Annotated in this window: 36 protein-coding genes, 1 pseudogene and 1 riboswitch; of the genes and pseudogenes, 21 read left to right on the top strand and 16 right to left on the bottom strand. The window is 44.4% G+C overall.

The genetic code is table 11. The features are described 5' to 3' along the window. The first annotated feature begins 365 nt into the window (after window positions 1-365). Window positions 366-1,799, top strand: coding sequence for a YfcC family protein (locus WD019_RS09770; protein WP_425711364.1), 1,434 nt, complete (start codon window positions 366-368; stop codon window positions 1,797-1,799). A 603-nt stretch (window positions 1,800-2,402) separates the two neighbouring features. Here WD019_RS09770 and WD019_RS09765 read toward each other — a convergent pair. Continuing rightward, a complete protein-coding gene (locus WD019_RS09765; protein WP_425711363.1) occupies window positions 2,403-3,905 on the bottom strand; it encodes a class I adenylate-forming enzyme family protein in 1,503 nt (500 codons plus the stop codon). Between the two features lie 272 nt (window positions 3,906-4,177). On the opposite strand from WD019_RS09765, the gene WD019_RS09760 reads away from it, so the two are divergent. Next, on the top strand, window positions 4,178-5,035 hold the full coding sequence (locus WD019_RS09760; protein ID WP_425711362.1) for a hypothetical protein: 858 nt from the start codon (window positions 4,178-4,180) through the stop codon (window positions 5,033-5,035). 144 nt (window positions 5,036-5,179) lie between these two features. On the opposite strand, the pseudogene WD019_RS09755 reads toward WD019_RS09760, so the two are convergent. The 3 genes and pseudogenes from WD019_RS09755 to WD019_RS09745 all read right to left on the bottom strand — a co-directional run. Beyond that, window positions 5,180-5,338: pseudogene (locus WD019_RS09755) on the bottom strand (D-Ala-D-Ala carboxypeptidase VanY); the annotation flags it as partial. Window positions 5,339-5,514: 176 nt separating this feature from the next. Further along, on the bottom strand, window positions 5,515-6,981 hold the full coding sequence (locus WD019_RS09750; protein WP_425711361.1) for a protein adenylyltransferase SelO: 1,467 nt from the start codon (window positions 6,979-6,981) through the stop codon (window positions 5,515-5,517). Window positions 6,982-7,033: 52 nt separating this feature from the next. Beyond that, entirely contained in the window at window positions 7,034-7,474 is a 441-nt protein-coding gene (locus WD019_RS09745) for an Rrf2 family transcriptional regulator (RefSeq protein WP_425711360.1), read from the bottom strand. A gap of 204 nt (window positions 7,475-7,678) precedes the next feature. On the opposite strand from WD019_RS09745, the gene WD019_RS09740 reads away from it, so the two are divergent. From WD019_RS09740 to WD019_RS09730, 3 genes are all read left to right on the top strand, one after another. After that, complete coding sequence (locus tag WD019_RS09740) at window positions 7,679-8,320, top strand: NAD(P)-dependent oxidoreductase (RefSeq protein ID WP_425711359.1); 642 nt, start codon at window positions 7,679-7,681, stop codon at window positions 8,318-8,320. Between the two features lie 231 nt (window positions 8,321-8,551). Then, the gene (locus WD019_RS09735) at window positions 8,552-8,956 is read left to right on the top strand and encodes a MaoC/PaaZ C-terminal domain-containing protein (RefSeq protein WP_425711358.1); all 405 of its coding nucleotides are present in this window, start codon (window positions 8,552-8,554) and stop codon (window positions 8,954-8,956) included. Continuing rightward, entirely contained in the window at window positions 8,949-9,092 is a 144-nt protein-coding gene (locus WD019_RS09730; RefSeq protein ID WP_425711357.1) for a hypothetical protein, read from the top strand. The genes WD019_RS09735 and WD019_RS09730 overlap by 8 nt, the downstream gene beginning before the upstream one ends. Before the next feature lie 63 nt (window positions 9,093-9,155). Here WD019_RS09730 and WD019_RS09725 read toward each other — a convergent pair whose 3' ends face one another. Together WD019_RS09725 and WD019_RS09720 are read right to left on the bottom strand one after the other, a co-directional pair. Beyond that, on the bottom strand, window positions 9,156-11,177 hold the full coding sequence (locus WD019_RS09725; protein ID WP_425711356.1) for a penicillin-binding transpeptidase domain-containing protein: 2,022 nt from the start codon (window positions 11,175-11,177) through the stop codon (window positions 9,156-9,158). A gap of 279 nt (window positions 11,178-11,456) precedes the next feature. After that, window positions 11,457-12,146 (bottom strand): ArsR/SmtB family transcription factor, encoded by a 690-nt coding sequence (locus WD019_RS09720; RefSeq protein WP_425711355.1) that lies wholly within the window; start codon window positions 12,144-12,146, stop codon window positions 11,457-11,459. A gap of 97 nt (window positions 12,147-12,243) precedes the next feature. Here WD019_RS09720 and WD019_RS09715 point away from each other — a divergent pair, with 97 nt between their 5' ends. Beyond that, window positions 12,244-12,846 carry a flavin reductase family protein gene (locus WD019_RS09715; RefSeq protein WP_425711354.1) on the top strand — a complete coding sequence of 201 codons (603 nt, stop codon included), beginning with the start codon at window positions 12,244-12,246 and terminating at the stop codon, window positions 12,844-12,846. A gap of 98 nt (window positions 12,847-12,944) precedes the next feature. Here the strand turns inward: WD019_RS09715 and WD019_RS09710 are convergent, their stop codons facing one another. The 3 genes from WD019_RS09710 to WD019_RS09700 all read right to left on the bottom strand — a co-directional run bounded on the left by WD019_RS09710 (window position 12,945) and on the right by WD019_RS09700 (window position 16,630). Then, on the bottom strand, window positions 12,945-14,138 hold the full coding sequence (locus WD019_RS09710) for a NupC/NupG family nucleoside CNT transporter (protein ID WP_026678946.1): 1,194 nt from the start codon (window positions 14,136-14,138) through the stop codon (window positions 12,945-12,947). A gap of 101 nt (window positions 14,139-14,239) precedes the next feature. Further along, window positions 14,240-14,839, bottom strand: a complete 600-nt coding sequence (locus WD019_RS09705; RefSeq protein ID WP_026678947.1) for a short chain dehydrogenase — start codon at window positions 14,837-14,839, stop codon at window positions 14,240-14,242. A gap of 120 nt (window positions 14,840-14,959) precedes the next feature. Next, window positions 14,960-16,630 carry an alpha-keto acid decarboxylase family protein gene (locus tag WD019_RS09700; protein WP_425711353.1) on the bottom strand — a complete coding sequence of 557 codons (1,671 nt, stop codon included), beginning with the start codon at window positions 16,628-16,630 and terminating at the stop codon, window positions 14,960-14,962. A gap of 183 nt (window positions 16,631-16,813) precedes the next feature. Between WD019_RS09700 and WD019_RS09695 the strand changes: the two genes are divergently transcribed. Both WD019_RS09695 and WD019_RS09690 read left to right on the top strand, forming a co-directional pair. After that, window positions 16,814-17,245 (top strand): MarR family winged helix-turn-helix transcriptional regulator, encoded by a 432-nt coding sequence (locus tag WD019_RS09695; protein ID WP_425711352.1) that lies wholly within the window; start codon window positions 16,814-16,816, stop codon window positions 17,243-17,245. Window positions 17,246-17,334: 89 nt separating this feature from the next. Next, window positions 17,335-17,562: a hypothetical protein gene (locus WD019_RS09690; RefSeq protein ID WP_425711351.1), complete on the top strand. Its 228-nt coding sequence runs from the start codon at window positions 17,335-17,337 to the stop codon at window positions 17,560-17,562. Between the two features lie 246 nt (window positions 17,563-17,808). Here the strand turns inward: WD019_RS09690 and WD019_RS09685 are convergent, their stop codons facing one another. Then, a complete protein-coding gene (locus WD019_RS09685) occupies window positions 17,809-19,845 on the bottom strand; it encodes a Na+/H+ antiporter (protein ID WP_425711366.1) in 2,037 nt (678 codons plus the stop codon). 737 nt (window positions 19,846-20,582) lie between these two features. Here WD019_RS09685 and WD019_RS09680 point away from each other — a divergent pair. From WD019_RS09680 to WD019_RS09665, 4 genes are all read left to right on the top strand, one after another. Then, complete coding sequence (locus WD019_RS09680; RefSeq protein ID WP_425711350.1) at window positions 20,583-21,362, top strand: DeoR/GlpR family DNA-binding transcription regulator; 780 nt, start codon at window positions 20,583-20,585, stop codon at window positions 21,360-21,362. Further along, window positions 21,359-22,678, top strand: a complete 1,320-nt coding sequence (locus WD019_RS09675) for a four-carbon acid sugar kinase family protein (protein WP_425711349.1) — start codon at window positions 21,359-21,361, stop codon at window positions 22,676-22,678. The genes WD019_RS09680 and WD019_RS09675 overlap by 4 nt, the downstream gene beginning before the upstream one ends. After that, window positions 22,678-23,697: a 4-hydroxythreonine-4-phosphate dehydrogenase PdxA gene (pdxA, locus tag WD019_RS09670; protein ID WP_425711365.1), complete on the top strand. Its 1,020-nt coding sequence runs from the start codon at window positions 22,678-22,680 to the stop codon at window positions 23,695-23,697. Before WD019_RS09675 ends, pdxA begins: the two co-directional genes overlap by 1 nt. A 110-nt stretch (window positions 23,698-23,807) precedes the next feature. Beyond that, window positions 23,808-25,073, top strand: a complete 1,266-nt coding sequence (locus WD019_RS09665; protein WP_425711348.1) for an MFS transporter — start codon at window positions 23,808-23,810, stop codon at window positions 25,071-25,073. A 39-nt stretch (window positions 25,074-25,112) separates the two neighbouring features. Here WD019_RS09665 and WD019_RS09660 read toward each other — a convergent pair whose 3' ends face one another. Then, window positions 25,113-26,345, bottom strand: coding sequence for a cysteine desulfurase (locus WD019_RS09660; protein WP_026678957.1), 1,233 nt, complete (start codon window positions 26,343-26,345; stop codon window positions 25,113-25,115). A gap of 157 nt (window positions 26,346-26,502) precedes the next feature. On the opposite strand from WD019_RS09660, the gene WD019_RS09655 reads away from it, so the two are divergent. The 3 genes from WD019_RS09655 to WD019_RS09645 all read left to right on the top strand — a co-directional run bounded on the left by WD019_RS09655 (window position 26,503) and on the right by WD019_RS09645 (window position 30,386). Continuing rightward, on the top strand, window positions 26,503-27,318 hold the full coding sequence (locus WD019_RS09655) for a LysR family transcriptional regulator (protein ID WP_051291579.1): 816 nt from the start codon (window positions 26,503-26,505) through the stop codon (window positions 27,316-27,318). Between the two features lie 101 nt (window positions 27,319-27,419). After that, window positions 27,420-27,502: riboswitch (ZMP/ZTP riboswitch) on the top strand. Window positions 27,503-27,623: 121 nt separating this feature from the next. Next, the gene (locus WD019_RS09650) at window positions 27,624-28,823 is read left to right on the top strand and encodes a phosphoglycerate dehydrogenase (protein ID WP_425711347.1); all 1,200 of its coding nucleotides are present in this window, start codon (window positions 27,624-27,626) and stop codon (window positions 28,821-28,823) included. A gap of 177 nt (window positions 28,824-29,000) precedes the next feature. Continuing rightward, entirely contained in the window at window positions 29,001-30,386 is a 1,386-nt protein-coding gene (locus WD019_RS09645) for an amino acid permease (RefSeq protein WP_425711346.1), read from the top strand. A gap of 484 nt (window positions 30,387-30,870) precedes the next feature. Here WD019_RS09645 and WD019_RS09640 read toward each other — a convergent pair whose 3' ends face one another. Both WD019_RS09640 and WD019_RS09635 read right to left on the bottom strand, forming a co-directional pair. Continuing rightward, a complete protein-coding gene (locus WD019_RS09640; protein ID WP_425711345.1) occupies window positions 30,871-31,680 on the bottom strand; it encodes a LysM peptidoglycan-binding domain-containing protein in 810 nt (269 codons plus the stop codon). A 237-nt stretch (window positions 31,681-31,917) separates the two neighbouring features. Further along, window positions 31,918-32,814 carry an AEC family transporter gene (locus WD019_RS09635; protein WP_425711344.1) on the bottom strand — a complete coding sequence of 299 codons (897 nt, stop codon included), beginning with the start codon at window positions 32,812-32,814 and terminating at the stop codon, window positions 31,918-31,920. A 182-nt stretch (window positions 32,815-32,996) separates the two neighbouring features. Here WD019_RS09635 and WD019_RS09630 point away from each other — a divergent pair, with 182 nt between their 5' ends. From WD019_RS09630 to bluB, 5 genes are all read left to right on the top strand, one after another. Continuing rightward, entirely contained in the window at window positions 32,997-34,919 is a 1,923-nt protein-coding gene (locus WD019_RS09630; RefSeq protein ID WP_425711343.1) for a BglG family transcription antiterminator, read from the top strand. 139 nt (window positions 34,920-35,058) lie between these two features. Next, window positions 35,059-37,005 (top strand): fructose-specific PTS transporter subunit EIIC, encoded by a 1,947-nt coding sequence (locus tag WD019_RS09625; protein ID WP_425711342.1) that lies wholly within the window; start codon window positions 35,059-35,061, stop codon window positions 37,003-37,005. A gap of 394 nt (window positions 37,006-37,399) precedes the next feature. Beyond that, complete coding sequence (locus WD019_RS09620) at window positions 37,400-37,813, top strand: nuclease-related domain-containing protein (RefSeq protein WP_425711341.1); 414 nt, start codon at window positions 37,400-37,402, stop codon at window positions 37,811-37,813. 20 nt (window positions 37,814-37,833) lie between these two features. Further along, window positions 37,834-38,364: a hypothetical protein gene (locus WD019_RS09615; protein WP_425711340.1), complete on the top strand. Its 531-nt coding sequence runs from the start codon at window positions 37,834-37,836 to the stop codon at window positions 38,362-38,364. 154 nt (window positions 38,365-38,518) lie between these two features. Further along, window positions 38,519-39,226 (top strand): 5,6-dimethylbenzimidazole synthase, encoded by a 708-nt coding sequence (bluB, locus tag WD019_RS09610; RefSeq protein ID WP_051291580.1) that lies wholly within the window; start codon window positions 38,519-38,521, stop codon window positions 39,224-39,226. A gap of 102 nt (window positions 39,227-39,328) precedes the next feature. On the opposite strand, the gene WD019_RS09605 is transcribed toward bluB, so the two are convergent. Then, a complete protein-coding gene (locus tag WD019_RS09605) occupies window positions 39,329-39,835 on the bottom strand; it encodes a cell wall hydrolase (protein ID WP_425711339.1) in 507 nt (168 codons plus the stop codon). A 343-nt stretch (window positions 39,836-40,178) separates the two neighbouring features. After that, entirely contained in the window at window positions 40,179-40,406 is a 228-nt protein-coding gene (locus WD019_RS09600) for a hypothetical protein (RefSeq protein ID WP_026678965.1), read from the bottom strand. A 174-nt stretch (window positions 40,407-40,580) separates the two neighbouring features. On the opposite strand from WD019_RS09600, the gene WD019_RS09595 reads away from it, so the two are divergent. After that, on the top strand, window positions 40,581-41,432 hold the full coding sequence (locus WD019_RS09595; protein WP_425711338.1) for an oxidoreductase: 852 nt from the start codon (window positions 40,581-40,583) through the stop codon (window positions 41,430-41,432). Between the two features lie 166 nt (window positions 41,433-41,598). Here WD019_RS09595 and WD019_RS09590 read toward each other — a convergent pair whose 3' ends face one another. Continuing rightward, a complete protein-coding gene (locus WD019_RS09590; RefSeq protein ID WP_026678967.1) occupies window positions 41,599-41,808 on the bottom strand; it encodes a hypothetical protein in 210 nt (69 codons plus the stop codon). Window positions 41,809-42,240 lie beyond the last annotated feature (432 nt).

The following is a 42,240-nucleotide window of genomic DNA, read 5'->3' as shown; positions in this document are numbered from 1 at the left end:
TAAGTGCTCTTATTTGGACAATAAGTCATCCGGTTTAGACAATAACATCTTACTTTTGGACAAATAAGTGTACAAAATACTAAATTTATTGTCCGACACAGGCCATTGATTGTCCGATGGAATCGATTTATTGTCGGAAATCAACTGTTTATTGTCCAAATGCCATGAAATAAGCACCACACTACCAGCTAGAGAAGTTTGTTCCTGTTTTTTGCTTTTATTTTTTTTACAGGCGAAAATGGATTCTTGAAAATAAGAACTTTCTTAGCTGAAGGGGCACTAGTGATTCAACTGTTGCATGACAAGAGTTCAGAAAATTACAGCAAAACGGTATGTTGAAAATTTACGTTGGAAGGAAGGATCTCATGAGTCTTCAAGCTGAAACGAAAAAGCCGCTAGAGCAGAAATCAAAATTTAAAATGCCGGATGCGTATGTTTTGCTTTTTTTTGTGGCTCTTCTTTGCGCCATTGCTACATATTTTGTACCTGCCGGGGAATTTAAAAGAGTGACGAAAGGGTTAATTACGACAACAATCCCGGGAAGCTATCATTCGGTTGCCCAGTCCCCAGTAGGATTTGTTTCATTTTTTACCGCGATTGAACAAGGAATGGCGGCTGCCGCGCCGATCATCTTTTTGATTCTTTTTACGGGCGGTGCCATCGCTATCCTTGAAAAAACAGGGGCCATCAATGGATTAATTTATCATGTCATCAACAAGTTCCGCCACCGTCAGCTTCTTTTCGTTTGTATCGTTGCCGCCTTGTTTTCTGTTCTTGGAACGACAGGAATCATCGTTAACTCGGTTATCGGGTTTATTCCAATCGGGCTCATTGTTGCCCGCACGCTAAAGTGGGACGCGGTTGTAGGTGCGGCCATCATTTATCTCGGCGCTTATGCCGGCTTTAATGCGACGATTCTTTCGCCGTCGCCGCTCGGGATTTCACAAAAAATCGCGGAGCTCCCGATGTTTTCAGGAATAGGCCTGCGGGTTGCCATTTATGTCTGTTTCTTATTAGCCACCATTTTGTATATTTACTGGTACATCAAACGCTTAAAGAGGACGGATAAAGGTAGCGTTCTCGGCAATGACTGGTTTCCGAGCAAAGCGCTTTTACTGGATGAAGATGCATCTGAAGAAAGTGTTTCCTGGACCGTCCGCCATAAGCTCATTTTAGCAGTAACCGCATTATCGCTCGTTGGCTTTTTGGCGGGGGCATTTTGGCTAAAGTGGTCGGATGCGGAAATGACAGGCATGTTCATTTTCATTGCGCTTGCTGCAGGGATCATTGGCGGGCTCAGGGCGAATGATATCGCTTCCACATTTTTAGCTGGCTGCCAGCAGCTCGTTTATGGCGCATTGATCGTCGGAATGGCCCGCTGCGTTTCCGTCATACTTGAACAAGGGAAACTCCTTGATACCATCGTGAATACTCTGGCACATCTTCTACAAGGTCAAAGCCCTGTCTTCGGCGCCATTGGCATGTATATCAGCAGCGCGGCGCTCCATTTTCTCATTTCGTCAGGAACGGGAGAATCGGTCATCTTCATTCCAATTCTCGCACCATTGGCCGACTTAATGCATATTACAAGGCAAGTGGCGGTAGAAGCCGTCATGCTCGGAGAAGGCGTCGTCAACTGCATTAATCCGACATCAGGCGTTTTGATGGGCGTGCTCGCGGCAAGCGGTATCCCGTACGTCAAATGGGTTCGCTTCATGACCCCGCTCGCTTTCATCTGGTTTGTCATCGGACTCGTTTTTCTTATCGTCGGCGTCGGAATTCATTGGGGACCGCATTAATAAATGATTAGCACCGCTTGAATCGAACTTAAGCGGTGTTTTTTGCTTTTTTTACGGAAAAAGTATCTTTAAAGCTAAAAAAAATGAATCAAATCGCACTATTTTTTGCTCATATTTTGAATCTTGTCCTTGTAAGGAAAACATATAGAGATTTTGTTTATTTCAAGTGAACAAATGAGTGCTACTTTCAGGGATCTCCTCATTTATTTTCCAAACTGAGAGATTTATTTTCCGATTTGCAATTTTTATTTTCCGTTTTAACAAATTTATTTTCCGATTTCCGTGATTTATTTTCCATTCACCGAAGTGTTTGAGTCATTATGAATGCGTCCTGAGTTGAAAGATATTTCTTTCAATTTGATTGAAAACTGCCTCGAAATGATTGATATCCTCTTTAAATTGATTGAAAAACAGCAAATGAGAGGGGGGAAGAATGAAAAGTGTCCTGAATTGAATACTATCTTTTTCAAATTGATTAATAACTACCTCGAAATAATCGATAACCCCGATGAATGGATTTGAAAAGCGAACTTACGGCTCCACTTTTTCCAAGGAAGCGGAAAAAAACGCCTGGAATATCCAGGCGCTTGTTGTCTCCATTTTTTATAAGGCCATTTCCTTCAATTTTCGTTTTACGATTTTTCCAAGGCTGTTTTTAGGAAGCGAATCGACAAATTGAATTTCAGGTATTTTGTACTCAGCGAGCTTTTCTTTGCAGTAGTTGATAATCTCCTCTTCAGAAAGAGGACTCCCCTTTTCTTTTACAATGTACGCGCGGGGGATTTCGCCCCAGAACTCATCAGGAATGCCGACCACCGCGACCTCCAATACGCCGCTGATCTCATGGATGACTTTTTCCACTTCGCCGGAATAGATATTGTCCCCGCCATAGACGATGACATCTTTGTACCGGTCCATAATGTATAAAAAGCCGTCTTCGTCGAATTTCCCGGCATCCCCCATATAGAGCCATCCGTCCTTGAGCACTTCACGCGTGGCTTCCGGATCTCTCCAATAGCCTTTGAACATGTATGGGCTTTTTACGACAATTTCTCCGACTTCCCCTGTCTTAAGCTCTTCATGGCTATCCGGATCTACTATTTTCACGTCGACGTTTTGGATGGGCTTGCCTACCGAATTCGCTTTATCGTAGCCCATGTCTGGACGCCATGCGCTGACCGCCCATCCTTCTGTGCTGCCGTAGCCTTGTGACAATGCGATGCCATATTTCGCATATTCCATGATTAAGCTTTCCGGCACTTTAGTCCCGCCAGACTGGGCCATTTTAAAGGACTCGACGTTTCTTTCGCTCTGTTTCAATTCCTCTAGCATGTACGTATAAGTGGAAGGGAAGCCCATCATCGTGTTGATCTTCTCATTTTCAATCATCTCCCAGATGGCTTTAGGATCGGCGTTGGAGAGGCAAACCATCGTCATTCCGTAATAAATGCTATTTAGAATGTTCAAGCAGGAGCTCATATGGTAAAAAGGATGAACCCCGAGAAAGCGCATTCCAGGTTCGACTTTCCTCAAATTTCCGATTTCTGAAAACCATGCGTAAAGATTTCCGTGCGTGATAACGCAACCTTTAGAATTGCCAGTCGTTCCCGAAGTAAATAAAAGAAGGGCCGGATCCTCGCTATGGACCGTACAATCAGGCTCGGTTTCAGGCTGATTTTCTAGCAAACATCTAAATGACGGGACAATGTCCATCCCAGACCCGGACAAAATAATAGAAGGAATCATTTGTTTTTCTTCAACCAGAGACAAGGATTCCTTATATTCTTCATCATAAAATAAAACTTTAGGCTGGCACGTTTCAATGACGCCTTCCATTTCATATGCCGTCATTTGCCGGTTTAATGGGGCAGCAATTGCGCCGATTTTGATGGCGGCCATCATAATGAGTGGGAAGGGGCAGTTGTTTTTGCAAAGGATGGCCACCCGATCCCCTTTTTGAACACCTTTCTCCAATAAATAATGGGCCAGCTGGTTGACCCGTTCATTGTATTCTTTAAACGTCAATCGCTCTTTTCCTCCGACCAATCCTTCCAGTAGAGGGGTGCTGTCTGCACGGTCTTTCAAAAAAGCTTGTATTGTTCCCATTGTTCATCACTCCATTAAATCATCGATTGCTAATTTGATGGTTCAAAAATAAATGGCAGAAATCCTTTTATCCCTATAAATTTTCTGTCTTTATTATTTTGCTACTATAATAAAAAGAATTCAATTAAAGAGGTTTGCTGTAAAAAGATATAAAAAAATACACCACGCAATGAATAGAAATTAGGAGAATATGCCCTTGTAGGGGAATTAAAGGATGTATAGGATGAAGTGGTATTTAAAAATTTTGGAAGGGATTGAGGCGTATAAAAGCGTTGCAAAAAGTTGTTTCATTGTCTTTAATCGTTTTCCTGGCTTTTTTAGCCATAGTTGGTTCGGATTTGTCTACACGGGCGTTTGCGGCAGACCATCCAGCCTGGCAAGCGCGGCATGGAATGACGGCGGAACAGTACCAGCGCACGTTTAATGACCTGGTCAAAAAAGGTTACCGGCTTACTCACATAAGTGTTCATACAGATGGCAGCGGCAGAGACCGCTATGCGGCGATCTGGGTGAAAGAAAAGGGTCCGGCATGGCAAGCCCGGCATGGAATGACGGCGGAGCAGTATCAGCGTACGTTCAATGACCTGGTCAAGAAAGGCTACCGGCTGGTCGATGTGAGCGGCTATGCCATTGGCGGCAAAGACCGCTATGCGGCGATCTGGGTGAAAGAAAAGGGTCCAGCCTGGCAAGCGCGGCACGGAATGACGGCGGAGCAGTATCAGCGCACGTTCAATGACCTGGTCAAGAAAGGCTATCGGCTGGCCGATGTGAGCGGCTATGCCATTGGCGGCAAAGACCGTTATGCGGCGATCTGGGTGAAAGAAAAGGGTCCGGCCTGGCAAGCGCGGCACGGAATGACGGCGGAGCAGTATCAGCGCACATTCAATGACCTGGTCAAGAAAAGTTACCGGCTGGTCGATGTAAGCGGCTATGCCATTGGCGGCAAAGATCGCTACGCGGCCATCTGGGTGAAAGAAAAGGGTCCAGCCTGGCAAGCGCGGCACGGAATGACGGCGGAGAAGTATCAGCGCACATTCAATGACCTCGTTAAGAAAGGCTACCGGCTCGTTGATGTTAGCGCCCATACAAATGGAGGCAAAGACCGCTACGCGGCGATCTGGGTAAAATAAGACGGGCCAGTCCGGGAGCCTTAGCTTAACATCAGCCATATCGTTTCATACCATTCACAAACTCACCTTAAGTCGCCCCGATCCATTGTACGGGGCGGCCTTAATATGCTCTTATCGTTTTCGTACGATACTATTTTTGATCGATCAAGGAAACGTTGTGACAATCACTCCATCCATATTATTGCCTGAAATTTCATAATAGCAGTGTCCCGGTGTTTTAATTGTCAACGTTTTAGAAACGGGGTAATACGAGATAGCATATTTTTTTCCGTTAACATTGGCAGTGATGTTTCGTTTTTCTTTTTCTACTTATAACAACAAAATACATTATATCTCGAAATGGCGTATTTGAAAGGCGCTTTCTATCATCCTTAATGTGCGTATGTTTCCAGGGTCTATTAAAACCCCGGGTTGATGGAGTATTTTTAAAGACAAGTCCCTGGCGTGTTGCCAGGGACTTGAACATTTTTCTTATTCGGTCACGTTCCGCAATAGGTTCGGTAAGGTATGTCAGATGGCGCAGGTGTTTTTGCGTATTCAGCCTGTTCGGGAGAATGCGCGAACGGGTTTGAAAGGGCTTCAAGAAGCCGCTCCATAACGCTGTAGTCACCTCGTTCAACCGCCGCTGCCAGCGCTTCTTCGACCCGATGGTTTCGCGGAATGACGGCAGGATTGCTATTTTTCATCAACTGTTGCGCGGCTGTTTTCGATTCCTGCTGCCTGCCCAGTCGCGCCTGCCACTTCTCATTCCAGCGGGAAAACTCAGGTGAACACATCAGCCCTGTTTTCTCCTGTTTATCAAACGTCAATGCGATGAAGGTATTCGTATAGTCCGCGCTATGTTTATGCATCAGATGGAGAAGCTCTTCGATTAACGACTCATCTTCTTTCTCTTCGTTAAAGAGTCCGAGTTTTGCTCTCATTCCTTGAAGCCATTCCGAACGGTATAAAGTGCCGAATCGTGATAACGCATTTTCGGCCAGTTTAATCGCTTCTTCCTGATCTTCATGTAGGAGCGGCAATAAGCTTTCCGCCAATCGCGCGAGATTCCACCCTGCAATAGGCGGCTGATTGCCATAGGCATAGCGGCCCCGGATATCGATAGAACTGAATACCGTTGCCGGATCATAGGCATCCATGAAGGCACAAGGGCCGTAATCGATGGTTTCTCCGCTAATGGCCATATTGTCAGTGTTCATCACTCCATGAATGAAGCCAACGAGCTGCCATTTGGCGATAAGTTTAGCCTGCCGCTCCATCACTTTTTGAAAAAATGACAGATACCGGTCCTTATCCTCTTCAACGTCTGAATAATGACGCTTAATGGCATAGTCGGCCAGGATCTGAAGTTCCTCTTTCGTGCGCCATTTGGCAGCGTATTCAAACGTCCCGACACGTAGATGGCTGGCTGCAACCCGGGCCAGCACGCTGCCAGGCAGCTCGGTTTCGCGAAATACCGGCTCGCCCGTCGTCACCACGGCCAGACTGCGGGTCGTTGGAATGCCAAGCGCATGCATCGCTTCACTAATGATGTATTCGCGCAGCATCGGACCAAGGGCGGCCCGGCCATCTCCTCCGCGGGAATATGGCGTCCGGCCTGAACCTTTAAGCTGGATGTCCACCCGTTCGCCACAAGGGGTGATCTGCTCGCCTAAGAGGATCGCCCGACCGTCGCCCAGCATTGTAAAATGGCCAAATTGATGCCCTGCGTAAGCCTGGGAAAGAGGGAAAGCCCCTTCTGGAATTTCGTTTCCGCCAAACACTTCGGCGCCTTCTTCGCTTTCTAGCTTCTTCACGTTTAAACCGAGGGATGTTGCCAATGGCTCATTGAGAATGACCAATTTCGGCGATCGCACGGGTGTTGGCCTGGTGCTAGTAAAAAAGGATTCCGGAAGGCGGGCATAGCTATTGTCAAAGTTCCATCCTGTTTCGTTGCTCTTTGTCATAGGTTCTCCTTTATCATTTTTTTCTTTTATAAAAGATCTAGCAGTCTTTATTTTATTGCTGTAATTCTTTATCGTTTTTACCAATATCGTTTACAACATCGCCAATGGTTACATTTTCAAGCGCCTTTTCCATCGCCAGTTGCGCTGCTGTGAATAGTGGAACGATTGCCTCTTGAATATTTCTGCCTACAGGGCAATCGGGATTGGGCTCGTCATGCACGCTAAACAATTGGTTCTCCTGAACGACATTGACGGCTTTATAAACGTCAAGCAATGTAATATCCGATAAATTTTTCGCCAGTTCAGCGCCAGCAATGCCAGGGCGTACTTTCACCAGCCCTGCACTTTTCAGCATTCCCATGATTTTTCTTACAACCACTGGATTCGTATTTACGCTCTTTGCTATATATTCGGAAGAATTGATTCCATCTTTATTCATTTCAAGAAGACATAATATGTGGATTCCTACAGCGAAGCGGCTGCTGATGGACATTTGCATTCACCTACCTTATGAATGATGCATCGATCTTGACATGTAATTTATGTGATTACAGTGTTTATTATACCTTAACGAACGAATAATAAATGAGAAAAAGTATTCGTAGAATAGGTTGACAAAATGAACGGTTGTAATTATTATTGTTACATGTAATTGATTTGGTTACAGATAATCGAATGAATGATGGAGGAATAAATAATGAAAATCGGAATCATTGGCGCCAGCGGTAAGGCAGGCAACCTTATTTTAAAAGAAGCGGTTGAAAGAGGGCATGAAGTTACAGCGATTGTTAGAGATACGGCAAAAATGCAGGGAAAGAACGTCGAAGTGCTTGAAAAAAACATATTTGACGTAAAGTCTGACGATATTCAAAAGTTTGATGTCGTAGTGAATGCATTTAATGCTGCTCCAGGCCAAGAACACCAGCATGTCGAAGCGGGGAAGGTCTTGATTGAAGCGCTAAAAGGCGCGCCTGATACAAGATTAGTCGTCGTAGGAGGAGCTGGAAGCCTATTTGTCGATGAAGCGAAGACGATGCGATTATTTGAAACTCCGGATTTCCCGGAAGCTTATTTTCCAACCGCTACAAACATGGGAAAAAACCTTGAAGAACTTCAAACCGTAAAAGGGATTCAATGGACATATATCAGCCCTGCGGCTTTCTTCAACCCGGAAGGAAAAAGAACGGGTTCTTATAAAAAAGGAAAAGATCAATTAATCATGAATGAAAAAGGCGAAAGCTACATTAGCTATGCGGATTATGCCATCGCCGTAGTAGATGAAATTGAAAACCCGCAACATATAAACGAACGTTTTACGGTTGTCGCCGAAGCAGAATAATCTTTTGTAGTGAAGACCATTAGTATATAATGCTAATGGTTTTTTCATTGACGAAGCCTTTCCATTCTTTAGCGTAAGTGCATTTCGGATTCTGATTTGCTCCAAAGTTCCTGGCAAAACGCATGTAAAACGTATTTTTCCTTCAAACCGCATGATAAAATAGAATATAGTGATCTTCAGTGAAAAACAAATGGTGATTATAACCGAAGCCGTTAGAAAGGGGATGGCGGTTTGAAAAGTCTGATGGAATTACAAATCGGGGAGTCTTTAGAAGCGGTTCAGCTAGAACCTGTTTCAAGGATCTCTTTAATTAAGTATGCCGGTGCCTCCGGGGATTACAACCCGATTCATACGATCGATGAAGAAGCAAAAAGAGCCGGGCTACCAGGGGTGATTGCACACGGTATGTGGACAATGGGGCATTTAGCCAAACTATTTACGCCTTATTATGATGAGGGTTTTATTCAAGATTACTCTGTCAGGTTTAGAGACATGGTATTTCTCAATGACGTTATTACATTGCAAGCAACGTTAAAAGAACTAAATGGAAATAAAATGAACTTTCTGGTCAAAGCAGTCAATCAACATGGAAAGGAAGTCGTAAAAGGAAACGTGTTGTTTCATATGTATGAATGAGAAACCTATAATTGATGGAAGTATCGTATTAGAACGGTTTACGGTTTTTCAATTGGCGCCGTATGAATTAGAACTAATTAGTAGCGGCATTGTCTATGGCGTTAAATCGTTGCCAGAAGAAGTGACGAGACGATGATGCTGTACCTTAAAGTAAAACCCCTGATCTTTTCTATCTAAAGGAAAAAATCAGGGGTTATGTTTATTTAAAATGATAGGACTGAAAAACGTTTGTTACTTTTGGAACGACATAGTGGCTGCCGCGTTTGTTCTCAACGTTTTCGATCATCATCGCGATGAGCAATTCAGGGTGGTTATTGTTAAAGGCGACATACCAGCCGTTTTCTTTTCCTTTTTCGCCCTGTTTCATCTTTAATTCCGCCGTTCCCGTTTTGCCGGCAAGCGGAACGTCTGCCATCATCCCGTCGTGGGCGGTTCCGTGCGGGTTTTTGACGACTTGAACAAGATCATTGCGAATGGTGGACGCGACTCCGGACGGCATTACATCTTTTTTCCAAAATGTTGGCGCCTCTTCGCCCTTATCCGGGATGACAAGCCTCGGGGCGATCAAGTTTCCTTCGTTTACAAAAGGCGTGTAAGAGAGCGCCAAGTGAAGGATGCTCATTTCGACCTGACCCTGACCGTAGCCTGTATCGGCGAGGCGGCCTTCTGACCATTCGCCGCTAATCAGGCTCGATGGCTCAATCGGATAATCAAAGGGGATTTTTTCGCCAAGGCCGAACGCTTTTGCCTCTTTTTCAAATGTCTCGCTTCCAATCGCTAAAGCGGCCTGGGCAAAATAAATGTTGTCCGAATAAACGAGCGCTTTTTTTAAATTAACCGGACTCACATCGCTTACCCTTGTCACATAATGGTCGCCCCATGACTTATTCTTTTGCCACTTTAAGCCGTTGATTGTTTTTTCTTCATTCGGGTTGATTGTACTTGTTTTCAAACCGATGGCTGCCGTGATCGGCTTAAACGTAGAGCCGGGCGCATACGTTTGCTTAAATCGGTTTAACAGCGGTTTCTTTGGATCATTGTTCCACTTTTCGTATTGTCCTTGAGACAGCCCGAGGACAAAAAGGTTGGGGTCATAGGACGGACTGCTGACAAGAGCCAATACATCGCCGGTTGACGGATTGATCGCGGATGCCGTTCCCGCATCTTTTTTCATTTGCCCGTAAAGGTTGTTTTGTACAGTTGCGTCGATCGTCAGTTTGAGCGGTTTTCCATCGGCCGCCTGCTTTTCGGCGAGCACGTCTTTTTTGTTGCCATTTTTATCGACGATCGTAATGATGCCGCCATTTTCCCCTCTAAGGCGCTTTTCAAAAAGCTGTTCCAGCCCGGCTTTTCCAACCCAGTCATTGGCGGTGTATCCTTTGCTCTTTAGCTTTTTCAATTCCTCGGCGTTGACCGGCCGAATATAGCCGACTAAATGGGCCGCGGCGTTTTTCAGCGGATAAACGCGCGTCATCGTTTTTTGAAAGGCCACTCCGTCAATTTTCTTCAGCTTCGATACGGCCGGGTCGTCCTTCGAAACGGTTTTAATGGGCACGAAAGAATCCGGCCTTACCCAGGAAGCCTTCAGTTTCTGGTCAATTTCCTTAACCGATACTTCAAGAATTTTCGCCATTTTTTGTTTTGCTTCTTTATCTTTCCCTTTCATCCATTGGGGAACGATCCCGACTTGATAGACCGTGCCATTGATGGCGAGCCCTTTTCCGTTGCGGTCAAAGATTTCTCCGCGTTTCGCTTCGTACGTTTCGGCCCGGACTTTATCGCCTTTTTTCATTGGCGGGAAAATTTGCGATTCATCCCATTGGATATACCAATTTTCCTTTTCGCCTTTACCGCTTTTCACGAGTTTGACGTTTTGCTTATAATGGACCGGGCCAGCAAGCGTATCCATTTTTACCTCATATGGATAAGAAACGGCATTGTTCTTGTCAGGTTCAGGTCCTTTCTTTGGAATAAGAGGTTTAATCGTTACGTTTTTCGCTTCAATTCCTCCATAAATTCCTTTATATCTCTCAATGAAATCATCTTTCGAAATGGTTTTCTTCGATTCGCTTGATAACAGGGTGTACATATCGCCGTACTTCGCTTTTTCCCAGCTCGATATGTATTGCTTGAAATGGTCCTCGGGTGATGGTTCTTTGCTGCAGCCTGTAATCAGACAGGCAAGCAAAACCCCTATGGCGGCAACAAGTAATCTTCTCAAAAGTAGACCCCTTTCTTGATTTGTTTAACGGGTTGTATTGAATAGCTTAACTTTATCATAATTTATCATCCATTATTATGAAAATGCTCATGGAAAAAAGGACCAGCCAAAACGGCTAGCCAATAAGGAGAATAATATAAAACTACTGATTCGCAGGCAAGCTAAGAAAGGCTGGTATCCCTTAGATTTAGCTTGTTTTTCAAGATCAGCATATTTATTTTATGATGAAACTTTTCTCTAGAAAAGTACTATCTTTTTCTAGTACCCGAACAAATGATTCTATTCGATTTCAACGGAAAATGTTTCTTTTAAGCCTTTTTTTCCGTCAGCGGTGATCTTTATCGCCCGCGTTTTTGGCAGGCGCTCCATCCAGTTTAATTCCAACAAACGTTCAAGTAGGGCATTTCCTAAGGCTCCGGCAAGATGATGGCGTCTTTCGCTCCAGTCGAGGCATTTGTGCGAGAATGAACGCCGTTTTTTCCTGACCAACTTAAGGTCAATTTGAAACGCCTCAAAAAATTCCTCGCCTTTTTTCGTAACGGTAAACGCATTCTCCTCTTCGCCAATCACACCTGAGTTTAGCAGGGATTCTGTCAATTTCACGCCTAAATTCCCGGCAAGATGGTCATAGCATGTTCTAGCAAAACGAACCGCCCGATCTTCCGAAGCTTGTTTCAATGATTTAATTTTTACCGGCGGAGCGATAGACAAGATCGATTCCATCACGCGGGCCACTTCTTCGTCCCGAATTCCATAGTATCGATGCCTTCCATGCTTTTCAACGGCAACGACATTTGCATCAACCATTTTTGCTAAATGGAAGCTTGCCGTTTGCGGCTTGACTCCTGCCATAAACGCTAATTCACTGGCAGGATGAAACCGCCCGTCCAATAAAGCGGTTAATATCGCCGCACGTGAAGGCTCGCTTACAAGGGCAGCGACTTTTGCGGCATTTGGGATTGCGTTCATAGTGTCCCCTCCTTGATTTGCATTCCATACTTCGATGATAGTGGAAATATTTATGTTTTACAATAGAGAAGAACTCAAGAATGGGAGGAAAAATGAAATGTTACAAACAACAACCATACAACCGAAAATTCTCTATTACGGAACGCCTGTTATTTTGCTAAACACGCTGAATGAAGAGGGGACGGTGAATATTAGCCCGATTTCGTCATCATGGGCATTGGGAGATTGCATCGTACTGGGGGTCGGCCTTGGCGGAAAAGCGATTGAAAATATGGAGCGGCACGGTGAGTGCGTCATTAATGTTCCAGATCCTTCGTTATGGGAGAACGTCGAACGCCTGGCTCCTTACACTGGGAAACACCCCGTTCCCGCGTTTAAGCAGGAAGTTGGATTCACTTATGAAAAAGACAAATATAAAATAAGCGGCTTGACACCAATGGAATCGAAAGTAGTTAAGCCTTCCCGGATTATGGAGTGCCCGCTGCAAATCGAGGCAAGAGTGAAGCACATCCGGATTCCCGATCATTTTCCTTTTTTTGCGATAGTAGAGACGGAGACGGTTTGCGTACATGCCCATAAAGAGATCGTCATTGGCGAACATTACGTCGACCCGCATAAATGGAGTCCGCTCATCTATAATTTCCGCCATTATTTCGCCCTTGGGGAACACCTGGGGAAAACGTTCCGCGCTGAACGTTAAGGAAGACGCATTTATTAAATCATTCACTTATTCAGTTAAACAAGCAAAATCCCCTGGATAGGGGATTTTGCCTTAAACATACAATTTATGTACAGTCGTCACCAGACAAATAAGCCGACGAGCATGGCGCTTAATAAAGAAACGGCAACCCCGCTCACAAGAAGCTTCCATACATTTTTGCCGATGACGGTTGATCGTTCGGCGCCCAATAGCGAATCATACGTTCCATAAATCATGCCAACGGTGCTGAAGTTGGCAAAAGACGTTAAAAATGTCGTCGCAACGGCGATCGTGTGTGGAGGCAATGAACGCAAATGCGTTTTTAAATCCATCATTGCGACAAATTCATTCGTTGCGATTTTGATCCCCATTAACTGTGCAACATATAGCGCATCATGCCACGGCAGGCCGAGCAAATAAGCAAACGGGCTGAAAATATAGGAAAAGATTTTTTGCAGGGTCAATCCGTGGATGAAGAATCCTAATATCCCATTAATACAGGCTGTTAGCGCCACATAGCCGATGACCATGGCGAGAATGACGATAACCATATTGATTCCAACTAACATGCTGTTTGAAATCGTTGAGAAAAAATCTTTTCGCTCTTCTTTCGGAGGGGTATAGATGATATCATCCTCCTTGCTGACTTCCACCGGATTTAAAATATTGGCCAGGATGAGCGCATTTAAGCAGTTTAGCGGAATGGCGCTGAAGACATATGTTGCGGGAACCATCGAAAGGTAAGCGCCAATGATTGACCCGCTAATGCTCGACATGCTCATGATCCCGAATGTCAATAAACGGTTCGCTCTCAGCACATCAAGTTGCTGGCGGATGACGGCCAATGCTTCCGTATTTCCTAAAAACATCATTTGAATCGAAAAGAAGCTCTCTAATTTTGGCAATCTCGAAACTTTTGAAATGCACCAGCCTACTTTATCGATGATCCATGTCAAAATCCCGAAGTAAGAAAGAATATCAAAGAATGTAATGACAAAGATGATCGGAAGCAATGCGCTGAAGAAAAAGTCGATCGTTTGATTGTCCATCACTGACGGGAAGGCAAAGGCGATTCCTTGATTCGCGCAGGAAATCAGCCAGGTGAAAAATGAAGCGATTTGATCAATGATCCATCGTCCAACGGTTGTTCCTAACATGATCCATGTAATGAGCAATTCAAGGACGAGCAAGATGAGTATCGGCCGCCACTTCACTTTCCTCTTTTCAGGAGAACATAAGAAAACGATGGCGAGCACAATTAAAATGCCTAAACAATTGAATAAGAAATACATAGGCGACAACTCCTTGTCGGTTAGTATTTCAACATAAAAAAGCTCTTATTCTTCATCCGGTTCGGATGAAAAACAAGAGCACAAAGGATTGAAGTTGTCGGTTAATAAACTTCGTAATTTTGTCCGGTTTGTGCACCCTCGACGCTCTTTTTGAACGCTAAGGCAACGCGGCTGACTGGAACCGGATCGAATCCAGGGAATAATCCGCTATATTTATGCCATGATTCTTGCACAACATTCGGACTGACGCTATTGATTCGGATTCCCCTCGGCATTTCAATGGCTGCGGCTTTTACAAAAGCTTTAACCCCGCCATTTGCCATGGCGGCAGATGCTCCCTTAAGGATGGGGTCATCCATCAAAATTCCAGTTGTCAACGTAAAGCTCCCGCCGTCATTCACGTAGTCCATTCCTACGAGCACTGCATTAATCTGGCCTTTTAGCTTGCTTTCAATCGCAGTCTCATTTAATTCCGGCGTCAATTCAGATAAAGGCCCGAAATAGGCGCTTCCCGTTGCACTGACGACAGCATCTACTTTACCGGTTTGTTTGTACATGTTTTTCAAGCTGTCGATGGAAGTAATATCAACCTTCACATCAGCGCCATTTCGCCCGGCACGAATAATTTCGTGGGTTTTTCCTAATTCTTCCGCGACTGCTTTTCCAATGGTTCCGCTTGCACCGATTACAATAATTCTCATGTTTAAAATCCCCACCTTTCCAAAAAGATTTGCCTATTTTAAATCTAAATAAAAATATTTCCAAAAGCAAATTGTAGACACTATCATTACCATAGGCAGGGAACATCTTTTTCTTAAAAATTAATACGCATTCTGTTTAGCAAAGATTTCTCCAAGAGAACGGAGAAGCTCTGGAACGTCCATGCGCTCCATAACCACTTCAATGAAGACAAGCTTATCTGCGGTTTCAGCCCGATGGAAGGCGTCAGCCAGCTCCTTTTCGGTAGTCGCGCACATGCTCAGGCTATTATCGTTCATGTCAAGCACTTCGGGCAATTTGCTGTACTTCCACCTGTTAATGTCGTTATATTTCTCATTTGGTCCATGAATGGCGCGTTCTACGGAGTAGCCGTCATTATTAATGAGGATAATGATCGGTTTCAGTCCATTTTTCAGGATGGTCGATAATTCCTGGACGGTGAGCTGGAATGATCCATCGCCGATGACTAAAATATTGCGGCGGTCCGGGTTTGCGATTTGCGTTCCGAGCAATGATGGCAGCGTATAGCCAATGGACCCCCATAACGGCTGTCCTACAAACGTCGACTTTTCAGGAAGCGGCATTGTAGCTGCGCCGAAGAAGGCGGTTCCTTGTTCCACAAGAAGTACATCCTCTTTGTTTAAGAAACAGCTGAACTGTTTCCAAAAGCGTTCCTGGCAAAGCGGTTCATCAGTTGGAATAAAAGTATTGTTCGTTTCCCTATCGTAAAAGGATTGAACGTTTAACGTTTCTTTATCGCGTCGGCGGACATTTGCAGTCAATCGGTCCAATACATCGCCCATGGCCGCTGCATAAAAGGTTTCATTTAATTTAGCCCATGAAGGGTGAAGTTCAATTATTTTATGTTCATCGAGTTGATGAGAAAAGCCGCCTGTCAGTGAATCCGTCAATTTCACCCCGATGCTTATAATGCAGTCCGCTTCTTCAACCCGGCTTCGGACATATGGATCGCTCAATGCACCCGTATAGATGCCGATGAATTGAGGATGGGTTTCATCAATCACGCCTTTACCCATGCTTAGCGAGCTAATGGGGAAGCCGGATTGGTTAACAAAAGCTTGTAACTTATCATTCATGTCATAGCGATTCACTTCGTAATCCGCTAAAATGACCGGAATTTTCGCCTCGTTTATTTTATTTAACGCGAGGTCGATGAATTTGTTCAATTCTTCTGTTTCGCTTTTGAAGTTCCGTAGTGCCAGCGGGGTTTTTGGCGCTTCAATTTCTTTATAGCTAATATCAGAAGGTAGATTAATATAAACCGGCCGCTTATATAGCCAACATTCTTGAAGTACGCGGTCAATTTCTTCGGCGGCATTTTCCCTCGTTAAGGTCGTTTGGGCTACCGTCACTTCTTTAAACATGTTAGTAAAATGTGTGAAGTCGCCATCTCCTAGAGTATGGTGGACATATGCGCCAGACTTGACCACGCTAGTTGCCGGTGAACCGGTAATTTTGACCACTGGCAATTGCTCCGCATAAGAACCAGCGATTCCGTTAATCGCACTTAATTCCCCGACTCCAAAAGTCGTTACGAGTGCCGCGATGCCATTGATTCGCGCATAACCGTCCGCAGCATAAGCGGCATTTAATTCGTTGCAGTTGCCTATCCATTCAATATGATCAGTTGCCTCGATTTGATCGAGAAATCCCAGGTTAAAATCACCCGGAACGCCAAAAATATGTTTAACACCCATTTCTTTTAGTCTTAAAAGCAAATAATCGCCAACTGTGCATGTCGTTGAATTCATTTATGCAACACCCCTTTGCTCAATTAGGTCAATAAACTTGACCTATGTCATTATTCACTATATCATCATGGTTCAATAAACGTCAATATTGTTGACCTATATTGAAAAAAGTTTAAATTTTCATGACTCATTAAAAAAAGACGCCGAAGTTTGATATTCTTTAAACGGGAGGTTACATGAGATATGGAGAAAAATCGTGAAGAACAACTAAATGAAATACTTGTCCTCTTTTATTTTGCCTACCGGACATTTACGAAAGAACCGGATCGCATCCTTGAACAACACGGCATCCAGCGTGTCCATCACCGGATTTTATTTTTCATCGCACGAAAGCCTGGATTGAGCGTAAATGAACTTCTTGCAACGCTGGAAGTAAGCAAGCAAGCTCTCCATGCCCCAATGCGGCAGCTGATTGAAATGGAATACATAAAAAGCGAACCGGCAGAATATGACCGCCGCGTCCGAGAGCTCCGCCTGACGGAAAAAGGCGAAAAGCTCGAAAAACAATTAAGCAATGTTCAGCGAAAGAAAATGGATGCCATATTTAAAGAGGCAGGCGTTAAAAATGAGGAAGTATGGAAAGAAATAATGAAAAAAATCATAGAAAATGAATGAGCTGACGAATGTGGCTTTTGCTATAGCACACAGCCTTTTTGAATAGCCCGGCACTTCTGGAGTTACATTAAAGTAGGAGGTGAATCACGATGGACAAAAAGAAGAATGAAAAAATCCAGGACAATGTACGGGCCGAGCTTGGCGGCTTAGAAATATACGGAACGACAGGAAATATTGAAATCGGCGGCTACCGCATGTCAGGCGATATTGAAAATGCGGGGCGCCTTGACAAAGGATTTGAAAAAGCTCCGGGCAATGAAGGAGCAACAGCCTCATGGACGGAAGAGAAGCAACGCAAAAAGCTCCGCAAACATTAGATTCTTGTAAAAAAAGAACTTCTTTTAAAAAAGCCCGGGCGCTCTATTGCATGGCCCGGGTCTTTCCAATTCGTTTCAATCGACATTTTTCGTTTATTTTCCAAAATCTCAATTTTATTTTCCAATGCCGGGAATTTATTTTCTAAGATCTTAATTTTATTTTCCAAAACCACGAATTTATTTTCCAAAACCCATTATTTTTTGTCCAAACTTGCTTTAAATGGATTTCTCTCGTGCAAACTTGTTTTACAAACGCAAACTATTTTCTTCCAACCAATAAGCTTCTCTTATATTAATCTGCCTGCGAATTTTCCTCACGATATCGACGGTAATTTGCCCTTTCTCATACAAGTATTGAACTTCATCCCGCTCCGCTTGAAATGCCTTCACTTGCAGTTCCCGTTTTAAACGGGAAAATTCTCTTCCGTCAGCTGCGATCAACATCTTCAATTTCGTGAGCCGCTCGTTATATTCCCCAATGACGAGAAAAGATAATGCTTTATTTGGGGAAGTCAATCCGTTTTTTAACTCGCGAATGGCCGCTTCTGCCATGTTCATTTTTAACCGGATCATGTCTTTATGTTTTGTGAGCCGCTTTTTGCGCAATTGCTCTTTGTTCGGCTTGAAAACCTGGGCCATTTGCGCCAGGATTTTTCCTAGCAATGTCCATAAGACGAGCGCCTTATATTTTAATTCGTTTGTGATGGCCATTTCTTTACGGCGAATATATTCCTGGGCCCAATAAGCCATTTCCCGGTTAATCCGCTTTTCTTTTATCAATTTTTCTACATACCGCGACTCCGCTTCAAGCGCTTGAATACGGATTTCGGCTTCTTCATTTTTTAAATGAGCCGGGTCGATCTTCGTGCTTTCATATTTTAATTGGTTAATTTCGTGATTGTAAGCCGTAATGATCGATAAAGCTGCCGGGCGGTTTTCGTCATTTACTGCTTCCTCGATGGCCCGGATGGCAGCCACTTTTATTTGAATAACCGCATCCTTTTCCATTTCTTCCTTTTTTCTCTCAATCGCTATATCTTCCGTTTTAGCAACCATTGGAAGGAAAATGCTTGCCACGACGAGAGTTACCAAAATCACGCCGGCCGCAATAAAAATAATCAATGAACGTTCCGGAAATGGGCTCCCGTCAGCAAGAACAAAAGGAATCGAAAACGCGCCTGCCAATGTAACCGCCCCTCTTACACCGGAGATTGTCGTTATTCCAATCAATCTGAGGGCAGGTTTGGACATCCGTTTCTTTTTCAATAGCCAGCCGATCCACCAGGAAAAATAAATCCAGGTGAAACGAAGCACGTAGAGAGTAGCTGTAATAAGCAAAATATATTTCGTCACAACCACATTGTTAAACATCGGGTCTTTAAAAATTTGGCTCATGACCTTTGGAATTTGCAGGCCAAGGAGGACAAACACTAGCCCATTTAAAAGATACAAAATGACGGTCCATGTGCTTTTTGATACGATTTGCAAATCGATCGTCGGCGATTTTTCCCGGTCTTTTTCCACTGCATGAACAATTCCTGCTGCAACAACGGCTAAAATGCCGGAAAGATGCAAGTGTTCAGTGACGAGATAAATAACAAACGGGGTCATGATTTGAATGAGCATATGCACGGTCACATCTTCCATACCGAAACGGCGAAGAAGCACCCGGAACCGGATGATGATGAACGCAAGAAGCGCTCCGCTAAAAAATCCGCCGATGGCAATCGCTAAAAAACTGATAGAGGCATTGGCCAGTGAAAAAACGCCGGTTACGGTTGCCGCCACTGCAAATTTAAAAGCAACAAGACCAGATGCATCGTTCATGAGCCCTTCGCCTTCTAAGAGGTGCATCACATCTTTTGGCATGTTTACCCGGCTTGACATCGCGCTTACCGCAACCACGTCTGTCGGAGATAAAATAGCGGCCAGCGCAAAAGCAGCAGGAAGGGGAATTGAAGGGATCAGCCAATGAATAAAGTGGCCGATGGCAAACACCGTGACAAACACAAGGCCGAGAGCAAGGAGCAAAATCGGCACCCGCAATTTCCATAAAGCCACTCTTGAAACAGTTCTCCCATCATTAAAAAGGAGTGGGGCGATAAAAAGGACTAAAAACAATTCCGACTCCATCGGTACGTGGATCCCAAAAGGAAGAAGAGCCATCACGACGCCAAAGGCAATTTGAATGAGCGGCGCAGGAATAAACGGCACGATATGATTGACAATATTCGAAAGTCCAATGATAGCTAGCAGCAGCAAAACAATGAGAAACATTTCCATTTCGTACATTTCCTTTTTAATGATTATCATTTGAAACGGCCACTTTCCTTATTCGACTAAAAGACCGTATTGAAAAATGAATAAGCGGGCAAAATGCAACCCGGATAAAGTATCAGAGGCAAAATTTTTGTCTAATAGAGCCTGTCTCAAGGACAAAAATGAGGCCCGGAGACGAAAATCTGTCCGATAGAACAGGTCTCAAGGACAAAAATGAGGCCCGGAGGCGAAAATCTGTCCGATAGAACGGGTCTCAAGGACAAAAAAGAGGTCAGGAGACGAAAAACTGTCCGATAGAACGGGTCTCAAGGACAAAAATGAGATCCGGAGACGAAAATCTGTCCAATAGAACCGATCTCAAGGCCAATAATAAGAGGCGGATTTTTGTTCAATAGGTTCGTCTATCGGTAATAAGTACGGCAAAAGAAGTTGTGGGAGTCAAAATTTTTGCTGACTTCGATCAAGTGTTGAAAAGGAAAGTGTGAACTTAGTTTTTAAAAAAACAAATGGGTCAAGATTTCGATCCGTTTTTTACTGTAGTCATAGGGTGTTTAACATCATTATCATTTGAAAATTGATTCTGAAATGGGGCAGAGTGTCTTAACTCTGCCTCATTTCTTTTTAAGAGATTCAATTTTGATTATTTATGTTAATTTTCGTTATATTACAAAAAATAACTTGCATAAATGAACATAAAGTAACATAATAGAACATAAGAAATTAATAAGGATGGAAAAAGTATGTTGCCATTGGAAAGAAAACTGGAGATTGTAAAGCGGATTGAAAAAGACGGCAAAGTGGAAATCGAACAACTGGCCAATCAGCTGAATGTATCAAGCATGACCATAAGGAGGGATCTCTCTCTGCTAGAGAAAGAGGGAAAGATCGTCCGGACGCACGGGGGGGCTGTCGCTGCGAGTGAATTGATTGCGGAGACGCCATACAGCAGTAAATCGATCACGAGAATTGAACAAAAACAAACAATCGCAAAATACGCTGCGACATTAATTCCTGAAGGTTCGAGCATTTTGTTGGATTCAGGGACGACAACCATCGAGATCGCAAAAGAAATCAAAACGAGGGAAGACCTGACGATTGTAACGAATGACCTGAAAATCGCCTCCGAATTGCTGGACTGCCCTTCCGAGGTCATTTGTACTGGAGGATCGGTCCAGAAGGGCGTTGGGGCAATGTTTGGCCCGCATGCCCAGGCTTTGTTGAGGCAAATCCGGATCGACATCCTTTTTCTTGGCGCACATGCGATTGACGTTAAAAATGGGCTATCTGCCCCTACTATGGAAAAAGCGCTGATCAAGCGCCTGATGGTTGAATCTGCATCAAGAACATGGGTCATCGCCGACTCCAGCAAATTTAACAAATGCTCGTTCTCGCAAGTTTGCCCGCTTCGCCAAATCGAAGCAATCATTACGGATTCAGAGCTATCTGAAGAGGACAAACTCCGATATAGCGAACATGTAAACGTTCATCAAGTCCATGAAGGGAGTGAAGAGGTTTCATGAAGAAAATCGCTGTCATAGCCGATGATTTAACGGGAGCGAATGCGACGGGGGTCCTCCTTTCAAAGCACGGCTTCTCAACAGCCACCATCCTTCAGGGGTTTTTAAGCCAGCCGTTTAACTACGATGCTATATGCATTGATACGGATAGCCGGTATATATCGAAAAAAGCGGCCTACCAGAGCGTGAGCAAAATCGCTTCTGCGATGCTGGCACAGGGAGTCGAGCTCTTATGCAAGCGGATCGACAGCACAGCGCGCGGAAACATTGGCGTGGAAATCGATGCGATTCTGGATTGCATCGGCGATCATTCCGTTGCCATCGTCATGCCGTCATACCCTTCATCCGGCAGGACGACGGTAGGAAGTTATTTACTTGTGGATGGAGTGCCCGTGCAAGAGACGGACGTCGGAAAAGATCCCCAGTCTCCGCTAAAAGATTCATATATTCCCTGGATCATATCAAGTCAGAGCGAAAGGAAAATAGGTTGCATCGAATTGAATGAGGTGCTGGGTGGTAAAAACATGATTGCCCGGAAGATAAGCGAATTAGTGGACAGTGGATGCAGGATCATCGTCATTGACGCTGTCACGGAGATGCACATTGAAGAAACAGCAAGCGCAATGGCTGAATGGAAAACCTGCTTTGTCCCGGTAGATCCGGGCCCCCTTACCGCCGCATATGCGAAAAAGAAATACGGGAATGATGTGAAAACTCCTAAACTACTTGTCTCGATAGGAAGCTGCACTTCAGTCACAGAAAGGCAGATCGGCCACCTTATTCAGAAAATGAACGTCCAGCCTGTCTACATTGATCCTGGAAAACTGGCAAACGCCGATTTAAACGTGAGAAATGATGAACTTCTAAGAGGGGTGGAGGAAGGCTTGCTGAGGACAAAAACGGAGAGCGTCATCCTTGTGACGACAAATCAGCCGGATCAGCCTTTGCTAGATTTGAAGGCTTTGGCCAGCAAGCAGAATACGACGCAGGAGTCGTTGGCGAGAAAAATCACCGACGGCCTCGCGCTTATCAGCCAGCGGATCATTCAAGGAAGCGAGACGGCAATCAGCGGATGTTTTACAAGCGGAGGGGATGTCACCGCCTCCATTTGTGCAGCAAGCCGGGCCCACGGAATCCAATTGATGGACGAAGTTTTTCCGCTCGCCGCCTATGGCCGTTTCGCCGGAGGCTATCTCGATGGCATGCCCGTCATCACAAAAGGCGGATTAATCGGCGGCGATGATGCCATCACCGTCTGCATTCGATATTTGTTCAAGCAATTGTCTAAATCTAAAGATATAAAGGAGAACATGTCATGATGAAAACTAATGAAAAACCAGTGATTGCAATATCTATGGGGGATCCGGCGGGAATAGGCCCTGAAATTATAGCGAAGGCCCTTTCAAAATCTGAAATTTATGACGTTTGTCGGCCCGTGCTCGTCGGTCATAAAGAAGTGATGAGCCAGGCTTTAAGTATTACTGGCTTATCGAGGAAATTGAATCCAATTGCTACCCCCTCTGAAGGGGAATTTACTAGCGGAATAATCGACATCATTCATTTGGACAATGTAGATATGGAAGAATTGAAGATGGGCGAAGTTCAAGGGATGTGCGGACAGGCGGCATTTGACTATATCCAAACGTGCATCGAATTTGCGAACGAGGGCGTTGTCGATGCTTTCGCCACTGCGCCGATCAATAAAGAATCGCTGAAAGCGGCGAATGTGCCGTACATTGGCCATACCGAAATGCTCGCCGGGCTTACGGGGGTAGAAGATCCGTTGACGATGTTTGAAGTCCGCTCGCTGAGGATCTTTTTCCTGACCAGGCATTTGTCCTTAAAAGAGGCAATTGGCCAAATGACGAAAGAGCGGGTGCATGATTATTTAAAGCGGTGCACAAAAGCGCTCCACCGGCTGGGAATCGAAAATGGAACCATCGCCGTTGCAGGATTAAACCCGCATAGCGGTGAAAACGGATTGTTCGGAAGGGAAGAAGTGGATGAAATTGCGCCAGGTATAGAGAAGGCCCGGAAAGAAGGAATCAATGCCTTTGGCCCTGTGCCTGCGGATTCCGTCTTTTATCAGGCATTGAATGGAAAATATGATGCGGTTCTCTCCCTTTACCATGATCAGGGGCATATTGCGGCCAAGATGACAGATTTTGAACGAACGATCTCGATCACAAACGGATTGCCGTTCCTTCGCACTTCCGTCGACCATGGAACGGCGTTTGACATTGCCGGAAAAGGGCTCGCTGGTTCGGTAAGCATGGAAGAAGCCATTAAGCTTGCCGCAAAATATGCTGAAAAGTTCCGCGCTGCACAAAAAGCTTAGACGGAAATCAACGGGGGATCATGAATTCCCCTTCTGCTTCCGCAAGAATGAAAGCGGTTACCTGGTAATTATGAATGGACGATATTTTGTTTTCTTGGGAGGAGACTATTATGGGACAGTCTAAATGGCTCAAAATCATTCCAATTGCATTCATTATGTATATGCTTGCTTACATGGATCGGATTAATGTCGGCGTATTGTTGCCCTATATGGAAAAGGATTTGAACATTTCAGCATCCGCTGCAGGTGACATTGCTGGCATCTTTTTTGTCGGCTACTTAATCTTGCAAATTCCGGGCGGGATTCTTGCTTCGAAATGGTCCGCAAGAAAGTTCGTTTTCATTTTGATGATACTTTGGGGGCTTGCGGCGATGGCATCGGGATTTGTCCAAACGGAAGGCCAGCTCAAGGTCGTTCGGTTTTTATTGGGAGTTGCTGAAGGCGGCGTTTGGCCGGCGGTTCTCGTTCTCCTTGCAAATTGGTTCACCACTGGTGAACGCGCCCGGGCCAATGCGTTTTGGATGGCGTGCTTGCCGGTTTCTGCCATCCTCATGGCGCCATTATCGGGCCTTTTATTAAAGCAATTTGATTGGAAAATGGTCTTCGTCATTGAAGGCGTCCCTCCATTGATCTGGGCCTTTGTCTGGTACTTTCTGTTAAAAGATAAACCGTCGGAAGCAGGGTGGATGGACCAGACAGAAAAAGAGGAGCTGCTCAAAGACTTGAAGGCGGAGCAAGCTCAAGCCGTCCAATCGGAAGGGTATGGAGCGGCCTTCAAAAATAAGGTTACGTGGGGATTAGTCCTTATGTATTTCTTATGGATGACCGGGTTCTACGGGTATACGCTATGGGTTCCAAGCGTTGTCAGCACATTCACGGAGGATTCAGCCACTATGGGATGGCTAACGGCGATTCCATTTACCTTTGCCCTCATCTGGATGATTGTCAATTCTTATTGGTCCGACAAGCGCCTGAATCGGGTGCAGCATGTGGTCGTTCCGCTATTGATCGCGGCTGTTTCAATGGTGGCAGGGCAATTTGTTTCATCTCCGTTGCTCCAAATGTTCCTTTTGTCGGTCACCGCTATCGGGGTATATGCCCCCTATGGGCCGTTATGGGCGATCCCTACGGCGATCATTCCCGCCGGAGTGGTCGGCGCCGCCCTTGGACTTCAGAATGCGATCGGAAATCTTGGCGGCTATTTCGGGCCGAAGTTTTTCGGAGTGTTTAAAGATGCGACAGGAAGCTTTCATGCCGGTTTCTATTTTCTCGCGCTTGCGCTTGCCTTAGCGGCGGTTGTCAGCGCGCTGCTGGGGAAAGGCATGAAGAAAAACAAGCAGCCTCAAATAAAACATAAAATAAATCAAGTGAAATAGAAAGAGGCAGCATCCACCCGGGTGCCGCCTCTTTAATGTCTATTGAGGGATCGCGTTGAAATATTGTCGGGCGCTTTTCAACCCTTTGACTAATGCATCAATGTCTTCTTCTGAATTGTAGAGATAAAAGCTTGCGCGGGCGGTAGCGGAAACTTGAAGCCACTTCATCAATGGCTGGCAGCAGTGGTGACCCGCCCGGATGGCGATCCCCTCTGCATCCAAAACGGTTGCTACATCGTGCGGATGAACATCTTCTAAATTAAACGTAACAAGTCCGCTTCTTTGCTCAGGATCCTTTGGTCCATAGATTTCGAGTCCCTCAATAGCGGATAGCATTTCCAAAGCATAGGCCGTAAGCCTTTGTTCATGGCGCCGGATGGCATCCAATCCAATTTCCTTTAAAAAGTCGATCGCTGCGGCAAGCCCGATGGCGCCCGCGATGTTGGACGTACCTCCCTCAAACTTCCAGGGGAGTTCTTTCCAGGTCGAATCATATAAATCGACAAAATCAATCATTTCCCCGCCGTACTCATAAGGTACCATTTTCTCGAGTAGTGCTCGCTTTCCGTAAAGAACCCCGATGCCGGTGGGGGCGGCCATTTTATGTCCGGAAAGCGCGAGAAAATCGCAATCCAGATCTTGAACATCGATGTTCAAATGCGGGGCGCTTTGGGCGGCGTCAACGCAAATGACGGCTCCATGCCGGTGGGCGATTTCCGCGATTTCTTTCACGGGAAGAATGGTTCCCATCACATTGGACACATGGGTGATGGAGACGAATTTTGTTCTTGGCGTGATCGTTTTTTCTGCATCTTCAAGACGAATCGTCCCATCCTGCTGAATCGGGAGAAACTTAAGGACAGCACCGGTTTTTTTAGCCGCTTGTTGCCATGGGATAAGATTGCTATGATGTTCCATTAGTGTAGTGACAATTTCATCTCCTTCTTTCAGGAATTCTCTGACATAGCATTGTGCGACTAGATTCAATGACGCGGTTGTGCCACGGGTAAAGACGATTTCCGCTGCCTCTTTTGCATGGATAAATTGCTTCACTTTTTCCCTGGCATTTTCAAAAGCATCTGTCGCAAGCGTTCCAAGCGTATGTACGCCCCTGTGCACATTCGAATTGTATCGCTTATAGTAATCCTCCAGTGCCCGGATAACGGAGAGCGGTTTTTGCGATGTTGCTGAACTATCTAAATAAACTAAAGGATGGCCATTGACTGTCTCATTAAGGATCGGAAATTGCTTTCGAATTTCATTAATGTCCATGAATGATTCTCCTTTCCATTCCATCTAAAAATTTGATTTGCCTTTACAGCAGGTAACGGCTTTTATCCATATGATGGCATGAAATTACCTATAATACAAATCTAATTATTGTTATATAATCATAATATGGATGTTATGAATGGGTTTGGAGGGCGCCATGAATACGAGACATTTAGCTTTATTTTTGCAAGTGATCAAAAAAGGGAACATCACACAGGCTGCCAATGAGCTGAATATGAGCCAACCCGCTCTTTCGATGCAACTTAAGCGGTTGGAGAAAGAGCTAGGGGTCACGCTATTCACCGTCGTTGGGAGGAATATTTCCGTTACGGACGCCGGAATTACATTAGCGGAATATGCGGAAGCGATGTTATCATTGGAAGGGCAAATTAACCGGTCGATGGACGAGTTCCGTGAGGGGAAGCGGGGGAGAATCGTGATCGGCTCTTCTCGAGTCGTTGAAACGTATTTGCTAGCGGAAGCCATTTGTTCATTTACCGAAGCTTATCCCAATATCGGTCTAGAGCTAAAAACTTATACGGATGAAGAAATTGAAAGATTGGTCCGATTGGGCAGCATTGACGCGGGATTGACCTTGAACGCCCCTATAGACCATTTTTCGTTAAGAGTGACATCATTCGCAAACGTGCGCTTAATCGGCATTCAACCGCCGGCGCCATTAAAAACGAGAAGAATGCTCATTCCAGGCGATATGGCCGTGCCTGAGGCTGAGGAACTTGGATTAGATGTGATGAGGCTTGAATCTACGGAGGCGGTGAAGCGCTTTGTTATGGAAGGCGTTGGATATGGCGTCGTTTTGGAATCTTCCGTGGAATCGGAAATCGCCGGCGGCAAACTTCAACAGTGGCCAGGCTATCGCCCATATGTCACAACCGTTAATGTCGTCACCCGCCCGGCTGAGCGGCTTTCGCAAAGTTTATGGTATTTTTTAAACCATTTGCGCACGAGGTAAAACAATTATTTGGAAAAATAAGGAGTTTCGATAACAACGGCAAATGGAATTATTTTAGTATTGCTGGTTGATAGAAAATTTGCTATTATAAAATAAATTTAAAGGCTATGTGTGACTGGCGAAACGCGGATCACCGCGAGGGAGCACATAGTATCGAAAATAGCCGTTCGCCTGGGCTGAGGTAAGGGATTTTTTCCCTTGCCTCTTTTTGTTTTTCGGGAGGGGATAGGTCGAGGCCAAAACAAATTCGGCGCTTTGAAGTTTAGAAATTTGAAACAATAAAAATAGGAAGAGGAGAGGCGAATATGAGCACAATAACTCTAGAAAGAGTAAAGACGATCAAAACGTTAAACCATATTGCACAAAGCGGGCTAAATGTATTTCATAAGGACCATTATGTGATTGACAATGAAAGTGAAGATCCTGATGCTATTATCGTTCGCAGCTTTAATATGCATACGATGGAATTCGGTGCCAATTTAAAAGCGATCGCACGGGCCGGAGCGGGTGTTAACAACATTCCGGTCGATGTCTGCACAGAACGTGGAATTGTTGTGTTCAACACGCCTGGCGCCAATGCAAATGCTGTAAAAGAACTTGTGCTGACGACATTGATCGCGTCATCCCGAAACCTTTTTGACGGTGTATCGTGGGTGAAGACGCTAGAAGGCGAAGGGGAACAAATACCAAAGCTAGTCGAAGCGGGCAAAAAACAGTTTGTTGGAAAAGAAATTAAAGGAAAAACGCTTGGAGTCATCGGTTTAGGAGCCATCGGCGCGCTTATCGCAAACGACGCGCTCGGGCTCGACATGGATGTGATTGGATTTGATCCGTTTATTTCTGTGGATACAGCCTGGAATTTGTCCCGCAATGTCCAGCGCGCAATGACGATTGAACAGTTGTTTGCTGAATCCGATTTTATTACTGTGCACGTTCCGTTGACAGATGATACGAGAGAAATGTTCAATGAAACTGCCTTTAGCATGATGAAACCCGGCGTTCATATTTTAAATTTTTCCCGCGGTGAGCTTATTAACGAAGAGGATATGGCGGCTGCGCTTAATAGCGGAAAAGTTGGCAAGTATATTACGGATTTTCCAAATGAAAAAGTGCTGAAAATGAACAATGCGATTTCTATCCCGCATTTAGGCGCTTCAACGACTGAATCGGAGGAGAACTGCGCGATTATGGCGGCCCGCCAATTGAAGGAATTTTTAGAAACAGGCAACATTAAACATTCGGTCAACTTTCCAAATGCGTTCCTGCCTTATACAGGAAAACAGCGCCTTGCCGCATTCCATCATAACGTTCCAAACATGGTCGGCCAGATTACATCCGCCATTTCGGACGATCACTTGAACATTGCCGACATGGTGAACAGAAGCCGCGGGGATTATGCGTATACGTTAATCGACATCGATAGCGAAGTGAACAAGAAGCTTGTTCCAGGCCTTGAAGAGAAAATCAAGCAAATTGCAGGTATCATAACCGTTCGCGTGATTTAAGAAAAATTTGGAGCCATACTATTAACTGAGAAAATATTTATTAGTATGGCTTATTATGATAAAATTCTAAATGATAGAAAGTTTTAATAAGTAAAAAATGATGCTGCTTTGTCATTTGGCACCAAAGAAAACATTAATGGCTTCAGGCCTATTAATAGCACATGAGGAGGAAATGAAGTGGCGAACAAAGAGTTGAAAAGAGGCCTCAACGCGCGGCATATTCAAATGATCGCTCTTGGCGGCACGATAGGTGTCGGTTTATTTATGGGCTCGGCAAGCACGATTCAATGGACAGGCCCGTCAGTCCTGCTTGCTTATGCCATCTCAGGGATCTTTATCTTTTTCATTATGCGGGCAATGGGAGAAATGTTATATGTAGAGCCAAGCACCGGTTCATTTGCGACGTTTGGCCATAAGTACATTCACCCGCTCGCAGGCTATATGACGGCATGGAGTAACTGGTTCCAGTGGGTCATCGTTGGCATGTCAGAGATCATTGCGGTCGGAACGTACATGCAGTACTGGTTCCCGAATTTGCCTGCCTGGGTGCCGGGTGTCATCGCAATGATTATTCTTGGCGCGGCCAACTTAATTTCGGTTAAATCATTTGGCGAATTTGAATTCTGGTTTGCGATGATTAAAATCATCACGATTGTATTGATGATTGTTGCAGGACTTGGCCTAGTTTTCTTCGGATTCGGCAACGGAGGAGATGCCATTGGTTTATCGAATCTCTGGAAACATGGCGGCTTCTTTACAGGCGGATGGTCAGGGTTCTTTTTTGCTTTATCATTAGTTGTCGGTGCTTACCAGGGAGTTGAACTCATCGGGATTACTGCCGGCGAGGCGAAAGATCCGCAAAAAACGTTAACGAGCGCGATTCAAAGCATCATTTGGCGTGTTTTAATCTTCTATATTGGCGCAATTTTTGTGATTGTAACCGTTTACCCGTGGGATAAGCTAGGTTCGATCGGGAGCCCGTTTGTTGCAACGTTTGCGAAAATTGGCATTACAGCAGCGGCAGGAATCATTAACTTTGTCGTCATCACAGCGGCAATGTCCGGCTGTAACAGCGGGATTTACAGCGCAGGCCGCATGCTTTATACGCTAGGAATGAATGGACAAGCTCCAAAATTCTTTACGAAACTAACTTCAAATGGCGTGCCTTTGTTCAGTACGCTTGGCGTAATGGTTGGACTGGCCGTTGGCGTCATTTTAAGCTACATTGCACCGAAAAACTTATTTGTGTATGTGTACAGCGCGAGCGTGCTTCCGGGAATGGTTCCATGGTTTGTCATTTTGATCAGCCAAATTCGCTTCCGAAAACTAAAAGGGGCGGAAATGGCCAATCATCCATTTAAAATGCCTTTTGCGCCTTTTACAAACTACTTGACCCTTGCCTACTTACTGATGGTATTAGTGGGGATGTGGTTTAATGATGATACCCGTGTTTCTCTTATTGTAGGGATCGTATTCCTTGCGATTATCGCCATCAGCTTTTATGTTTTTGGCATTGGTAATCGGATTCCGACAGATACGGAAAAAAAGGATGAAATCGCATAGATGGATGTCAAGTAATGGGGATAGTCAAGATGATTGTCCCCATTATTTTATTGCCCGTGATACTTTTTTTAAATGAATTTTTTCGAAATTACCTGAAGGTTTGGTGATTGGATGAAAAAAACAGAAGATCTGCGCGAAATTGAACTCGATGCGATTCTAAAATTCTCCAATGACAATATTGTGATTACGGACGGCGACGGGATGGTTCTGCGCGCCAATCCAAATTGCCTTTCGATCTATGGAAAAGAAGCTTCCTCTATTATAGGAAAGTCCGTTGAACGATTAGAAAAAGAGGGGATCTTTTCACCGTCAGTGAATAGAGAACCCATTTTGGCGGATAGAGAGCCCAAATTGGCGGATAGAGGGCCTAAATTGGCGGATAAAGGGCCCATTTTGCGGATAGAGCTGCGAGTTGGACTGCACATCTATATAAATGCGAAAAAACACCTCAAAGGGTGTTTTTTCGTCAGGAGAATGAATTTGTTTAGTTCATCCGTCTTGCGCCCAGGTATTTTGGCTTCCAATACGAGCTGTTCATATTTGAAATGGTGACGCCGTAGGAGGAACTTGCATTGATGAAGTTTCCGCCGCCAACGTAAATGCCCATATGGGAAGGGCCGGACTTGTACGTTTCAAAAAAGACGAAATCCCCGACTTGCGGCGAGCTGACGCTTTTCATCATATTCCAATAGCCGGCTGTGCTGAGCCTTGGAACAGAAATTTGCTTGTTGAGCACATAGTAGATGAAGCCCGAGCAGTCAAACCCGGAAGGTGTCGTGCCTCCCCATTGATAAGGGGTGCCGATTAACGCTTTCGCATCCGAAACGAGTTTGCTCGTACTAATTGAACCGTTCTTGTTGGCGGTTGATGTGCTTGAACTTGTCCCCGTGCCAGCTGAAGAGCCGCCCGTACCGGTGACTTTCAGTTTTTGCCCCGGATAAATCAAGTCACTTGATAAATGATTTAAGCTTTTCAGCCGGGAGACGGTCGTGCCGAATTTTTTCGCGATTCCCCATAGCGAGTCACCGGATTTCACTGTATAGGTTGTCGTTGTGCTACTGCTTGAAGAGCTATTATTTTTTTCAGGGATATGTAATGTTTGGCCAACGTAGATGATGTCGGAAGTTAAATGGTTGGCGCTTTTGATTGCCTGCACGCTCGTTCCATATTTTTTCGAAAACTCCCAGAGCGTATCGCCTTTTTGCACTTTCACATCCGCGGCGAAAGCTCCCGTTGTAAATAATGTGCTGCCGAATAGAGCGGCTGCCGTTATCGAAACAAATTGTTTTTTCATGATACTGCACCTCATATTTCATCTATTGACTCTATTATTCTAGTAAAATAGACAATTAAATACTAGAGTTGCTCGATAAAAGTAAGCTACTTGTAATAGATTTGAATATATTGTATATTCGGATTTTTTGGGTGAATGGAATTCGGCCGATTGGCTGGCTCCGGTTAAGCGAAGGTGGAGGCGGATGCTGCCTTTCGTTCTCATGGCATAAAAAAGAGCCGGTACATGAATGCCGGCTCACTTTACGAGATTTAACAATAACGCAATCGAAATGAAGCTGAGAACGGTGGAAACTAATGTAATGCTTGAGACAAGTTTGGCCCGCGCTTCATATTGAACAGCGTATAGAAGTGCCGTGGCCGCTGAAGGCATTCCGGCGATGATGAGAATGACGTTTTTCGATAAAGGCGAAATCGGAAAAAGGCAGCAAATCCCCCATGCCAGAAGCGGAGAGATGACCAGCCGGATGACTGTTCCGAGCGAGATGAGCTTTCCATCAAAATCCTTTACGGCAACTGTTGCGAGCTGCATCCCTAACACGAGCATGACAACAGGGATCGATGCCCTTCCGACTAAATCAACCGCCTGCATAAAGCTGTCCGGCAGCGGAACGTGGGTAGATTGCAAAAGAAGGCCAAGGAGCACCGCATAAATATTTGGCAATTTGAAAATGTTCAATATGGCGTCTTTCATGCTCGCCCTTCCTCTGGACGCATAATAAACCGCAAATATCCCCATAATGATCGCTTGCAAAACCATGATTAAAACCGCTTCTTGAAATCCCTTTTTTCCAAATGCGAATAAAATGATCGGCGTGCCGTAATTGCCCGAATTCATAAATGCCGTTGTGAGCATCAGTGCGCTTTCCGTCCTGAGATCATAGCGAAGCAGCCGGCAAGCAATCTTAGTCGTTAAAATCAGCCCGATGAGCAGCAATAGCTGGATGATGACAATATAACCGAATTGGCCGTTCATTTTTGATGTGTAAAATGTTTCAAAAATGAGGACGGGGTTCAAAATGTAGATGGACATATTCGAAATGCTTTTTATATCAAGCGAAAATTTCTTCTGAATGATGAATCCCGATAAAAAAATTAAAAAAACCGGAAAAACGGTTTCCAGCAATGCGATCATATGTATCCTTCTTTCTATTTGAGGTCTTGTTGTTAAGATTATTCTACCATGTGCAGTCAACATTCAACTTGCCTTTTCCGAATAAAAAGCCTCTTTGATAAGAAAATGTTCATATTTTTTTGCGCGTGAACGGAATTAGAAATATACTCTTTGTATAACTGTGCTTTAGCGGGTGAGTGTATATGAATGAGAGGCAAAAGGAAATACTACATATTTTATTAACGGAATCGGACGGCTATTGGCACGTTCAAGATCTGGCGGAGAAGGCAGCTTGTTCTGAAAAGACCATTAGGAGCGATTTGAAGGTGATTGAAAATGAATTAAGAGACAAGGTGGATGCCGCTTTAATCCGAAAGCCGGGTCTTGGCGTTATTCTTGAGATTGACAAAGAGGATAAAGCCCGTTTGTTTCGCGAGTTGCATTTGACAGATGCCGCCTCTACAGATGAAGAAAGAGTCATTCAAATCGCTTACAAGCTGTTGATGGCGGTCAAATCGGTCACTGCCCAGGAGCTTGCTTCCCACTATTTTGTCAATCGCGCAACGATAAAAAAAGATCTGGACAAAATCGAGAAGTGGCTAAAGCGGTACGACTTGTCGTTAGTAACAAGAAAAAGAGTCGGCCTGTCGATTGATGGAAACGAAAAAAAGAAACGAGCGGCATTATCCCGGCTATGGGAGCTGATCGACAATCCAGAGCTTACCGGCCAATTCATGAAAAAGCAATTTTCACTTCATGAGGTAGAATTCGTAAAAAGGGAATTGAAAGCGTTAGAGAAGCGACATTCCTTATCGTTCGCGGATGAAACCTTTGAAGGGCTGATCATGCACACTCTTTTTATCGTAAAGCGAACAAAATTGAAACAGCCGATTTCTATATCGGAAAAAGAGAAAACGCTTTTAAAAGGGAAAAAGGAATCTGCGTGGGCGTCTGAATTTCTGAAGAAGTTAGAACGTGTTTTCGCTGTTCATTTTCCGGAAGATGAAGCCATCTATCTGGCTTTACATCTTTCGGGCGGGAAATTTCGCGATGGAACATGGGCAGCGGAAGAAAACAGCCCGGTTCTTTCCCGGCTCTTGGATGATCTCATCTCTCGCATGTCGGAGTTGAACGGGGTGGACTTTACGAAAGACAAGGCACTTGCAGAGGGGTTGAAGGTCCATTTATATACAGTATTGAATCGCTTGAATTACGGGCTTTCTGTAACCAATCCGATGCTCGGCGACATTAAAAAGATGTATCCTTACATGTTTGATAAGATCATTCACGTATTAGAAGAAATCGATCAGTCCTTTGCTCTTGTCATTCCCGAAGAGGAAGCGGGCTATTTAACACTGCACTTTCAGGCCGCGCTTGAGAGGTTACATACCGATAAGGAGAAAGTGAAAAATGCCGTCATTGTTTGTCATATGGGGATTGGGATGTCCCAGCTACTTCTGACTAAGATCGAGAGAAAGTTCCACCTCGTCAACGTCATTGGTTGTATAGCAAAAGCAGAGCTTAAAGGCTTTTTGTCTGAACATGATGTCGACCTTGTTATTTCTACCGTTTCGCTTCCGGAACTGCAAGTCCCCCACATTGTCGTGTCGCCCCTGCTGGAAGCGGCGGAGGAGAAGAAGTTGGGGCATTTTATCCAACAGCTGAATGAACTAAATCGAGAAAAAGCAAAAGAGTCGACCATTTTAAAGCATACGACTCCCTTTTTGGTTTTTCTACAGCAAGACGTTGAACACCGTTATAAACTGATCGAAAAATTGGCGAACGCCCTCTATGATAAAGGTTATGTGGAAAAAGAGTATGCCCACCATGCGATTTTAAGGGAAAGAATGTCGGCAACAACGATTGGGGCGGGTATTGCCATTCCACACGGGAATCCGAAGTTGATCAAGCAGTCCGCTATTGCGATCGCCACATTAAAGAAACCGATTGAATGGGGAGGTGAAAAGGTAGCGTTGGTGTTCATGCTGGCTGTTAAAAATGATGAGCAAGAGGAGACAAGGGAACTGTTCCGCGAATTATCTTCGATTAGCGAGCAGCCAGCTTTAATTCAAACACTCCTGAGAGAAACGGATACGATGAAGTTTTTATCCTATTTTAAATCGTAAAACGGGCAAGGATGCCGGCATTGTTTATTAATAATAACCGCTTTTTCCGAAGCTGCGGTAAAAAATGAAACTTTTATCTCCATCATTTCGCGTTATAGTAAATGTAAGCGATTGCGAAATAGAAGGGGGAGGATGATTCATGAAGCTGTTAGCGATTACATCGTGTCCGAATGGCATTGCCCATACGTACATGGCAGCGGAAAATCTCCAAAAAGCAGCAGATCAGCTCGGAGTTCAAATGAAGGTGGAGACCCAGGGCTCAATTGGCGTGGAGAATGAATTTACGGATACAGACATCCGTGAAGCGGACGGCATTATTATCGCCGCCGACAAAGCGGTGAACAAAGATCGATTCGTCGGAAAAAAAGTGTTGATTGCCGGAGTGCAGGACGGGATCCGTAAGCCTGAAGAATTGATTAAAAAAGTGATGAGCGGTGATGTGCCTGTCTACCAGTCCGAGTTACGATCGGCAGAAGACATCCAGAAGGAAAGAAAAGACAAGCAAAACCCGATTTACCGCCATTTAATGAATGGTGTATCGTATATGATTCCGTTCATCGTGATCGGGGGGTTATTGATTGCCGTTGCGCTTACGATCGGAGGAGAAAAAACACCGGGCGGCCTCGTCATTCCGGACCATTCCTTCTGGAAAACGATTGAAAAACTCGGAAGCGCCTCATTTACGTTTATGGTTCCGATTCTGTCCGGATTTATTGCCGTTAGTATTGCGGATCGGCCAGGGCTAGCCCCGGGAATGATTGGGGGATATATTGCTGCAAACGGAAGCTTCTATGGTAGTGAAGCTGGAGCAGGATTCATTGGCGGCATCATCGCTGGTTTCCTTGCCGGATATGTCGCGTTAGGAATTAAGAAAGTAAAAGTTCCGAAAGTGGTCCAGCCAATCATGCCGATCATTATCATTCCGGTATTTGCTTCACTCATTGTTGGGCTGGCATTTGTATTTATTATCGGATCGCCTGTCGCCCACATTTTTGAAGGGCTGACGCACTGGCTGGCAAGCATGCAAGGGACAAGTTCCATTCTCCTGGCGCTCATTTTAGGCGCGATGATTTCCTTTGACATGGGCGGTCCGGTCAATAAGGTCGCTTTCCTTTTCGGATCCGCCATGATCGCTGAAGGGAACTACGAAATTATGGGACCGATCGCCGCAGCTATTTGCATACCGCCGATTGGGATGGGCCTTGCCACATTCATCGGCAAGAGAAAATTCCGTGATGCTGAGAGGGAAGCAGGAAAAGCCAGCTTTACAATGGGGCTGTTTGGGATTACCGAAGGCGCTATTCCATTTGCCGCGCAGGATCCGCTCAGGGTCATTCCAAGTATTATGGCCGGATCGATGACGGGATCCGTGATCGCGATGCTCGGGCACGTCGGAGACAGAGTCGCTCATGGCGGGCCAATCGTCGCCGTGCTTGGAGCGGTTGATAATGTGTTCATGTTCTTTATCGCAGTAATCGTTGGTGCCATTGTGACCGCCATGAGCGTCAACCTTTTAAAAAAGGATGTCAGTAAAATCGACGTGGCACAGGCGGCAGTCGCGCAGGAGGTGGCAGCGATGGATGTGCAAGCGCCACAAGCAGTCGAAGAGCCTGAGCGAAACGTTGAAATCAAAAAACTGACAGACATTACGAGCCTTGAGCTTATTGACATCGAATTAAAAGGGGAAACCCGCGATGATGTCATTGAGGAAATGATTCAAAAATTAGACAGTGCGGGCAAACTGCATTCCGCAGCTGCATTCAAACAAGCGATTTTAAACCGCGAGAGGGAAAGCACGACGGGGATCGGCATGAACATCGCAATCCCGCACGGAAAATCGAATAGTGTCAAACAGCCGACGGTCGCATTCGGGATCAAGCGTGAAGGCGTAGATTGGGGCAGCCTCGACGGCACAGATGCCAAATTGATTTTCATGATCGCCGTCCCTAAAGACAGCGAAGGAAACGAACATTTGAAAATTCTCCAAATGCTCTCCCGAAAGCTAATGGACGACGACTACAGAGAAAAACTATTAGCAGTTCCATCGAAAGAAGAAGCTTACAAGCTGCTTGAAGCAATTGAATAAAATAATATCGAAGCCCGATTTAGTTTTGAATCGGGCCTCTAATATTTTTCCCACAGCTTAATTTGATTGATAAACGATACGAAATGAAAGATAACAGCGCTGAACTGATTGATAAAATAATAATAAATTGAAAAGAGCCGTAAATTGATTGATAAACGGATCGAAAGAAAGATAACAGCACCGAAATGATTGATAAGATAAAAATAAATTGAAAAGAGCTGTAAATTGATTGATGAGCGGATCGAAATGAAAGATAACAGTGCTGAACTGATTGATAACATTCGTACGAACCAGTCGGATCAACGCTGAATTGAGGTGGGAATAATTTTATACGAAAGCAGGAATAGAAGTATTTAATAACGAATGATTTTAAAAAAATAGGGAGAGTGATCATTTGATTGTAAAACATCGAAAAGTACCGCTTAAAATAAGAAAGTTAGAAGCTTTATTGCGTCGATTGCCTCCTGCTCATCCGAAGCGAATGGAAGTGGAACGGGAGCTGGCGAGAAGATTATCGGGCTACAAGGGAGAGAAGTCTTTGGATTACTATTTAAGCTTTCTTCCAGAGCAAGAGTTCTTCATTTTACATGATATCCGGCTTACTGAAAAAGATTACTATTTTCAACTCGATACGCTCATTCTTTCCCCCTCTTTTTCTCTTATTCTTGAGGCGAAAAATTTGTCTGGAACGCTTATTTTTGATCAAAATTTCCATCAATTGATACGCATTATTAATGAAAAAGAAGAAGTTTTCCCAGATCCAGTTCAGCAAGTCAAACATCAGCAGTTTCAATTTGCCGATGGCTAAAAAACCATCATTTTCCACCGATGCCGCTAGAATCTCTCGTTGTTATAACATACCCAAATGCACTGGTTAAAACATCTCCCAGTAATATTCCATTACCTTCTGTTATTCGTACTCCAAGTCTTCTTGATAAAATTAATGCGTTAAAAGAGATTCATAAAGAAGAAATCATCTCATCAAAAGAGATCCGCAAGTTCTGTAAACTTCTCGTAAAACATCACTCCACGGGCAACCCCGATATCCTTCAACAATTTGGGATCAATGAATTGGACCTTTTAACCGGAGTCCAATGTCCCCAGTGTGCAACGATCCCTATGGAAAGAAAGTGGGGAAAATGGGTTTGCTCCAATTGCTGTCATTCCTCGAAAGATGCCCATCTTCAGGCGTTAAACGATTATTATCTCCTTTTTCAATCAATAATTACCAATAAAAAATTGAGGGATTTCTTGCAGCTTTCTTCTAGTATGGTTGCGAATAAAATTTTAACTTCAATGAAAATACCTTTTTCCGGAGACAAAAAAGCGAGGAAGTACTATCTGCCGTTTGATGACTAATTCAGCAGTTTAGCAGCTTTGAACCTATTTTTGAAGAAAATAGAGTCCTCGTTTAAATTAGCCGTGTTCTGAATTCTTGACTTGCCATGGCGGGCATGTATAATTGCGTTAACCGAAACGAGGATTGCCCATCTCAAAATTAGGAGGGATGATTTTGCATCGATTGACGGAAGAAGAAAGAAATGGTGTATATAAGGCGATTTTTAACAGGAGAGATATACGATCCTTTTTGACAAGGCCGATACCCGATGAAAAATTGCGCAATGTGTTAGAGGCGGCCCATCATGCCCCTTCAGTCGGTTTTATGCAGCCGTGGAACTTCATTTTGGTCAAAAAAGAAGAGATGAAGAAAAAGCTTGCAAAAGCCGTTGAAAAAGAACGGCGTGCCCTGTCCATCCATTATGAAGGTACAGACCGGGAAATGAAGTTTCTTGACCTGAAAATAGCTGGCATTCTTGAAGCGCCTGTTACGATTTGCGTAACGTGCAATCCGTTTAGCGGGGGAGATCATGTACTGGGGAGAAACTCCATTCCGGAAACGGATCTGATGTCAGTTAGCTGCGCGATCCAAAATATGTGGCTTGCCGCTTATGCGGAAGGATTGGCGATGGGCTGGGTCAGTTTTTATAAAAAGTCCGATGTTAGAAGTATTCTTGATATTCCGTATCATATTGATCCCGTCGCACTTATCTCAATTGGATATACAGATCATTATCCGGAGCGTCCCTTGCTTGAAATACATAATTGGGAAAAGCGCCGACAATTAGACCGACTGATTTTCGAAAATAAGTGGGAAACAAAGGAAACAGGCAAAATGATGGATAGTGAAGATTTTCCTCTCCCTCATCAAAATAAATGTTAAACTTTAAAACGCAGAGAACCGATTCAATCGAATCGGTTCGGTTCTGATGGATTTTGTCTACAAACTGATACATTCCCACAGAATGGAATGTCTCTTAAACTACTATTTTTTAAAGACATGATGACCGATCACTTTTGTCGTTGGCCTGCTTTTTAACCAACTGTTTGGCGAAAGTTCCGGGTTATAGAAGTAGAGAGAACCGTAGCCTCTTGACCGGTCATAGGCGATGGCTTCGTCAACGGCTCGTCTGCTTTCATTATCCGCAGGTTGATTGATTTGGCCATTCGCAACAGGTGAGAATTGCCCTTTTTGATAGATGACGTCATGAACCGTGTTCGGGAAATCCGGGCTATCGACGCGGTTTAAGACGACAATTGCAACGGCAACCTTTCCATCATAAGGCTCGCCGCCAGCTTCAGCCCTTACTAATCTAGCAAGCAAATCTCTATCATTTGCTGAAACGTTTGTTTTGTGAGAAACAGTTGACGAGCTGTTTCCGCTCGTATGTATCGTTTGGCCAATAAAAATCAAGTTTGGATTTTTTACTTGAGGGTTTAAGCGAATAAGCTCCCCTAAACTTAGTCCATATTTTTTGGATATTTTAGTCATCGTATCGCCTCGTTTTACTTCGTAGGCGAAAGCATTAGTTGTTGAAAATAATAATGTACAGGTGAAAATAGCGAAAACTATCACTTTCTTAAACACCTAATCATCCCCTTTTTCTTGTTTTGGTAAGACGTTAACTTATTCGGAAACGATTCAAAATTTATGTCCTTTTTTATATTGGAATAGTGATTCGAACCAGTTATATCAACGAACAAGAACTTTAAAAAAAATCAATTGCAAGATTCTTTGTATCAATGGATTTTTTGTTTGAATATGACTTTTGTAGCAGGAAATAAGAACTATAAAAACGGAGCGGTGTCTTAAAGCCACTCCGTTTTCCTTCTTTTTAGAAAGGGACGGACACTCCGGAAATGCTGGGGACATTGATAGCTCCAGACGGCACTGTAACGCCAGATCCTGCGGGCATTCCAATCGTCGCAAAAGCGTGCGGGGCCTGTGATCCTTTCACATGAACAACTGTTGAATGATGGATCCCCGCAAGAGGCCAATAAATGGGGTGAATAGGGGGGAGAGGTGAAAAAAGCGGGACATAGGCAATAGGGTGATAGAACATGAGTTACTCCTTGTTTTTTATTTTTCTTTTAGTGTATGTTTTATCTAAACATATGAATCTGGTAAACGCCTTTTATTAAAAAAATGATAGAATGCTTTTGTTAGAAAAATTTCGGATGAAAAGTATCTATTTTTTTAGTCGAAGGCTATCAAAATTTGGAGAGGCGGTACGATTATGGAAAGCAAGAAGCCAATTGCCATTGTGACCGGTTCATCGAGTGGCTTCGGGCAGCTTACATGCCTCGAGCTTGCCGCAAATGGTTTCTTTGTGGTAGCCACAATGAGAAATCTAGAAAAGGCTCGCCGATTGCAGGAAATGCTGAAAAAGGAATCCCTGGAACAAAGCATTGTCATCGAACTACTGGATGTGGCAAAACCAGACTCCATCACGGCTTTCGGAAAAAAGATCAGGATGTACGGCAAAGTGGATCTTTTAGTGAATAATGCCGGGTTTGCTGCGGGTGGTTTTGTGGAAGAGCTGTTGATGGATGATTTTCGCGAGCAATTCGAGACAAATTTTTTCGGCCTCGTTGCTGTCACCCAACTTGTCATCCCGATGATGAGGGAACAGGGAAGGGGAAAGATCATCAATATAAGCAGCATTAGCGGGTTAATGGGGTTTCCGGGGTTGTCTCCTTATGTCGCTTCAAAGCATGCCGTAGAAGGGTTTAGCGAAAGCTTAAGGCTGGAACTCTCGCCGTTTGGCATTGATGTTATCCTTATTGAGCCGGGATCTTACCGAACAAACATTTGGACAACCGGGAAAAAAGTGACGAAAACGGCTAAAGTATCGCCTTATGCATCCTATATGAAAAATATCGAGGACCATCTGGAAAAAAGCAGCCAGACGTATGGTGATCCAGGGGATGTCGCCCGGCTCATCACAACTATCGCAATGAGCAAGCGGCCCAAATTGCGCTACCCGATCGGAAAAGGAGTCCGCCTCCTCATTCGGTTAAAACGCTTGATTCCATGGAGACAGTGGGAACGACTGATTTTAAAAAAATTAAAAAAACGCACGGGGTAGTTGGAATCATTTCGGCCCTGGATTTTATTCAAGGTCATAACTTTTATGTGAAGCATTAAGAGACTCTGCAACGTGAAGGGCTTTCGTGTTATCTCCTTTCTTTAAAATGTAAAACTTATTCCCAAAGCAAAAACACTGACAGGATGTCCCGACAGTGTTTTTTGAATCACTCCGCTTCGTCTTCAAAATAATCTTTAAATCGAGCGGCGTTTGTCTCTATTTTATGTTGGTAATAAGGGTTTTCTTCCGTCGCATCCTTTGCGTCTAAATTCGTTTTGATGACTAACGTTGGTTCATTGGATGGTTCGGCAATGATTCGGTCATTGAGCTCTTTAAAATCCGGCATATCTTTTTTTCCAGGTTGTCTCGGTTCCATTTTGAACGCACCTCCATTTGTAGGATGCGTGAAAAGGAGTGCCTTTATACAATCCATGAATCATCACCACCCCATCTAGTACCCCTTCTAGAAAAATAGTTTGAACTTCAGTAATCGAACATTCGTTATTTTAAGAACACCTCGTTAGATCTGTGAAATGAGGAAAAACGATCACGAAACGTTACATGATGTAAAATGAGTTCGTTCTCGGATCATAAGTGCTCTTATTTGGACAATAAGTCATCCGGTTGAGACAATAATATCTTACTTTTGGACAGTTAGTGAAAAAACTACTCATTTTATTGTCCGACACACGCCAATTATTGTCCGATGGAAACGATTTATTGTCGGAAATCCACTGTTTATTGTCCAAATGCCATGAAAATAGCACCACACTACCACACTAGAGAAGTTTGCTTCTATTTTTTTATT

Source organism: Fictibacillus sp. Mic-4, assembly GCF_049843615.1.
Lineage (GTDB): Bacteria > Bacillota > Bacilli > Bacillales > Fictibacillaceae > Fictibacillus_A > Fictibacillus_A gelatini.
The sequence above is the reverse complement of the archived record's forward strand: the minus strand, read 5'-3'. Positions and strand labels throughout refer to the sequence as shown.

Coding starts and splice junctions, on each gene's coding strand:
- WD019_RS09695 (WP_425711352.1), top strand. CDS start 16,814: ATGGAGAAAAATCGTGAAGAACAACTAAATGAAATACTTGTCCTCTTT.
- WD019_RS09600 (WP_026678965.1), bottom strand. CDS start 40,406: ATGTTCTATCACCCTATTGCCTATGTCCCGCTTTTTTCACCTCTCCCC.
- pdxA (WP_425711365.1), top strand. CDS start 22,678: ATGAAAACTAATGAAAAACCAGTGATTGCAATATCTATGGGGGATCCG.
- WD019_RS09650 (WP_425711347.1), top strand. CDS start 27,624: ATGAGCACAATAACTCTAGAAAGAGTAAAGACGATCAAAACGTTAAAC.
- WD019_RS09655 (WP_051291579.1), top strand. CDS start 26,503: ATGAATACGAGACATTTAGCTTTATTTTTGCAAGTGATCAAAAAAGGG.
- WD019_RS09605 (WP_425711339.1), bottom strand. CDS start 39,835: ATGACTAAAATATCCAAAAAATATGGACTAAGTTTAGGGGAGCTTATT.
- WD019_RS09590 (WP_026678967.1), bottom strand. CDS start 41,808: ATGGAACCGAGACAACCTGGAAAAAAAGATATGCCGGATTTTAAAGAG.
- WD019_RS09615 (WP_425711340.1), top strand. CDS start 37,834: ATGCCGCTAGAATCTCTCGTTGTTATAACATACCCAAATGCACTGGTT.
- WD019_RS09770 (WP_425711364.1), top strand. CDS start 366: ATGAGTCTTCAAGCTGAAACGAAAAAGCCGCTAGAGCAGAAATCAAAA.
- WD019_RS09705 (WP_026678947.1), bottom strand. CDS start 14,839: ATGAGAATTATTGTAATCGGTGCAAGCGGAACCATTGGAAAAGCAGTC.
- WD019_RS09730 (WP_425711357.1), top strand. CDS start 8,949: ATGAATGAGAAACCTATAATTGATGGAAGTATCGTATTAGAACGGTTT.
- WD019_RS09665 (WP_425711348.1), top strand. CDS start 23,808: ATGGGACAGTCTAAATGGCTCAAAATCATTCCAATTGCATTCATTATG.
- WD019_RS09690 (WP_425711351.1), top strand. CDS start 17,335: ATGGACAAAAAGAAGAATGAAAAAATCCAGGACAATGTACGGGCCGAG.
- WD019_RS09715 (WP_425711354.1), top strand. CDS start 12,244: ATGTTACAAACAACAACCATACAACCGAAAATTCTCTATTACGGAACG.
- WD019_RS09740 (WP_425711359.1), top strand. CDS start 7,679: ATGAAAATCGGAATCATTGGCGCCAGCGGTAAGGCAGGCAACCTTATT.
- WD019_RS09680 (WP_425711350.1), top strand. CDS start 20,583: ATGTTGCCATTGGAAAGAAAACTGGAGATTGTAAAGCGGATTGAAAAA.
- WD019_RS09675 (WP_425711349.1), top strand. CDS start 21,359: ATGAAGAAAATCGCTGTCATAGCCGATGATTTAACGGGAGCGAATGCG.
- WD019_RS09710 (WP_026678946.1), bottom strand. CDS start 14,138: ATGTATTTCTTATTCAATTGTTTAGGCATTTTAATTGTGCTCGCCATC.
- WD019_RS09765 (WP_425711363.1), bottom strand. CDS start 3,905: ATGGGAACAATACAAGCTTTTTTGAAAGACCGTGCAGACAGCACCCCT.
- WD019_RS09630 (WP_425711343.1), top strand. CDS start 32,997: ATGAATGAGAGGCAAAAGGAAATACTACATATTTTATTAACGGAATCG.
- WD019_RS09640 (WP_425711345.1), bottom strand. CDS start 31,680: ATGAAAAAACAATTTGTTTCGATAACGGCAGCCGCTCTATTCGGCAGC.
- WD019_RS09635 (WP_425711344.1), bottom strand. CDS start 32,814: ATGATCGCATTGCTGGAAACCGTTTTTCCGGTTTTTTTAATTTTTTTA.
- WD019_RS09625 (WP_425711342.1), top strand. CDS start 35,059: ATGAAGCTGTTAGCGATTACATCGTGTCCGAATGGCATTGCCCATACG.
- WD019_RS09595 (WP_425711338.1), top strand. CDS start 40,581: ATGGAAAGCAAGAAGCCAATTGCCATTGTGACCGGTTCATCGAGTGGC.
- WD019_RS09750 (WP_425711361.1), bottom strand. CDS start 6,981: ATGACAAAGAGCAACGAAACAGGATGGAACTTTGACAATAGCTATGCC.
- WD019_RS09700 (WP_425711353.1), bottom strand. CDS start 16,630: ATGAATTCAACGACATGCACAGTTGGCGATTATTTGCTTTTAAGACTA.
- WD019_RS09720 (WP_425711355.1), bottom strand. CDS start 12,146: ATGAACGCAATCCCAAATGCCGCAAAAGTCGCTGCCCTTGTAAGCGAG.
- WD019_RS09660 (WP_026678957.1), bottom strand. CDS start 26,345: ATGGACATTAATGAAATTCGAAAGCAATTTCCGATCCTTAATGAGACA.
- WD019_RS09685 (WP_425711366.1), bottom strand. CDS start 19,845: ATGGAAATGTTTCTCATTGTTTTGCTGCTGCTAGCTATCATTGGACTT.
- WD019_RS09745 (WP_425711360.1), bottom strand. CDS start 7,474: ATGTCCATCAGCAGCCGCTTCGCTGTAGGAATCCACATATTATGTCTT.